We start from the raw sequence: 56,832 nt of genomic DNA, 5'->3' as shown, positions 1-56,832 counted from the left end.
TCCAGGCGGAGAACGAGAAGGAAGCCGAGGACGCTCGCGACGAGCGCCCGAGCCGTGACGAGGACCGGATGGACGACAGTCTTCCGGTGCCGGTCAACGGCCGCGCCGGTACGGCGGTCCAGACCGCGATGGCCCAGCTCGGCGACTCCTACGTGTGGGGTGCCGACGGGCCAGACTCCTTCGACTGCTCCGGCCTGATGATGTACGCCTGGGGCAAGGCCGGCGTCTCGCTGTCGCACTCCTCGAAGGCGCAGGCGAGCGAGGGCCGCCGGGTCAGCAAGAGCCAGCTGATGCCGGGCGACCTGGTCTTCTACTACTCGCCGATCAGCCACGTCGCGATGTACATCGGCAACGGCCGGATCGTGCACGCGAGCCGTCCGGGCAAGCCGGTGAAGACCGACCCGATCGACCTGATGCCGTACAACACCGCGGTCCGTCCGGGCTGACCTGCACCCTTGACATACTCTTCGGCTCCGGGGCACTTCCCCCGGAGCCGAGTCGTTTCACCATCGTCCAAGTGCTCTACTGTCGGAGGAGGCACGTAGTGTCCCGCCTGACTGGGGCAGGTGAGCAGCGAGGGGCCGAGGTGATCGACGAGCAGGGCGACACGGTGCCTCTCCCGGTGGTTCCCCCGGACGATCACCCGCCGCAGCCGCTCGTGCGCAAGCTGCCACCGGCCTTCGGTCCGATCGTGAAGAAGGTGGCGCTCGGCCTCGCCATCTGCCTGGTCGCCGGCGCCGGGTACGCCGGACTCCGGCAGATCGCCGACGCTCCGGCCGATCCGAACTCGCCCGTCGCCCAGCCGCCGCAGACCTCCACGACGCCCGACGAGGCGGCCGAAGGGGTACGACGTGCCGTCGCCGGCGAAGCGGTGCTGCAGAAGATGGCCGACGCGGTCGAGAACGACAACCGCACCGAGTTCCTGGCCACCATCGACCCGCGGGCGGCCGAGTTCCGGGCCGCCGCCCGGACGATCTTCGCCAACCTGACCAACCTCCCGATCGGCTCCTTCACCCTGCGCTACGTGAGTGATGACACCGGCGCGCTGACGCCGGACCGGCAGGCCGAGCTCGGCGGGTCCGAGTCCTGGCTGGCCCAGGTCGAGGTCTCCTGGCAGCTCGCCGGCTACGACACGAAGCCGGCCCGCGAGATGCTCCCGGTCACTTTCGTCTCCCGCGACGGGACGACGTTCGCGGCCTCGTTCTCGGAGCGGTTCGTGGCCGGGCAGCGGCGGCCGATCTGGACGCTCGGCCCGATCGATGTGGCCAAGAGCGAGCACAGCCTGGTCATCAGTCTGGGCTCGGAGTCGGATGCGAAGACCTACCTCTCCGTCGCGGATCGTGCGGCCGAGTCGGTCAGCGAGGTCTGGGGGAAGACCAACTGGCGGCAGAAGGTGATCGTCTACCTGCCCGCCAAACAGGCCCAGATGGAGGCCATTCTCGGCGCCGCGCCGAACACGTATACCCAGATCGCAGCCGTCACGATGGCAGAGCTGGACACGCCACAGGTCGGTGCGCCGGTGCGGATCGTGGCGAACCCGAAGCTCTTCGAGGAGCTCGGCAAGCAGGGCCGCCGGATCGTGCTGACCCACGAGACCACGCACGTCGCGTCGACGGCCACCGCGTCACCGGTTCCGCTTTGGCTGGCCGAAGGGTTCGCGGACTACGTTGCCTTCACCGCCGTCCCCGTGCAGGACGAGTCGGCCGCAAAGGAGTTGTTCAAGGCGATCCGGGCGGGCGACGTGCCGGCCACTCTGCCCACCACGCAGTCGTTCGCGGCGTCGGCGAAGGACCTTCCGCAGGCGTACGAGTCGGCCTGGCTCGCCTGCCGGCTGATCGCCGAGCGCGAGGGGCAGAGCAAGTTGGTGAAGTTCTACCGCGCGGTGCACGCGTCGAAGAGTTCGACGGGGCTGGCGGACGCGTTCAAGTCGGTACTGGACATGACCGAGGCCGAGTTCGTCGTCGAGTGGCAGAAGTACCTCAAGAGGCTCGCCGGTGTCTGAGTCGGCCGCACGGTGGACACCCCGTGCGTCCGCCCTGATCCTCGCCGTCGCTCTGGTCCTGGCGATCGTCATCACGACGCCCTGGCATCTGATCGACCTGCCCAAGCCCGAGACGGTCCTGGACTTCACCCCAGCCGAGATCGCCCGCCAGAACGCGTTCCGGCACGAGCTGTTGCCGTGGTCAACGACCTCCTGGGTGCTCTCGGTCCTGGTCCCGCTGGTGATCGGCTTCAGCCCGCTGGGCCGCCGCCTGTACGACGCGATCCGCCTTCGCCGCTGGTGGATCGTCGTACCGCTGCTGGTCGCTGGGCTCGGGCTGATCACCAGCCTGATCACCGTGCCGACCGACGTGATGGCCGAGCGGGTCTCCCGGAAGTACGGCCTCTCGGTGCAGGGCTGGGGTCTGTGGACCCGCGACCGCGCGGTCAACTGGCTGCTGATGTCGTTCGCGCTGGCGGTCGTCGCCCTCGGTCTGATCGCACTGGCGAAGCGCTGGCGGCAGGGCTGGTGGTTGCCCGCGGCAATCGTGGCCGCGCTGCTGGTGCTCGGAGTCTCGTTCGCCTACCCGGTGCTGGTGGAGCCGCGGTTCAACTCCTTCACCTCGATGTCGGCCGGCGCGCTCCGCGACGACCTGATGAAACTGGCCGCCGACGACGGCGTACCGGTGAAGGATGTGCTGGTGGCGGACGCGTCCAAGCGCACAACCGCCTTGAATGCTTACGTTTCCGGCTTCGGATCGACCCGTCGACTGGTCGTCTACGACACGCTCCTGAAGGACACCCCACCCGCGCAGATCCGACTCGTGGTCGCGCACGAGCTCGGGCACGCCGCGGAGAACGACGTACTGCACGGCACACTGATTGGCGTCCTCGGCGCGGCCTTCGCGGTGACGCTGCTGAAGTTGTTGCTCGGGGCCCGGATGGCCGACCCACGGCGTACGGCGATGCTGCTGGCCCTGATCGTCGTCGGTACGACGCTCGCCTCGCCGGTGCAGAACCTGGTCAGCCGCAAGATCGAGGCCCGCGCGGACCATCACTCGCTCGAGCTGACGCACGACCCGCAGGACTTCGTCGCGATGCAGCACGACCTGGCGGTCACGAACATCTCTGGTCTGGACCCGAACCGCTGGCGGTACTGGATGTTCGCCACCCACCCGACCGCGCCGGAGCGGATCGCGATGGGCCGGGCCTGGGCCACCGCACACGGCGAGACCGTCCCGCCGCTGGTCGACCGATGACCGTCCTCGTCGTCACCAACGACTTCCCGCCGCGGCAGGGCGGGATCGAGACGTTCGTCCGATCGTTGTGCGATCAGCTCGACGAGGTGGTCGTCTACACCTCCCGCTCGCCTGGCGACGCGGTGTACGACGCCGGTCTGCGGTTCCCGGTGGTACGGGACCGGACCGCGATGTTGTTGCCGACGGCCCGCGTCACGAAGTACGCCGTACGCCTGATGCGCGAGTACGACGCCGACCGGGTGCTGTTCGGCGCGGCCGCGCCACTCGGCCTGATGGGACCGGCGCTGCGACGGGCCGGGGCGCGGCGGATCGTCGCGATGACCCACGGGCATGAGACATGGTGGGCCGGCGTACCCGGCACGAGGCAGGCGTTGCGGCGGATCGGCGACGCCGCGGACACGGTGACGACCGTGTCGTCGTGGTGCGCGGACCAGATTGCTCCAGCGTTGTCGTCGGCCGCGGTACGTCGGATGCGGCGGTTGACGCCCGGGGTCGACACCCAGCGATTCATCCCGGATTGCGGGGGAGAGCAGGTCCGCAAGGGACTCGGGCTCGAGGGCGTCCCGCTCGTCGCCTGCGTGTCGCGGCTGATTCCACGCAAGGGGCAGGACACTCTGATCCGCGCCTGGCCGCGCGTCCTGGCCTCCGTACCGTCGGCGATGCTCCTGCTCGTCGGTGGTGGTCCCGATCGCGAGCGTCTCGAAGGGCTCGCGGCTGCGGTCGGTGTCCGGCCGTCCGTGGTGTTCACCGGGCCGGTTCCGTGGGCGGACATCCCGCCGTACGTCGATGCCGCGGATGTGTTCGCGATGCCGTGCCGGACCCGGCGGCTCGGGTTCGAGCCGGAGGCGCTCGGGATCGTCACGCTGGAGGCGTCCGCTACCGGCAAGCCGGTCGTAGTCGGGGACTCCGGCGGCGCCGGTGACACGGTCCGCCACGGCGAGACCGGCTACCTGGTCGACCCGTACAACCCGGTCCCGGTCGGCGTACGGATCGCCGAGCTCCTCTCCGACCCTGCACACGCCCGGGCGATGGGCGCGGCGGGCCGCGACTGGGTACGACGCGAGTGGTCGTGGGACCGCAGCGGCGCCGTACTGCGGGAGCTCCTCGAGGTGTGACCAGAACGCGGTGGACGAACCTGTGGTCGGTTCGTGTATTCTGCGGATATGCATCAGATGTCCCGACTTGCCGCAGCCGTACGAGCTCAATGCTCTCCGGCTGCCGCGGCCTGACATCCTGAAACTTCCACCGGCGACCGGAAACGGTTCGCCGGTGTTGTTGTTTCCGTAGCCCGGTGGTCTGGTTCCGGTCAGTACAGACAAGGAACCACAATCATGACCATCACCAGGACTTTCATCGACTTCTTCCTCGACCGGGGCCACGTTCCGACCACGGGTTCCACGCTCATCCCACGCCTGGGTGATCCCGTGCTGTTCACGACCTCCGGGATGCATCCGCTGACGCCGTACCTGGAAGGGGAACCCCATCCGCTGGGGCACAGACTCACCGGTGTGCAGCGATGCCTGCGCACCACGGACCTCGACGAGGTGGGGGATCCGACCCACCTCACCGTGTTCGAGATGCTCGGCTCGTGGTCGCTCGGGGACTACGGCAGCAGCCAGACCCTGCGCTGGGGCTACGAACTGCTGACCGAGGGCTTCACGATTGACCCGGGCCGGCTGTACGTGACCGTGTTCGGCGGTGACGACCAGGTGCCGCTCGACCAGGAGTCACTGCAGACCTGGCAGGAGCTCGGCGTGCCGATCGAGCTGACCACCGACGACAACTGGTGGTCGAACGGCCCGACCGGTCCCTGCGGCCCCGACTCGGAGATGTTCGTCTGGACCGGCGAAGGCGACCCGGAGGGTACGCCGAGCACGGACAAGCGCTGGGTCGAGGTGTGGAACCACGTGATGATGCGCTACCGCCGCCTCGACGACGGATCGCTCGAGGAACTCAAGCAGCAGAACATCGACACCGGGCTCGGCCTCGAGCGGCTGACCATGCTGCTGGAGGACAAGGACTCGGTCTACGAGACCTCGCTGTTCGAGCCGTGGATGCGGATCGTGCCGAAGCTGTGGCGGCTCGACGAGCAGTCCCAGCGGATCGTGATCGACCACCTGCGCTCCAGCATGGTGATCGTCGGCGACGGCGTGCATCCGTCGAACACCGGCCGCGGCTACGTGCTGCGTCGGCTGATCCGCCGGGTGCTGACGATCCTGTGGCGCGACGACGAGTCGCGAACGCTGTCAGATCTGCCGCTGGAGTTGTTCGAGCACACGCTGAACCACTTCCACCAGGGCGAGACCGTCACGCTGGTGCGGCGGATTCTGATCGACGAGGAGATCCGGTTCAGCAACCTGCTCGACCGCGGCCGGAAGGTGCTCAGCCACGAGCGGTTCCACAAGTCGCTCGACGACACCGACTACGAGTACCTGCACGAGACCCACGGCCTGCCGCGGGAACTCGTGGACTCGTTGCGGTAGTCAGATGCCGGCCGGGTCCAGGACGTCGGTGCGGGGAGTGTCGGAATCCGGGATCTCCGGAGGGACGACCTTCCCGACCGACGACTGGGCCACGAAGGCGCCGGCCAGGACGATGACGCCGCCGATGATCTGGTTGGTCCGCAGCGTCTCGTTCAGCAGGATCCAGGCGAAGATGCTGGCGGCAACCACCTCGACGTACGCGACCGCGCCGCCGATGGCCGCCGACAGCCGCTGCACCGCGGCGGCGCCGGCCAGGTAGGCGACGACCGTGCTGACGACGATCAGCCAGCCGGCCAGCAGCCAGCCCGGCGCGTGCCGGTCGCCGATCGCGATCGTGTCGACCAGCGTGTGCCACGGGACGCCCCAGGGTGCCGAGATCGCGGTCAGCACGACCGCACCGACCACACTGCCGGCCGCGGTCATGACCAGCGGATCCGCGGCACCGGTCAGCTTCTCGATCAGGATGAAGTACGTCGCCTGGCACGCGGCCGCGGCCAGACCCGCGATCAGGCCGACCGCGTCGATCTGTACGCCGGACCAGATCTCCACCACCGTGGCCAGACCGATCAACGCGATGCCGACCCCGACCGCGGCGGTCCGCGGTACGGCGACCTTCTGACCGAACTTGAGCCACGCGACCACGAGCACCGGCCCGGAGAACTCCAGCATCAGCGCGACGCCCACCGGCAGCCGGCTGGCCGCGATGAAGAACAGCGTCTGGCAGCCCGCGATCCCGGTCAGGCCGTAGAGGACGAGGGCCTTCCAGGACGCGCGGGCGGCGCGCAGACCCGCGGAGCCGCGGAACGCCAGCGCGAGCGGCACGAGCAGGGCGGCGGCGCCGAGGATGCGTAACCAGGCCGCCTGTTCCGGTGAGAAGCCGGCCCCGATCAGGGCCTTGGCGAACGGCCCCGACCCACCGAAAGTGACCGCGGAGAAGACCGCGAACCCCAACCCCACCGACTTCGTGCTGTACATGGGCATAACAGTCTCATGCCCATTACATGGCTGTCGAGCGCGATTCTCGGCAGGTGGTCAGAGCACGTTGATCGCGCGGGCCGCGACGATCCCGACGGTGAGCAGCGCGATCGCCGACTGGATCGTCATCAGCGTCTTCACGCGGGCGCTCAGCGGCATTGTGTCGGTCGGACTGAACGCGGTCGCGGCGGTGAACGCGACGAACAGGTAGTCGGTGAATCCGGGCAGCCAACGGTCCCAGCCCGGCAGGTCGACCGTCATCTGCGGGAACAGCAGGTCCGCCCGCTCCGCCTCGCGCTCGTGCTCGGGTGCCCGCGCGAAGGGTCCGCCACGGTCGATCTCCCAGTACCAGACGGCGAAGGCGACGACGTTCGTCACCCAGATCAGCAGCGCCGCCTTGACCAGCACCCTGCCGTTGTCGGCCTCACCGGAGCCGAGGAAGAGGATCAGCCCGGTCAGATAGAACGCGTTCACCAGCACGAGTACGGCGAGCAGCACGATCTCGACCCAGCGCAACCACGGCTCGTCGCGGGTCAGGTGGAACGGGTTCGCCCAGACCAGGGGGATCAGCAAGGCCGCGCCGATGGCGGGCATCAGCCAGCGCGGCAAGGTGCTGATCTCGGTCGGCACGAGCAGTTGAAGGACCAGTGCCGCGATCACCGCCAGCGAAGCCGGCCAGCGCCGGATGTGGCGCATACTGCGTGCCGCAGTCTTCGGATCCTTGTTCACTCCAGCATTCTGACCCGCGACTGCCCTCAACCGACGGAGGCGTCGACGACCGCCTGTCCTACTTCGGTACGTCGGTAGTGCACCTGATGACCCGTACGACGCCGTGAGGCCAGACCCGCGTCGTGGAGAGCGGCCAGATGCTCGGCGACCGTGGCCAGTGCCAATCCGTACTCCGCGGCGAGCGCACTGGTCGTGGACGGCGGGTCCAATGCGACGAGGAGGGTGGCACGGGTGCGACCGAGCAGACGGGCAAGCGGGTCCGGGGGAGCAGGCGCATCGGACCAGAGCCGGGCGGCTCCGCGGGCTGGGTAGACCACGGTGGGTTGGTACGTCGGGTCGACGACCATCACGAGGTACGGCCACTGGAAGACTCCTGGAACGAGGAGGAGTCCCTGGCCGGTGAGCTCTCGATCCTGATCGCGGTGGCGGGCGGCGACCAGGCGGTCGTCCTCCCAGGTGAGCGTCGGGTGCAGGTCGTCGAACAACCCGGCCAGTCCGCCGTCGGTGAGTTGGCGGCCGCGGTAGGCGATGTCGTCCTCGAGGACGCGGCTGATCATTGGCCAGTCGGGCCGGATCAGCGTGGTCCACGCGGTCTCGATCTCGTCCGCGAGCCGTTCCCGAGCTCCGGCCGGGTCCTCGAGCATCCGGTTGATCTCCGGCGCGGCGGGGTTGTTCAGTTCGTCGCGGGACCGGATCAACTCGGCCCGGACCCGATCGAGCGGCGTACTGCGGACGCGCGCGATCTCGGTCGCGAACTTCGCCCGGGACGCCTTCGGCGGCGGGGTCAGGAAGTCAGGCGTGAACCCGACGCGAGGCTGCAGTGCCTTCAATCCGCGCAGATCCAGCTGCGCCGCCGCCTCCCGCTTCGCCGCGACCCACGGCAGGTACAACTGCCGGTGCTTCAGTCCGTGCAGCACCCGCACCGCGGACATCGTCTCCCACAGTTGCGAGGCCCCGAACCGGCACCGCAACGCGTCCTTCTGCGTGAACCGCAACACCGTCATCGCACAGAACTTTCGGCCACACCCAAAACTCTACGCCCGGTCGATCTTCATCGTGCACGCTCGCGGCGTGAGTGTGAGTACCCCGGCGACGTACGGCTATCGATCCGTCCTCCAGGTTCCTGGCATGCGGAGCGTGTTCCTGGCGCACGCGGTGTCGATGGTGGGGACGGTCGCGGCTCAGGTCGCCCTGTCGATCGTGGTGTTCGAGCGGACCGGGTCGGCGTTGTTGTCGGCACTGGTGCTGGTGTGTTCCTTCCTGCCTTATGCGCTGGGCGGAGTACTGCTCTCGTCGGTGGCGGACCGGTTCCCGGCGCGACGGGTGCTCGTGATTTGCGATGTGTTGAGCGCGGTGTGCATCGGGGTGATGGTGATCCCGGGTATGCCGGTGGCCGCGTTGCTCGGGTTGTTGCTGGTGAGCGGGATCATCGCGCCGGTCTTCGCCGGGGCGCGGGCGGCGAGTCTGGCGCAGTTGCTGCCGCAGGACCTCTTCCCGATCGGACGTTCGTTGCTTCGGGCAATCAGCCAGGTGACCGTGCTGATGGGATTCGCGCTGGGCGCGATCGCGGTCGCCGCGATCGGCTCCACCTGGCTGCTCGCGCTCGACTCGGCGACGTTCCTCGCGTCCGCGCTCCTCATCGGGTTCGGTACGCCGTACACCCCGGCTGGCAGCCGTTCGAGCACCACGATCGCCGACTCCTGGACGGGCTTGCGTTACCTGTTCGCCAACGCCCGGCTCCGCAACCTGATCATGCTGACCTGGGTCGCGCCGGCCTTCTCCTCGGTCCCGGACGGACTCGCGGTCGCCTACACCGCCCAAGCGGGTTCGGTGGCCGCGAAGGCGGGCGCTCTCTTCACCGGCTACGCAGCCGGCACAGTACTCGGCGAGCTCGTCGTCGCGCGGTTTCCCCCTTCCACGCGGCGACGGCTCGTCGTTCCCTTGCTGCTCGCCAGTCAGCTCCCCGCAATCGCCTTTGTGGCCACGCCGAACGTCCCGATCGCGGCCGTGCTGCTGGCGATCGCCGGCGCCGGGTACGCGTTCAACCAGGGCATCGACCCGCTGATCCTGCAGGCGGTCGAGCCGTCGTACCGAGGCCGCCTGTTCACCGTCCAGACCAGCGGCCTGATGGCGATCCAGGGCGTGAGTATCGCGCTGGCCGGTGTCGTCGGCACCTTCCTCGCGCCAAACCTCACCATCGCCGCCGCCGGAGTCCTCGGTACGGCGGCCACCCTGCTGATCGCCCGTCAGGCGCTCGACCGCACCACCAGCGGCGCAGTGACGAGCCGTCCCGGCTGATCGGTGTCGCCACTGATCTCCCGCAGCGCGCGCTCGAACAGGCAACGCGCCCGTTCGCGCCGGCGGCCACTGGCAATCTCGCGACCGAGGACCTGCTCTATCTGCTCCGACGGATGGGCTGGAGTACGACGCTCGACCTCGCCGAGACCATTGCCTCGGCCGGGTGGCTGGAGAAGCAACTCGGCAAGACCCTGCCCAGCGCGTTGCTGCGTGCCGGGTCCTTCCCCTGAGTTGCAGTCAGTCCCGGCCCAGAATGCCCTGCTCGTAGCCCTTCGCGACCGCCGCGGCGCGGTCGTTCACGCCGAGCTTGGTGAACAGGTGGCTGAGATGCGTCTTCACCGTCGCTTCGCTGATGAACAGCTCGCGGGCGATCTCGCGGTTCGAGGTGCCCATGGCAACGAGTGCGAGGACCTGGCGTTCCCGGGGAGCCAGCGGACTCGGCGCCGGCGTGCGGACCGCGGAGACCAGACGGGAAGCAACGGCAGGGGAGAGGACCGTCCGCCCGGCCGCCGCTTCGCGCACCGCCGTGAACAGCTCGTCCCGTGGGGCGTCCTTGAGCAGGTAGCCCGTCGCACCGGCCTCGATCGCGGGCACGGTGTCGGCATCGGTGTCCCAGGTGGTGAGGACCAGGACCTTCGCGCGAGCGCCGCGGCGGCTCAGTTCCTTGATGGCGTCGAGCCCGCCGCCGCCCGGCATCCGCAGATCCATCAGGATCACGTCGGGGTCGAGGTCGGCGGCCAGCGCGACCGCCTCCACGCCGTCGGACGCCTCCGCGAGCACGGTGAAGCCGGGCACCGACTCGAACATGCCGCGCAGGCCGTTGCGGACGACCGGATGGTCGTCGACGAGAAGCAGCGAGATCTCACTCATGGAGCACCAACGGTACGCGAGCCGACACCGCCGTACCGGAGCCTGGCTCGGCCTCGACGGTGAGCGAGCCGGCGATCCGTTCGGCCCGGGCGCGCATGCCCTCCAGGCCGAAGCCTCCGGTGCTGCTGCGGGAGGGCAGTGCCATCGGTTCGAACCCCTTGCCGTCGTCGCGGATGTCCAACGTGACCTCGTCGTCCATGAAGCTGAGAGTGACCCCGACCCTGGTCGCGGCCGCGTGCTTGGACACGTTCGCCAAGGCCTCCTGAGTGATACGCAGGAGGGTGGCCGAGACCTCTCCGTGCAGGTGCTCCGCCGTACCCGTCAGCGTGAACTCCGTGCGTACGCCGGTACGGTCCGCCCACTGGTCGACCGTCTTGTGCAGCGCCTCGGGAAGTCCGTCGTACGACAGACCCGCGGGCGCGAGGTTGTGGACCGAGCGGCGGGCCTCGCCCAGGCTGTGCCGGGCCAGTTCGGTCGCGCGGCCGACGTGCTCTCGCGCGGCCTCATGGTCGGACGTGGTCGCAACCGCCTGGAGCTGGGCGATGATGCCGGTCAGGCCCTGGGCGATCGTGTCGTGGATCTCCGCGGCCAGCCGCCGGCGTTCGTCGGCGATGCCCGCTTCCCGTGCCTGGACGAGGAGTTGAGCCTGCAGCGCGGCGTTCTCGTCGCGGGCCTGCTGGAGCTCGAGGATGGTGGCCGCTCGGCCCCGGGACCGTTGTTCTTCCTGTTCGCTGAAGTGGGTGACGAGCGTCAGCATCACGTTGTTGCCCGCCAGCAGGACCGCGAAAACGACCCATTTCATCCCGCCGTCGACCGGGATCCCACTGGTCTGCGCCCCCGCCACCGGGATCGAGCAGGCGAACAGCGCGACTCGTCTCCAGCGTCGGCCGGGAATCAGTTCCTCGGCATCGAAGTACCCCGCCACGGTGTAGAAGGCGAAGAACGGGTTCGTCAGGGTGAGCGCGAAGCCGATCACGTAGCGGATGGCGTAGTACGCGACCGACAGCCGGCTCGGACCGCGGCGGGTGCGGTCGCCCCACCAGAGCTGGAGCAGCACGGCCGCGACGACGAGGGTCGCGGCCGTGATCTGTCGAGCCGCGGTCGGCATGATCAGCTCGACCGTGGCGGCCGACAGGAGGGCTCCGAGGACGAGCAGACCTAGCGGCTGCCACCGCCGGAACACCTCTTGCCGCCGATCGATGTCCGCTTCCGCTGTCGTCACCCTGTCAGTCTCCTACTCCCAGCGGAACCAGCGGATGGCGGCCGCCGAGAGCACGATCGCCCAGGCGGCGAGTACGCCGAGGTGCGACCACGCCGGCCAGTCTCCGGCCGCGGCCTGGCCCAGCGCACGGGCCGCCGCTCCGAAGGGGGTCGCCTCGACGATGTGCCGGAGGACATCCGGCATGTTCTGCACCGGCAGCCACACACCGGCGCAGAACATGCTCGGGAAGAACACCGCGGAGCCGATCGCGCTGGCGACCTTCGCCGTACCGGCGAGTGCGGTCACGAGCGCACCGATGGCCAGCGCGACGGCGGCGGTGAGCAGCAGCGCCAGCGCGTACCCGAACGCCTGCTGCGGAAGCTTCACGTCGAAGGCGAGCCGACCGATGGTGAGGCAGACCAGCGCCGACACCAGCGCCGTGGCGCCGTTCAGTCCCATCTGCGCGATCAGCAGGGCGGACGGACGGACCGGAGTCGCCGACATCCGGCGCAGGATGCCGCGCTCGCGATAGCCGGTGATGACCGGCGGCATCGTCTGCAGGCCGGTCACGATCAGCGCGACCAGCACCAGGATGGGCACATACAGGTCGATCAGGCGGAGGCCGCCGAGTCCGGCGTCGACTTTCCGGAACGACGGGATGCTGCCGAGGATGACCAGCAGCACGGGCGGGAAACCCAGCGTCCAGAAGAGGATGCCCGGCTCGCGCCGGAACAGCCTGGCCTCGGTACGCAGTACGGCGGCGAACGGAGAGGCAGTGCCGCGAGGAGTCGCGGCCGGAACGGTGGCGGTGGTGGTCATCATGCAGCTCCGGTCAGGTCGAGGAAGGCGTCGTCCAGCGTGGCGTCGGTGACCCTGAGCTGGTGCGCGGTGATGCGGTGCCGGGCGAGGAGCGAGAGCAACGCCGTGACGGTGTCGTCGGTCCCGCCGAGCGTGATCCGGTCGTCCTTGTACTCGGCGGAAGCCAGCGCCGGCAGTGCGGCGAGCTCCTCCTCGTCGAGCGGTGCCGATGGTGTGAACGAGATGACGGTCGATCCGGCCGTCCGGCTGATCAGGCCACGCGGTGTGTCGAGCGCGGTGATGCGGCCCTTGTCGATCAGGGCGATCCGGTCGCACAGCCGCTGCGCTTCCTCCATGAAGTGCGTGACGAGCAGAACGGTGACGCCGCGCGCACGAACGTCCTCGACGATCTCCCAGGTGTCGCGGCGGGCGCGCGGGTCGAGCCCGGTCGTAAGCTCGTCGAGGACGACCACCCTGGGGTTGCCGATCAGCGCGAGTGCGATGAACAGCCGCTGCTTCTGGCCGCCGCTGAGGACGCCGAACCGGGTCTTCAGGTGAGCGGTCAGGCCGAGGCGCTCGGCCAGCGGCCGCCAGTCGGCCGGGTTCGGGTACAAGGCGGCGTACAGCTCGAGGGCCTCGCGCACGGTGAGCTTCGCCTGCAGCTCGCTCTCCTGGAGCTGGGCGCCGAGGACCTGGGTCACCGCCGCGTGATCGGCGACCGGGTCGAGCCCGGCGACCCGGATCCGGCCCGCGTCGGGGACCCGCAGGCCCTCGATGGACTCGACCGTGGTCGTCTTGCCGGCACCGTTCGGACCGAGGATCCCGAAGATCTCGCCCTCCTCGACGGTGAACGACACACCGTCGACGACGGTCCGGTCGTCGTAGGACTTGCGCAGATTACTGACTTCGACGACAGCCCCGCGGGCCGCCGTTCTCGTACTCGCCGTGGTCATACACCGAGCCTCGCGGACGACCCACCCAACCCACATCGCCCATCAAGATCGACCCACCATCAACCAATCGGCTGATACCGGGGTACGCCGCCTACTTCGTGTAGAGGGCCTCGACGTCGGCCTCGTGGTTTTTCATCACGATGTGGCGGCGGAGCGAGAGCTTGAGGGACAGTTCGCCGGTCTCCTGCGTCCAGTCGGTCTCGAGGATGTGGAACTTCTTGATTCCCTCAGCCTTGGAGACCGAGCCGTTGGCTTCGTTGACGGCCTTCTGGATCTCGGCGATCAGGTCTTCGTCGGCGGTCAGGGACGCGACGTCGGTGGGCTTCCCGCGCTCTGTTGCCCACGGCACGATTGTCTCCGGGTCGATCGTGATCAGTGCCGCGATGAACGGTTTGCCGTCGCCGACGACCATGCACTGACTGACCAGCGGGTGCAGCCGGATCTGGTCCTCCAGTACGGTCGGCGCGACGTTCTTGCCGCCCGCGGTGACCAGGATCTCCTTCTTCCGGCCGGTGATCTTGATGAAGCCGTCGACGTCGAACTCACCCAGGTCGCCGGTGTGGAACCAGCCGTCCGCGTCGATCGCGGCGGCGGTCGCCTCGTCGTTCTTCCAGTAGCCCTGCATCACCTGGCCGCCCTTGAACAGCAGCTCGCCGTCGCCCGCGACCCCGACCGAGACCCCGGGCAGCGGCCGGCCGACGGTCCCGATGCGGATGTCGTCAGGCAGGTTCACCGCCACCGCGGCCGTGGTCTCGGTCAGGCCGTAGCCCTCCAGCACCGGTACGCCGATGCCGCGGAAGAAATGGCCGAGCCGGTCACCCAGCGGCGCGCCGCCGGAGACGGCGTACTGCACCTGGCCGCCGAGGACGTTGCGGAGCTTGCTGTAGACGAGCCGGTCGAACAGTGCGTGCTTGGCCTTCAGCCCGAACGACGCGCCGCCCTTGTCCTGCGACTGCGAGTACGCGATCGCGGTGTCCGCGGCAGCGTCGAAGATCTTGCCCTTGCCCTCCGAATGCGCCTTCTGGCTGGCCGAGTTGAACACCTTCTCGAACACCCGCGGCACGCTGAGGATGAACGTCGGCTTGAACTCGCCGAGGTCGGGCACCAGGTTCTTCACGTCGGCGGTGTGGCCGACCTTGACCATCTTCATCACGCAGCCGACCTGGATGATCCGGGCGAACACGTGGGCCAGCGGCAGGAACAGCAGCGTGCTCGCGCCGTTGACGTCGAACAGGCCGTCCAGGATCTTCACCGCCGGGCCGAGCTCGTCCAGGAAGTTCGAGTGGCTGATCTTGCAGCCCTTCGGGCGGCCCGTCGTACCGGAGGTGTAGATGAGCGTGGCCAGGTCGCTCGGCACGACCGCCGTACGGCGCTTGTCGAACTCGGAGTCGCTGATCTCCTGGCCGAGCACGGTCAGCTCGTCGACCGCTCCCGCCTCGATCTGCCAGACCTCCTGCAGGTGCGGCGCCTCTGACCGGGCGGACTCGACCACCGCGCCGTGCGCGGCGTTCTCGGTGATCGCGACGACCGCGTCGGAGTCGGTCAGGATCCACTGCACCTGCGACGCCGACGAGGTCTCGTAGATCGGCACCGTGACCGCGCCGATGGTCCAGATCGCGTAGTCGATCAGGGTCCACTCGTACCGGGTGGCGCTGAGCAGGGCGACCCGGTCGCCGTGCTTCACGCCGGCCGCGATCAGGCCCTTCGCGACGCCGGTCACCTGGCGGGCGAACTCGGCCGCGGAGACGTCGAGCCAGCCTCCCCCTGAGTCCGACCCGACCCGCCGGCTGAACACAGCGGTGTCAGGATGGGAGGACGCGTTCGCCCAGACGGGGTCGCTCAGGCTCCCGGTGGGTGGCTCGGTCACAGCAGGAACGGTGTACTCACGCATCCGCGTCTCCTCAGTCGGTCACGAATTGTCGACTTCCGGCGCACGCTACAGTCACCTACCCATAAGTAGCCAGGTTCATGTGACCCAAGGAACAGGTGCCCGCAGCAATGCCCACGCTCGACCTCAGTTGCGACGACCTGGTCGTTGCTGATCCAGCCTACGTCGCCGAGCGGCTCGGTTCGGACACCCTCTGGCGCGAGTGGTGGCCGGACCTGACCCTGACCCCGTCCGAGCGGCGCGGCCTGGAGGGCGTGCGCTGGTCGGTGACCGGCGCGGCCGTCGGTACGGCGGAGTGGTGGCTGGAGCCGGTCCGCGACGGGGTCGTGGTGCATTGGTACCTGCGTGTCGATCCGCGCCGGCCGGTCCGCGGCCGGGCTCTGGCCAGGCTGGGTGAGCGGTACGTCGCGGCGTACCGGGAGCGGATGTGGCGGTTCAAGGACGAAGCCGAGGCAGGCCGCGCGGCGGGCGAGCACCGTCCCGGATCCGATCCCGCGATAGTCTCCGGTGAGGACACCGCACCCGGCCGTCCTCGCATCACTCGTCCCACCGGTTCCCGCACCACCAGCCCCGGCAACTAGCATCACCACGCACTTTCAGTTCTTGCAGTTCCCATCAGCTCCCGCACCACCAGCCCTGGCAGTTAAGAGGTGTATCAATGGCGGAACAGACCACCTCGACCATCGTGGTGAACGCGACCCCGAAGCAGATCATGGCGGTGATCGCGGACTTCGCGGCGTACCCGGAATGGGCCGACTCGATGCGGGAGACCGAGGTGCTGTCCACCGACGAGGCCGGCCGGCCGAAGCAGGTACGCTTCCGGGTCGACGCCGGGGCGATCTCGGACGAGTACACGCTGGCGTACACGTGGTCCCGCAACGAGGTGACCTGGACGCTGGTGCAGGCCAAGATGGTGAAGGGGATGGACGGCGCCTATGTGCTGCGCGACCTGGGTCCTGACGGCCAGGAGGGGACCGAGGTGACGTACCGGCTCGCTGTGGACGTGGCGATCCCGATGATCGGCATGCTCAAGCGCAAGGCCGAGAAGGTCATCATCGACACCGCCCTGAAGGGCCTCAAGAAGCGCGTCGAGTCGTAAGTCCGTGACTCGGGTCCTGCTGTACACGGGTAAGGGCGGCGTAGGCAAGACGACCTCCGCCGCGGGAACGGCCACGCTCGCCGCGCTGCGCGGGCTGCGCACGCTGGTGCTGTCGACCGATGCCGCGCACTCGCTGTCGGACGCGTTCGACTGCGAGGTCGGTGGTGAGCCGACCGAGGTCGACGACCTGCTGTTCGTGCAGCAGATCGACGCGCAGCGCCGGTTCGAGCGGTCCTGGGGCGACATCCAGGCGTACCTGCGCTCGGTGCTGAACATGGTCGGCGTCGACCCGATGGAGGCCGAGGAGCTGACCGTGCTGCCCGGTGCGGAGGAGGTGCTCGCGCTGCTCGAGGTGCGCGACCACTTCCGGTCCGGGCGCTGGGACGTGATCGTCGTCGACTGCGCGCCGACCGCCGAGACGCTCCGCCTGCTGGCGTTGCCCGAGGCCCTGAACTGGTACATGGGCCGCATCTTCAACGCCGAGCGCAAGGTGATGCGGACCTTCCGGCCGTTCCTGAGTCGTCCGTCGGGCATCCCGGTGCCGGACGACACAGTCTTCGACGCGCTGCGGCGGTTGCAGAGCGACCTGTCGGACATCCGCACGTTGCTGGCTGGTCCGGACGCATCGGTGCGGTTGGTGCTCACGCCGGAGGCTGTGGTCGTCGCTGAGGCGCGGCGTTCGCTGACTCGCCTGTCGCTGTACGGCTACCGCGTGGACGGTGTCGTGGCGAACCGCGTGTTCCCGGCCGCGGGTGCGGACTCTTGGCGGCGTCAGTGGGTCGCGGCGCAACGCGGGATCCTCGAGGAGGTCGCCGACTCGTTCCGGCCGTTGCCGATCTGGGAATCGCCGTACCGGGTCTGTGAGCCGGTGGGCGTCGAGGAACTGGCCGCCTTCGCGGTCGAGATGTACGGCGGAGACGACCCGTTCGCCCGGGCCACGGACGAGACGTCGCTGTGGGTGGACCGGCACATCGACACCGACGGCCGCACGTACACGCTGACCATGCCGTTGCCGCTGGCCTCAGCGAGCGAGCTGGAGCTGGCCCGGCATGGCGACGAGCTGATCATCACGGTCGGGTCGTACCGCCGGGTGCTGCCGCTTCCGGCGGCGCTCGCCCGTGGAGTGGTCGCGGGTGCACGACTGGACGAGGGACGGCTGCAGGTGCGGTTCGCTCCGCGCGAGTCGGCGCGTCCGGTGCCGTCCGGCGAGGTGCCGAGCGGGAGTGGACCGCTGGAGTCCGCGCAGGAGTTGGCGCAGGGCCTGACAGCGGAGTACCACGAGCAGCTGTCACAGCAGCGTGCGCGCGAGACAGCGATCGGGGAGGGCCGTTGAGTAAGGAGCCGGTCGGTAGCCTCGCCGAGGAGGCGGCCAAGCTGTTCGCCGTACTCCAGCATGCGGCTGATGTGGATGCGACGAAGCATTCCGAACAGACACCTGCAGCGGATGAAGAGCACCAGCACAAGCTCGGGCCGGACTGCGTCTGGTGCCCGGTCTGCCAGCTGATCCACAAGGTGCGGAACACCAGCCCGGAGACGATCGAGCAGCTGTCCACCGCGGCCGCGCACGTACTCGGCTCGGTGCGATCGTTGCTGGAGGCAGCCGCTGCGGCAGCCCGGCAGGCCCAGGAGGACGCAGCGTCGCGCCCCGCCAAGCAGGAGGACGAGCCGAGCCGGCCGAAGGTGGACCGGATCGACGTGAGTGAGGACCCCGAACCATGGGACTGACCATCGGCATCGATGTCGGCGGAACGAAGATCGCGGCAGGCGTCGTCGACGCGGACGGCACGATCGGTGCCCGCGCGCATCGCGACACCCCGGCGGACTCGGTCGACGAGACCGCGGCGGCGATCTGCGACGCCGCGGCCGAGCTGATCGCCGCGCACGACGTGGAGGCGGTCGGGATCGGCGCCGCCGGGTTCGTGTCCTCGGACCGGTCGACGGTGCTGTTCGCGCCGAACCTCGCCTGGCGGGACGAGCCGCTCGGCCGCCGGGTCGCGGAGCAGCTGAAGATCCCGGTCGTGGTCGAGAACGACGCGAACGCGGCGGCCTGGGGTGAGTTCGCCTTCGGCGCCGCGAAGGACGTCGAGCACATGCTCTGTCTGACCATCGGCACCGGGATCGGCGGCGGGGTCGTCATCGGCGGCGAGTTGCTGCGCGGTGCTTATGGCGTGGCGGCCGAGCTCGGCCACATGCGCGTCGTACCGGGTGGGCATCGGTGTGGGTGTGGATCGCGGGGGTGCTTGGAGCAGTACGCGTCCGGGCGTGCGCTGGTCCGTGAGGGGCGGGCGCAGGCGGAGGCAGGTTCGCTGGCGGCGATGCAGATGCTGACCGAGTGCGGTATCTCCGACCCGGCCGAGCTGACCGGGCCGATGATCACCGAGGCAGCGGCCGCCGGAGACCCGTGTGCGGTCGAACTGCTGGAGGACCTCGGCCGCTGGCTGGGGGAGGGCCTGGCGAGTCTCGCCACCATGTTCGACCCGACCACGATCGTGATCGGCGGCGGCGTGAGTGCGGCGAAGGACCTGCTGATGAAGTCCGCCCAGGTCGCCTTCGAGCGGAACCTGCCGGCCAAGGCCAACCGCCCGCACCCGTCGTTCGGGCTGGCCGAACTGGGCAACGACGCCGGCCTGATCGGCGCCGCCGACCTGGCCCGTCGCCCCGCCCCACCCGCGGAGAAGACCCGGTGATCGGCGCCGCGCGGGATACTGGAGTCAGGTCGTGTCTGCTGGTCACGCGCCGTAGCGAGCAGACACGACCTAGTCCGGCGGGGGCTGGGGGTACGGCGAGGAGGGTCGTGCAGTGGCTCTGACGCAGGCTTTGACGATCGGGATCGACATCGGCGGGACCAAGGTCGCCGCCGGGGTGGTCGACCCGGAGGCCAACATCCTGGACCGGGTGCGGCGGGACACGCCGACGACGGATCCGAAGGAGACCGAGGACGCGATCGCGGAGATCGTCCGCGACCTGGAGTCCCGGCACGACGTGATCGCGGTCGGCATCGGCGCGGCCGGGTTCGTCGACGGGACCCGGTCGTCGGTGCTGTTCGCACCGCACCTGGCCTGGCGGCACGAGCCGCTGCGGGACGCGGTCGAGCGCAGGCTCGGGCTGCCGGTCGTGGTCGAGAACGACGCGAACGCGGCGGCTTGGTCGGAGTGGCGCTTCGGCGGCGGGCAGGGTGAGAGCCACCTGGTCTGTGTCACGCTCGGCACCGGCATCGGCGGCGCGATCCTGAACGACGGTGCGCTGCAGCGCGGGAAGTTCGGTATCGCGGGCGAGTTCGGGCACATGCAGGTCGTGCCGGGCGGGCATCGGTGCGAGTGCGGCAACCGCGGCTGCTGGGAGCAGTACGCGTCCGGCAACGCGCTGACCCGGGAGGCGCGGGAGCTGGCGCTGTCGGGTTCGCCGGTGGCGCACAACCTGTTGCGCGCGGCCGGCGGCGATCCGCGCAAGATCAACGGTCCGATGGTGACCGAGCTGGCCAAGGACGGCGATCCGGTAGCGGTCGAGTTGCTCGAGGACGTCGGCCGGTGGCTCGGGATCGGTCTGGCCAACCTGGCCGCCGCGCTGGATCCGGGCACGTTCGTGATCGGTGGCGGTGTGTCGGACGCTGGGGAGCTGCTGCTGGCGCCGGCCCGGGAGGCGTTCAAGCGGACGCTGACCGGTCGCGGGTTCCGACCGGAGGCGCGAATCGTGCGTGCTGTCCTCGGCCCGGAGGCTGGTCTCGTCGGTGCTGCTGACCTCGCTCGGGAAGAGGCGACCTGGTTGCGCCGGGTCCGCGTGAAGACGACCGCCGTGACCGCGAAGACCGCGGCCGCCCGGAGTCGCTCCACGCGGCTCGAACGAGCAGCCCGCAAGTCGGCCGCCCGGCGTACCGGAATGCGCGCCGACCCCGACCTCCAGCACGCGGACCTGAACGGCGACCCTGAAGCATGAGTGAAGGCCCGCCTCTGCTGCGGGTGTTGTCGTACAACGTGCATCGGTGGGGGGATGATCGGGCTGCGCTCGCGCGGGTGGTGAGGGTGTGTGCGCCGGACGTGATGCTGGTGCAGGAAGCGCCGACCTGGTGGGGGACCCGGCGGAAGCGGCGTGCGATGGCGGCGAGCTTCGGCATGCTGTACGTCGCCGCGTCGGCCCGGAACGCGATCCTGGTTGCCGATGGCACCGATCTGGTGGAGCCGCTGCACTGGCGGATCTGGCGCCCGTTCGTACGACGCCGGCTCAACCTCATCGCGACCCAGCTCCCCGGCGGCGCCGTCGGCGGCCGCGTCACCCTCGGCCCGACGAATCTGGCCTTGATCGTCTGCCACCTCGGCCTGCACATCCGCGGCCGCCGGCACGAACTCGAACAGGTCCTGCGAGGCTGCCGCTCCTTCAACCTCCCGTACCTCCTCGTCGGCGATCTCAACGAAGAGCCCGACGGCCCGGTCTGGAAGCGTCTCGCCGCCGAGGGCCTCACCGACCTCGGCGCCGACGCCGGCCCGACGTACAGCTCCTCCAACCCCCACAAGCGCATCGACGGCGCCCACGCCAGTCCCAACCTGACTGCCCGCATCATCCCCGTCCCCGCCTCGGCGCGCCCCGACCTCCCCGCCGCATCGGACCACCTCCCGATGCTGATCGAGCTCAGTTCGCCAGGAATCGGTTGACCTCGCTGACCAGCACCGGCCAGGCGGCTTCGTGCTCGGTGATGATGTGGTTGCCGCTGTCCAGGAACACCAGCCGGCTGCCCGGGATGAGCTTGGCCAGTTCGTGCGCCTGCGACTCGGGCACCCGGATGTCGCGCCGTGCATGCACGATCAGAGTGGGACAGCGAACATTCGGCGCCACGGCTGAGACATCGATGTGCGCGAACGCGTCCAGGAACCGTACGACGTTCTCCACGGACGTGGTGGCCCGCTGCAGTTCGTTGAACGCGTCCCACGTCTCCCGCGGCGCGTCCGGCAGGAACTGGCTGGCGAACACCTGCCGGAACGTCGCGTCGTCGCGGCGCCAGCTCACTCGTCCCAGCGCCAGGTCGAGGGATGCCTCCTGCCGCTCCTCGTCGGAGGTCGCACGGGCGAGCCGGCCGCGTGAGTAGGCACCGACCAGAACGAGCCGGCTGACCCGGTCCGGGTGCCGTACGGCGTACTCGATCGCGACCGCGCCGCCCTGCGAGACACCGAGCAAGGGGAACCGGTCCACGCCGGCGGAGTCGGCCACGACTTCGAGATCCTCGACCCACGCGTCGAGACCGAACTCGGACACGTCCCAGTCCGAGAGTCCGCTGCCGCGTTCGTCATACCGGACCAGGTAGTGGGCACCCGCGAGCCACTGGATCCAGTGCCGCCAGATGACGCTGCTCCATTCGTGGTCGAGGTGCGTGAGCCAGTTCGCGGCCTTCACCAGCGGCGGGCCCTCGCCACAGACCGCGAACGCGAGTCGTACGCCGTCGGGGGAGTCGCAGTAGTGGATCTCCTGGACCATCCGCGCCGCCGGAACCGGCGGCAGGCCCGGATCGCCCATCACCTCGACCGCCGCGACGAAGCGGTAACCGACCCCGTGCACCGTGGCGATCACTTCCTGCCGGTGCCCGTCGTCCCCCACGGCGCGGCGAGCGTCCTTCAGCCGGCTGGTCAGCGCGGACTCGCTGACGAAGCGGTTTCCCCAGACCGCGTCGAGAAGCTCGACCTTGGGTACGACGCGATCGCGGTGCTCGATCAGATGGACCAGGACACCGAACACCTGGCGCTCGACGCGCACCTGATCGCCGCCCCGCCGGAGTACGAAACCGCGGGGATCCACTTCGCAGTCGCGGAAGCGATACATCGTCAGGCCCCTCCGATCGAGTCTGCCACGATCCGGCCGCGGCGTGGACCGCAGTCGATCTCGGGATCTCTGCACATCTTCTTCATGACTCGCGGGCGCGGGAGCTGCGACGGTGATCCGACGGGTGGCGGCTAGGGGTGGCCGCCCCCGTTCCATCCAAGGGGGAGTTTCATCATGAACGACGACCGACTGGGCCACGCCGTGGTCATCGGCGGCAGCATGGCCGGCATCCTGACCGCACGGGTGCTGGCCGACCGGTTCGACCAGGTCACCATCATCGAGCGCGACCGGCTGCCTGACGGCCCGGAGGTCCGCAAGGGGGTGCCACAGACGCGCCATCTGCACGCCTTCTGGGCCGGTGGGATGGAGGTCGTCGAGCGCTTGTTGCCCGGCGTCGGGAGCGACTTGATCGCCGCGGGTGCGGTGCCGTTGGGCTTGCCGACGGAGATGGCCTGGCTGACGCCCTCGGGTCGATGGAGCCAAGCGTTCCCGGCGAGCCAGCGGATCGTTTCGTCCACCCGTGCATTGCTCGAGTGGACCGTGCGCAGCCACGTGGAGAAGCTGACCAACCTCCGCTTCTTCACCGAGCACGAGGTCACCGGCCTGAACGTTCGGCCGCCGGGCGAGGTGGCCGGGCTGAGGCTACGGGATCGCCGCTCGGGGGCCACCGCTGAGCTGCCCGCCGATCTGGTCGTTGATGCGAGCGGCCGTGGCTCGAAGCTTCCCGAGTGGCTGGCGGACGCCGGCTTCGCGGCTCCGGAGGAGAGCACCATCGACTCGTTCCTCGGCTACGCGACCAGGATGTTCGAGATTCCTGCCGGGTTCACCGCTCGCTGGAACGCGGTCTATCTCCAGCCCGCTCCGCCGGTCCACTCGCGTGGCGGGATCATGTTCCCGATCGAGGGGAACCGGTGGGTGCTGACGCTGATCGGTGGTGGTGGGGACTACCCGCCGACCGACGAGCAAGGGTTCCGCGACTTCGCGGCCAGCCTGCGCAGCCCGCTGCTGTCCGACATCATCGATGTCGCCGAACCGGCCTCGCCGATCTGGGGTTACCGCCGTACGGCGAATCGCTGGCGCCACTACGAGAAGCTGGCCATGCCCGGGCGCCTGCTCGTGATCGGCGACAGTCTGTGCGCCTTCAACCCGGCGTACGGGCAGGGGATGACGGTCGCGGCGAAGGAGGCGGAGATGCTGACGGGGATCCTGGCAGAGTGCCGTACGTCGGCGGATCTGCCTCGTGCCCTCGAGGGTGCACAGGGTGTGATCGCCACCCGGGTCAAGGGGTCATGGATGCTGGCGACCGGTTCAGACCTGCGGTATCCGACGACCGTCGGCGCGACTCAGACCCGGATGGACAAGGTCGTCAACAAGTACCTCGACCGTGTCCTGGCCGCGGTCCCCGTCGACGCCGCCGTGAGTGCCGCGTTCCTGCGCGTGCTCAACCTGATCGACGAGCCGCAAGCCCTGTTCTCGCCAAGGCTGATGCCACGCCTAGTGAGGAGCCGACGCCGGCTGCCCGTCGTCCCGAACGACTTCGTCGTCGACCGGCAACTGTCCAGCACCGAGCGCCGCCAGTAGCGGCGCTCCTGGGTGGGTCTCAGTGGGGGCGGCTTAGACATAGGATCTCTGCTCATGCGTACCTCGGTGAGTTCCCTGTATTACGACCGCCCGGCAGGCACGTGGCTGGAGGCCCTTCCGCTCGGCAACGGGCGGATCGGGGCCATGTGCTTCGGCGGTGCCGGCACGGACCGGATCGGCCTGAACGACGAGACGCTCTGGTCGGGGAGTCCCGAGACGCAGCGGATGCTGTCGACGCCGCTCGGCGACACCGGAGCCCAAGCAGTGCAGGCGGTCCGGGACGCGGTCGCGGCCGGCGACATCCGTCGCGCGGAGGAGTTGGCGAGCGGCTTCCAGGCGGGCCACTCGCAGGCCTACCTGCCCCTCGGTGACCTGCTGCTCGAGTACACGACCTCCGGCGGCGTCACGCGGTACCGCAGGGAGCTCGACCTGGATACGGCTACCGCGACGGCGGGGTATGAGGTCGGAGGTCTGGTGGTCCGGCAGCAGGTCTTCGTGAGCAAGCCGGCCGGTGCCCTCGTACTCCGGCTCACAGCGTCGCAACCGATCGGACTGACCGCCCGCCTCACCTCGCAGCTGCAGGCCCGCACGCACCGGACCGACGACGGCATTGGCCTCCTGCTCCAGGCGCCGGCGAACGTCGCGCCACCGCACCGCGACGTACCCGACCCTGTCCACTACTCCGATGGGCCCGACCGCGGGATGGCGGCAGCCATCTCGCTCCGGGCGACGACCGACGGCGAGATCCGTGCCGACGACACGGGCTTGACCATCGAGAACGCCACCGACGTCACCGTCGTCCTGTCGACCGCCACCGGGTACGACGGCCCGTCGACGCCACCTACTCGATCGGCCGAGGACTGCTTCGCCCAGACCGACGAGAAGGTGCGCGCTGCCCTCGCCCGCGGGTACGACGACCTGCGCGCGGAGCACCTGCAGGACCACCAGGCACTCTTCCGCCGTTCGTCGCTCGAGCTGCCCGGCACCGACAGCGCCGACCAACCGACCGACGTACGGCTGCGGAACGGTGACGACCCCGCGCTCGCCGCGCTGATCTTCAACTACGGCCGCTACCTGATGATCGCGAGCTCCCGGCCCGGCGGCCTGCCGACCAACCTGCAGGGCATCTGGAACGACATCCTCCAGCCGCCGTGGAGCTCGAACTACACGGTCAACATCAACACCGAGATGAACTACTGGCCCGCCGAGACGACCAACCTCGCCGAGTGCCACGAACCGCTGCTGAGCTACCTCGAGCACCTGGCCGAGGCAGGGCGTCGTACGGCGCGGGAGCGGTACGGCTGTGGTGGTTGGACCGCGCACCACAACGCCGACGCGTGGTGCTGGACGATCCCGGTCGACGGCAACCCGAAGTGGTCCAACTGGCCGATGGCCGGCGCCTGGCTGGTCCGCCATCTGTGGGACCACTACGCGTTCTCGGGTGATCGTGACTTCCTCGACCGTGCCTGGCCGGTACTGCGGGGTGCGGCGGAGTTCTGCCTGGACTGGCTGACCGAGCTGCCCGACGGCAGCCTCGGTACGTCGCCGTCCACGTCACCCGAGAACGACTACGTCGCGCCGGATGGCGAGCCGGCGTCGGTGACTGTGTCGGCGACGATGGACCTCGCCCTGATCGCCGACCTGTTCGACCGGTGCGTGATGTCCGCCGAGGTGCTCGAGCTGACCGACCCGTTGGTCGAGCGATTCGCCGCGGCACGCAAGCGGATCCCCGAGCCGTCGATCGGCAGCCGGGGGCAACTACAGGAATGGGCTGCCGACCTGACCGAGGACGATCCGCACCACCGCCACACGTCGCATCTGATCGGCGTACACCCCGGGGACTCGATCACGCCGGATCGCACTCCCGCGCTGGCGGCTGCCGCGGCTCGGACGCTCGACCTCCGCGGCGACCTCGCGACCGGTTGGTCGCTGGCCTGGAAGATCAACCTGAGGGCACGGCTGCGCGACGCGGCCGCGGCACACCGCTTTGTGCGCGCGTTCCTGATGCCTGCCGACGACACCGAGACGGACTACGTCGGCAGTGGCGCGGGTGTGTACCCGAACCTGCTCTGTGCCCACCCGCCGTTCCAGATCGACGGCAATTTCGGCGCGACCGCGGGCATCGCGGAGATGCTCCTCCAGAGCCACACCGACGAGATCGAACTCCTGCCGGCTCTGCCGACTGAATGGACGACCGGTCAGGTCACCGGCCTACGCGCCCGCGGCGGCGTGACCGTCGACATCACCTGGTCACCCGACGGCTCCGAGGCAGTCCTCACCGCGGACCGCGATCAGCAACGCACCATTCGCCACGGCAACAGCCGCACCCCGGTCACCCTGACCGCCGGAGTCGCCCAGCGTCTGAAGGTCTAGCTCTTCTTGCGGTTGAGGAAGGCGAGCATTGCTTCCTGGGCCGCGGAGGAGCCGAACAGACTGGCCGACAGGTCGGCAAGATCCTTGCCGCGGGCATCGATGTCGGCGAGGAGTTCGCGGTTGAGCAGCTTCTTGGTCTCGCCCAGGCCCTGCGGCACGCCCATCAGCAGCGACTCCACGACCGAGTTGACCGCGGTGTCGAGGTCGGCGTCCGGGACAGCGACCGTGACCAGCCCGAGCCGCGCGGCCTCGGCGCCGTCGAAGCTGTTGCCGGTGAGGAAGGTGTACGCCGCGGCGCGATCGGTCAACCGGGGGAGCACGGTGAGCGAGATCGTCGCCGCCGCGAGTCCCAGCCTGACCTCGGTGAGCGCGAAGGTCGTACTCGCCCCGGCGACGCTGATATCGGCGGCGGCCACGATGCCGATGCCGCCGGCCCGGACCGGACCCGCGACCCGCGCGACCACCGGCTTCGGGTTGGCGACGATCGCCCGTTGGACGTCGACCATCCGCTGCGCGCCGATGCCCATGCCGATGGTGGTCGCCTCGGACAGGTCGGCTCCCGAGCAGAACACGTCCAGCGCCGACCGGATCACGATCACCCGGACCGTTTCGTCCGCGCCCACGCCGTCCAGCCGCTCCAGCAGCTCGCCGGTGAACTGCTGGGAGAGTGCGTTCTTGTTGTGCGGCGAGTCGAGCGTGATGGTCGCCACGCCGTCGGCCACGGTCAGATGCACGAGTTCCGTCATGGAGACATCCAACACCCGCTCGGCCCTCGGCGGCTGTAACCAGCCGCACAAGCCGGTCAGGTCAGGATCCTCGCGGGCCGAGCGGATCGGCGTGCCGATGGACGATCTTCCAGCCGTCGTCCTCCTTGCGGAACACCATCGTGGCCCGCAGCACGTGCGGGAACTCGTCGGGCTGGTCGACGTACTTCACCGTGCAGCGCTCGATCGCGACGGAGTACGCCGTGTCACTGCCGACGTGCTTGTCGAGGTAGTCGAACTCGACCTTGGCGCCACTGTGGCGGAACTGCGCCGAGGCCCATTGGTACCGCGGACCGACCTGCGACCAGCCGACCTCGAGCCCGCCGAAGCCACCGAAGATCGAGGTCTGCTCGCTGTGCGACACCAGCGGCATCCACAACGACGAGTCCCCGTTCACGAAGGCCGTGTTGGCCTGCTCGAACCGGTCCAGGAACGCCTCGAAGCTCTCGGTCACTCCGGGCAGTTTACGGGGCCCGGGGTCTACTTGCCGTCGGCGTACGTCGGGGACAGTTCGCGCGCCAGGTGCTCGATGAACAGGCCGACGTCGGTGACGATGCCGCGGGCCTGGGAGGAGCCGCGGTCGGCCAGCTTGGTCACCGTCGCCGGGTTGATGTCGACGCAGGTGAGCGGGATGGACGACGGCAGGATGTTGCCGGTGGCAACCGAATGCAGCATGGTCGCGGCCATCAGGCAGTAGCCCACGCCGGGCAGTTCGGCCCGCATCGCCCGCTGACCCTCGAGTACGTCGGTGTACACGTCCGGCAGCGGGCCGTCGTCGCGCACCGACCCGACCAGGACGAAGTTCTTCCCCTTCTTCACCAGCGCGTGCATGACGCCCGAGGTGAGCACGCCCTGCTCCACCGCGGCTGCGATCGAGCCGGCCTTACGGATCGTGTTGATCGCACGGATGTGGTGCTCGTGACCGTGCTCCACGCCGCGACCGCGGGCCAGGTCGACGCCGAGCGACGTCCCGTAGAGCGAGGACTCGATGTCGTGGGTGGCCAGCGCATTCCCGGCGAACAGGACGTCGACGAACCCGGCCTCGACCAGCGCCACCATCGCCGGCGCGGCGCCGGTGTGGACGATGCCGGGGCCGCCGACCCAGAGCACCTTCTGGCCGTTCGCCTTCGCCTCGCGCATGCCGTCGGCGACCTGCATGACCAGCACCCGCTGCGGCTTCTCGCTGGACACGTCCGACTCCATGAAGCCGAACGACTCCTCGGCGTTCGCGACGATCGGGGGAGTGACCTTGACGCCCTGGGCGCTGGTGATGATCCGCATCCCGGCCCTCACGTCCGACATCGGGATCGTGCGCACGGTCTCACCCTCGACCAGCAGGCCACAGTCCATCTCCGGGTTCTGCACCGCGACCCAGTGGCCGCCGAGCCGGACCTTGGTCGGCAGGTTGGTGGTGGAGTAGAAGCCGTCCGGGAAGACGCCGTCCTGGGACACCTCGGTGATCTCCGGCGTGCCGGGGTCGACCAGGTTCGCGCCCTTGGTCTGGATCCGCATCAGCAGCCGCTGCAGCGACTCCTCGTCCTCGGCACCGACAGTCATCCGGACCGTGGACGGGTCGTCCTTGTCGTAGCCGAGGTCGAACTTGTCCAGCGTGTACTCACCGCCGTACCCGCGGATGTCGTCCAGGACCCGGGACAGCAGCCCGGAGTCCATCAGGTGGCCGGTGATCTCGACGGTCTCGGTGACCTGCACGGGTACCTCCCTCGGCATTCGTCGGATTGTCCGACGATCCGCATGCTAGCTCAGACGACCGCCCCGTCATCAGGCGTGTCATCAGGTGGCAACCGATCCTTCATCCGGATCACCAGGGTGAGGAATCCGCCGATGAATCCGACCACCGCGAGGGTGGTGATCCGGCCGGTGCCGAAGTCGAGGACAGCGGCCAGGATCAGCAGCAGCGGGCCGCCGATCAGGCCGAGCCAGGCGATCCTGCTGATCCAGTCCAGCCGGGGTGCGCGCGGCGGCTCCGGCGGGACGAAATGGTCGTGCGGGTCGTCCTCGCGCTTGGCCGGCTTCTCGTCGTCCTCGTCGTCGTCCGGGGTGTCCTTGATCACGAGCCCGGCGGGTACGTCGATCAGCGGCTCGTACTTGTCGTCGACGTCCTCACTGGCCGGCCATCGCGGCACGGGTGTCTCGTCGCCGTCGTGCCCGGGCGCCGACGGCGCGTTGAACTGCTCGACCAGCGACTTCCACTCGGCGTCCTCGGTGCTTCGCTCGATCACCGGACGGGCCCGCTCCACCGCCTCCGCGTCAACGAAGATCACGTCGTATCCGGCCGGGATGTGGACCGGTTCCTCGGCCTCTTCCGGTGTCTTGGCCTCGCTTTGGACCTCGCAGTACGCCGCGATGCCGGCCTCGGCGAGCGCGGTCAGGACCGGTTCGGCGACCAGTGGGTCGATTCCGCCGAGCGACGTGTACGCCGTGGCGGTGAGGCCGTTGTCACGCATCGGCAGCGACCCGGCGGATGAAGTCGGTCGAGTCCGCGAAGATGCGCGGTGCGTCGTTGTCCAGAGTTGCCACGTGAAAGCTGTCCTCGAGCAGGGTCTCGGTCACATCGCGGGACGAGATCGAGGCCAGCACGGTCCGCCCCGAGCTCGGTTCCACCACATGATCGACAGTACTGCGGAACATCAGCACCGGCTGCGTGACTTTGGCCAGATCGTCGCGAGTCAGCTGCCACAACTGCGACAGCGACTGCAGTGCGCGGAGCGGCATCCGGTCGTACGCACCCTCGTCCATGCCCGGCTTCTTGATGTCGTTCGAGATGCCGGGGAACGACGGGACCAGCCGGGACAGCACCGGCAGCAGCACCAGCCGCTTGTCGTCGGTGCGCACCGACGGATTGATCAGGACCAGACCGGAAATGTCGGTGCCGTGCTCCTCGGCCAGCCGCAGGACCAGGCAGCCGCCCATCGAGAGCCCGGCCAGGAAGACCTGGTCGTGCTCCTTGCGCAACCGCTCCAACTCGTTGTCCAGGACGGCGTACCAGTCCGGCCAGCTGGTCTTGTTCATCTCCTGCCAGCTGGTCCCGTGGCCGGGCAGCCGCGGTACGGCGACGCCGTACCCGTCGGCGGCCAGATGCTCGGCGAACGGGCGCATCGACTTCGGCGAGCCGGTGAATCCGTGGCTCAGCAGGACTCCGATCGCGGCGTTGTCCCCGGTCCCGGGACTGCGGTAGTCCTCCGCATGGCCTTGCACTGGCACGGTCACTCCTCGCCGTCAGGGTCCTCACAGACGGTCAGGCCGCACCGGCCTGCTCGCAACTCCATGGTCGCATTTGGGCTGCATCCAGTCTGCAACAAGGTGACAACACGGTGAGCAACACGGAGATTCCTGGCGGTGACATTGCCTGAGGGGGAAGCTGGAACGTAGTGTCCGCACCGACGGTGGGTACCAGTGCTTGTCGCGGCCGTCACCGGCGGGCACTGGTGCCGGACGAGGTACGGGCCGACGATGGTCGGTGGTGAAGGTGTCGGGCGAGCGACGGAGGTCGAGGCGGATGCTGTACCTGTTCCTCAGGCGGTTCATCGTCGCCCCGTTGGTGAAGTTGCTCTTCCATCCCCGGGTGAGCGGGCTGGAGAACATCCCGACCACGGGGCCGGCGTTGCTGGTCAGCAACCACCTCGCGTTCTGCGACTCGATCTTCCTGCCGGTCGCCGTACCGCGGCAGATCGTCTTCCCGGCCAAGTCGGAGTACTTCACCGCGCCCGGGCTGAAGGGGAAGCTGGTGGCGACGTTCTTCCGGTCCGTCGGCCAGATTCCGATCGACCGGTCCGGCGGGCGCGCCTCGCTGGCCGCGCTGAACACCGGGCTGGACATCCTGAAGAAGGGCGAGCTGTTCGGGATCTACCCCGAGGGCACCCGCTCGCCCGACGGCCGGCTGTACAAGGGCAAGACCGGCGTCGCCCGGATGGCGATCGTGGCCGGCGTCCCGGTCATCCCGGTCGCGATGATCGACACCGAGAAGCTGCAGCCGCCGGGCACGCTCTGGCCGCAGTGGCTGGTCCGTGAGCCCGGCCGCCGGCTGCCCCGGCTGGTTCGCCCGGGCGTGGCGATCGGCAAGCCGCTGGACTTCTCGCGGTACGAGGGCATGGAGCGCGACCGGTTCGTACTCCGCTCGGTCACCGACGAGATCATGTACGCGATGATGGAGCTGTCCGGCCAGGAGTACGTCGACATGTACGCCGAGAAGGCCAAGGAGCTGCTCAAGAAGGGCGAGTCGATCGACGAGCACGTCCGGCTCGGCGACACCAAGGCCAGCTGACCCGTTCCGGCCTCGTCCACGGGTGAGGATGTCCGGATGGACAGCGACCTGAACGTGCTCGGCGAACCACTGGAGGAGTGCGGGACCGATCCGGTCACCGGCTTCTACCGGGACGGCTGCTGCACCAGCGGCCCCGAGGATCTGGGCAGCCACACGGTGTGTGCCGTGATGACCGCGGAGTTCCTGGCCCACCAGGTCTCGGTCGGGAACGACCTGGTCACGCCGCGACCCGAGCTGCAGTTCGCCGGCCTCCAGCCCGGTGACCGCTGGTGCGTGGTCGCGGTCCGCTGGCTGCAGGCGTACCGCGACGGTGCCGCGGCGCCCGTCGTACTCGCCTCGACCCACGCCCGGTCGCTGGACACCATTCCGCTGACGGTGCTGCGGGAGCACGCGGTCGACGTACCGGCGGATCCTGGCTCGCTGACCTGAGACGATCACAGTCCGTCCGGACGGCTGGCCTAGAGTTGGGCCATGCAATTCGCGACGTTGAGTGCGGGGGAAGTCCCCGGAGTGCCGGGGCTGGACGATCTGCGGGCGCTGAAGCCGCTGCAGCAGCCGGAGTGGCCGGATTCGGCCACGCTGGACCAGGTGATCGGCGAGCTGCGCAAGCTGCCGCCGCTGGTGTTCGCCGGTGAGTGCGACGACCTGACCACGAAGATCGGTGCGGTCGCCCGCGGCGAGGCGTTCATCCTCCAGGGCGGCGACTGCGCGGAGACCTTCGACGGCGTGACCGCGGAGAACATCCGGGCCAAGCTGCGGGTTCTGCTGCAGATGGCCGTCGTACTCCAGTACGCCGCGAGTGTGCCGGTGGTGAAGGTCGGCCGGATCGCCGGCCAGTACGCCAAGCCGCGCAGCTCCGGTGAGGAGACGCGGAACGGTGTCACGCTGCCGTCGTACCGGGGTGACGCGGTCAACGGACTCGAGTTCACGCCCGAGGCACGAAACCCGGACCCGAACCGGCTGCGCGGCGTCTACAACGCGGCCGCGGCCACGCTCAACCTGACCCGTGCGTTCACCACCGGTGGGTACGCCGACCTGCACCAGGTGCACGCGTGGAACACCGACTTCGTGAAGTCCTCGCCGGTCGGGCAGAAGTACGAGCGGCTGGCGTCCGAGATCGAGCGTGCGCTCGCCTTCATGCGGGCCTGTGGCGCCACCGCGGACGAGTTCAAGACCGTCGACTTCTACGCCTCCCACGAGGCGCTGATCCTCGAGTACGAGCACGCGCTGACCCGGATCGACTCGCGCACCCAGCAGCCGTACGACGTCTCCGGCCACCTGCTGTGGGTGGGGGAGCGGACCCGGCAGCTCGACGGCGCGCATGTCGAGTTCCTGGCCTCGCTGTCGAATCCGCTCGGTGTGAAGATCGGGCCGACCACGACCCCGGAGTACATCCGGACGCTGATCGACAAGCTGAACCCGAAGGGCATCGAGGGCCGGCTGACCTTCATCACCCGGATGGGCGCGGGCAAGATCCGCGACGGGCTGCCGCCGCTACTGGAGGCCGTCCGCGACCACGGCTCGCCGATCGCGTGGGTGTGCGACCCGATGCACGGCAACACCTTCGAGACGCCGAACGGGTACAAGACCCGCAACTTCGAGGACGTCATGGACGAGGTCCAGGGCTTCTTCGACGCGCACGAGCAGGTCGGGACCTGGCCGGGCGGCATGCACATCGAGCTCACCGGCGACGACGTGACCGAGTGCCTGGGCGGCGGTGAGGAGCTGGTCGCCGAGGACCTGGTCAACCGCTACGAGACCGCTTGCGACCCGCGCCTGAACCGGCACCAGTCGCTCGAGCTCGCCTTCCTGGTCGCCGAGCGGCTGCGGGGCGCACGGGCATGATCGACCTGCGGTCCGACACCGTCACGCGGCCGTCGGCGGGGATGCTGGCGGCGATGACTTCGGCACCCCTCGGCGACGACGTGTACGGCGAGGACCCGACGATCAACCGGTTGGAGGAGACGGTCGCCGGGCTGCTCGGTCACGAGGCCGGTTTGTTCACCGTCACCGGGTCGCTCGCGAACATGCTCGGCGTACGGGCACTGGTGCCGCCTGGGGCGGAGATCCTGTGCGAGGCAAGCGCACACATCGCCCGGGCCGAGCTCGGCGCCCACGCGGCCGTCAACGGCGTCACCACGCGCACGTGGAGCGCGCCGGCCGGGCAGATCGACCTCGAGCAGATCCGCGCGTTGATCGCGCCGGACCTCGGGTCGTACTTCGTGTCCACCGCGGCGGTGTCGGTCGAGAACACACACAACTTCGGCGGCGGCGCGATCCAACACGGGTACGACGCTCTCGCCGACGAGCTGGACGCGTTGGGGCTGCCGCTGCACCTGGACGGTGCGCGGTTGTGGAACGCATCGGTGGCGTCCGGGGTACCGGTCGCGGCGTACGCGTGTCGTGCGACCGCTGCCAGCGTGTGCTTGTCGAAGGGCCTGGGTGCGCCGGTCGGGTCAGTGCTGGTCGGCTCGACCGAGCTGATCCGCGAGGCCCGCATCTGGCGCAAGCGGCTAGGTGGGGGTTGGCGTCAAGCCGGTGTACTGGCCGCCGCTGGTCTCTATGCGCTGGAGCACAATGTCGAGCGTCTGGCCGAAGACCACGCCAACGCGCGGCTCGTCGCCTCGGTCCTCGCCGACGCCGCTCCAGGGTCCGTGAAACCTGACCAGGTCGAGACCAACATCGTGGTCGCCGACCTTGCCGCTACCGGCAAGACCGTCGCCCAGGTGGTCGAGGCTGCCCGCGCGACCGCCGTACTCGTCGGCGGTGTCGGCCACACCCAGCTCCGCGTGGTCACACACCTGGACGCCTCGACCGCCGACTGCCGTACCGCGGCCGAAACCCTCGCCCGCATCCTGCAGTAGGCGAGGGCCTCGGCGCATTCGGTCAGCGCAGCTGGTACGCGTCGATCGTGGTCAGGTCAGTCGTGTTCCCGTCCGCGTCGGCGAGGTGCAGCTTGAGCGAGACGGTCTTGCCCTCCTTCGGAGTCGGGAAGATCGCGGTGTACTTTCCGCCGCTGCCAGGAGCGAGCGGTGCCGCACGCCAGGTGGTGCCGCCGTCCGCGGAGTACTGCAGCGTCGCGGTGCGGATGCTGGGCAGCGTGGCGCCGGGCTGAGCCTGGACGACCACGGGGAGAGTGGTGACCGGCGTACGCGCTGCGGTGTTGTTGATGTCGACCGTCGGCTGGTAACGAACGCCCAGGATCGGGAGGTTCTTGGTGTCCGCCGCCGAGGTGAAGCTCCAGCGCGCATCGATCCTGGTGGAGTAGGTCGCGTAGCTGGGCCGCGTGAGCGACGACTCCAGGACGTACTGCGCCTTCTCCGGAGCCAGACCGCCGGCCGTGATGCTCCCGAACGTGGCGGACTCTGCCACCGGCTTCCCGTCACGGAGCAGGCGGCTGCTCGCGGTGTCGGTCTCGACCAGTCCGGTTGCGCCGGTGGCATCCGTGGTGGGCGAGAAGGTGACCGACAGCTGATCGTCCGAACGGGTCGCGGTGCGCGGTGTCGGAGTGAACGCGGCGACGTTGAGGCGATCCTCTTCGGTGTGACCGGCGCGGTAGCTCTTCGGAGCGCCGACAGCGGCCGCGACTCCGAATCCGTCCTCGACCTCGTCCACTCGGGTCGACCAGCCGAACTGTCCACCTTCGAGGAACAGCCGGCGCTTGGCCGGCAGTTGGTAGCTGAGCCACAGCGGCCACGCCTCGACCCTCCGGCCGTCCATCCATCCGGTCATGCTCACCACGCCCTGGTCGTGCGACGTGCGGTGCAGTGACTGGTCGACGACCGCCAGGTCACCGGGACGGATGTGCCGGGTGAATCCGGTCGGGAAGCCGTCGGGGACGAGGTTCATCGTCTGGTAGACGAACGGCGACCCGTCCCAGGAACCGTCCGGAGCCTTCTTCGCCCACTCGGTGTGGAACCACGCCCTCAGCTGGTCGGCCGGCAGCCGCTCGCCGACCTGCGCGGTGTGCAGTTGCGCGGGCGAGTAGCCGAGGATCGCCGACGAGTAGCCGTCGGGGGACTGCGGCAACTCGTAGTGCACCGCGGCGATCATCGGACTCGCGTCGGGCTCGGGCACGGTGAGATCCAGCGGCTTCGTCTCCCGGGCGTCGAAGGTCACCGTGGTGTCGGCGTTCAGAACCGTGTTCGGCTTGACCAGCAGATAGCTGTCGTCCGACGGTCCGTTCGGCACCAGTTGGTAGTCGTCGATCAGGTACCGGCCCTTCGGCAGGCGTCGTACGAGCGTGCCGTTGGCGTCCGCGAGTTCGTAGTACCCGTTGTCGAGACCGTAGATGATCGGTTGGGCCGCCGCCGGCTTTCCGTCCGGGCCGACGAAGTTGACGGTCAGGTTGTAGCTCTCGACCTCCTTGGTGACCGTGACGGGTGTCGTCAGCGTCGCACCGGCACCGGTGGCGGTGAGGATGCCGCTGTAGCGGCCGTCCGGTCCGTTGTGCCGGGTGTCGGAGGTGACATCGACGGAGGCAGTGCCTCCGGCCGGAACCGTCAGGCTGCTGGCGCTGAGCTTGATCGCACCCTCAGGAGCGGGCTTGCCATCCGGGCCGGTCACGGTCGCGCTCAGGCTCAGCGTCAGTGGCTGGTCATCGAGGTTGCGATACGTCACCGGCTTGGTGTCCGGTGTGTCGTCGGTGTGCGGCCACGGGGCGTTGAACATGAGGTTCGCCGGAGCCGCCGTCGCCAGCAGTTGCGTCGCCCGGCCGACGTCGATCCGGCCCGTTCCCTGCTCGTACGGCGTCAGCCCGTCGAGGTGCTTCGCGGACGCCATCATCGCGGCCTTGAAATCGGCCGCCTCCCAGTCCGGGTGCTGCTGCGCGAGCAGGGCGACGGAACCGGTCGCGTGCGGCGTGGCCATCGACGTACCGTCCATCGCGACGTACCGCTCGCCGCCTTCGCTGTTCGCGCGGGCCGCGACGATATTGACCCCGGGAGCGACAACATCGGGCTTCGTCCCGCCGTCACCGAGCCGCGGGCCGCGACTCGAGAGGTCGGCCAGCTGGTCCTGCTTGTCCACCGCGCCCACCGTCAACGCGGCCTCGGCGCTGCCGGGCGACTCGAGCGACGAGACACCGGGGCCGGAGTTGCCCGCCGCGATCACGAAGAGCGTGCCGGTCTCCTGCGTGAGCCGGTTGACGGCCTCCTCGAGCGGGTCGAGCTCCGGGGAGTCGGGAGCGCCGATGCTGATGTTGACCACCGTCGCGTGCAGCTCGGTCGCGGCCCACTCCATCCCGGCCAGGATGGCGGAGTCCGAGCACTGCCTGCTGGGGCAGACCTTGCCGGCGTACAGCTTCGCGTCGGGTGCGACACCGCGGTACTTGCCGTCCGAGGCAGCGCCCGTACCGGCGATGGTCGAAGCCACGTGGGTGCCGTGGCCGACTGTGTCGCCCGGAGGCTGGTCGGTGAAGTTCTTCGTACCGGCGATGCGGTCGGCCAGGTCCGGGTGGGTCGCGTCGACGCCGGTGTCGAGTACGGCGACCGACACACCCTTGCCGGTGTCGCCGGCCTGCCAGGCGACCGGGGCGCCGATCTGCGGGACCGACTGGTCCAGGCTCACTGTCCGCTTGCCGTCGAGCCAGATCTTGGCCGGACCGCCCGCACGGAGTCGGGGCAGCACCGTGGCCGCGTCCTCCTTCGCCAGCTTGACCGCGCTGCCGTTGATCGCCGGCAGGACGCGGGTGGTGGTCACGCCCTCGATCGCCGAGCGCTTGGCGTGGGCGGCGTACGTGACGATCAACGGGATGGCCGGCGTACTTGCGTCGTCGTAGTGGTCCTCGAGCAGGCCGCCGATGTCGAACAACCTCCGGTCGAGCTTCCCGGCGGCAACGTCGGCCTCCACGTCCGACGGGATGACGCTGAGGCGCCCCTTGATCCGGAGCACTCGGAAGCTGACGCGCTCACGCCCAGGCCCCCGCCGAACGCTCGGGTTCGTCAAATCCCCGCCAAGCAGAGTGACCCGATCACCGGTGATCAAGGTAATGGTCCTGTCCGCTGCAGCTGGGGTGCCTGCCGTCGGGCCGGCGGTCGTGGTGGTGGGTGTGCCGGCGGTCGTGGTCGCGGGCGGGCCGGCCGCGGCCGCCGGAAGGCCCGGGTTCTGGGCCGTGAGGCCGGTGGACAGGGCGAGAACCGCGGCGGCGATCCACCGCGGCCCGGGTCTGAAGTGCACCATGTGCTTCCTCATCAACTGGACAGAGCCCGTCCAGACAGACGGGCACACACCCACTTGCCCGAACCCCCCTCATCAGTTCCCGGCCTCCCGCGACTCGCTCCCGCGGGTCGGGACTTCTCGCGACCCGCGCGGGACTCTTGACCGGATGCCGACCTCTGGCGGATCGGCTGTTCGGGCCGGGATAGGCTGCAGGCGTCGGGGTTCGCAGCGTTCGGGGAGAGCCGTGCGAGAGATCGTCGTGTTCAGCGGAAGTGCCCACATTGATTTGGCGGAGCGGATCTGTGCCGATCTCGGCGTACCGCTCGCACCGGTCGAGATCCATCGTTTCAGCAACGACTGCCTGCAGGTACAACTGCAGGAGAACTGTCGGCAGCGAGATGTGTACATCGTGCAACCACTGGTGCCGCCGACGCAGGAGCACCTGATGGAGCTCCTGCTGATGATCGACGCCGCGCGCGGTGCCTCCGCGCAGCAGATCACCGCCGTGATGCCGCACTACGCGTACGCACGGTCGGACAAGAAGGACGCGTCCCGCATCTCGATCGGCGGTCGCCTCGTCGCGGACATGCTGGTCACAGCCGGCGTCGACCGTGTCCTCACCATGGCTCTGCACGCACCCCAGGTGCACGGGTTCTTCTCGGTCCCGGTCGACCACCTGACCGCGATCGGCGTACTCGCCGACCACTTCCGCGGCCGCGACCTGACCGAGACAGTCGTGGTCAGCCCAGACCTCGGCAACGCGAAGACCGCCACCCAGTTCTCCCGCCTGCTCGGCCTGCCGGTCGCCGCCGGCAGCAAGCAGCGCCTGGCCGACGACCGCGTCGTGATCGACGCAATCGTCGGCGACGTAGCCGGCAAGCGAGCGATCATCCTCGACGACGAGATCGCCACCGGCGGCTCGATCATCGAACTCCTCGACCGCCTGAAAGACCTCGGCTGCACCCAAGCAGCCGTAGCCACCACCCACGGCCTGTTCGCCGGCAAGGCGGTCGAGCGACTCCGGTCGCACCCATCCGTCACCGAAGTCATCAGCACCGACACCGTCCCACGCCCCGCCGGCTTCCCCGAACTCCAGGTCAGCTCGGTCGCCGGTCTCTTCGCCGAGGCCATCAAACGCATCCACGAAGGCGAATCCGTCAGCAGCCTCTTCGACGGCGTAGACCCCACCCACGCCCCACCCCAACCCAAACTCCCGTTCTAGGGCGTACCGGGTCCCCTTGCCGGCTACCGCCGGCGCTTGCGGCTACCGCCCGCGTGCGACTACTCGGCCGGCGCCCTCGGTCCAGCGGACCGTGATGACCGGAACCGTGGAGCCAGCCCCGTACCTCTTGGTGCCCAAGCTCTCCATCGTGCGCAGACCTTCTTGGAGCGGTCTTCGCTGCTACTGGCAGACGTGCGACAGCGGTGACGGCTGCTCGAGGATGCAGTGTTCGTGTCTACCAGAGGCCGCCGGTCGGCGCGTCATGACAAACGGCAGACTTGATCATGACAAACGGCGAGGGTGGGGCGGCGTCGGGGCGTTAGGTTCTGGTTGTGACTACTGGTACCGCGGTTCGTAGGCCTCTTGCGGCGCTTGCTTTCGGTCCGCGGCGGCCGTTGCTGACTGGATGTCGTGTTCCTGGTGACGCTGGCGTGTGGGATCGCGCAACTGGTGTATCGGCCGCTGTATGACCACGTCGTGCGGGACCCGTCGTACATCGACGCCGGTCAGTGGTACCGCCTGCTGACGGGCATGTTCTTCCAGGACGGCTGGGCGTCCGGACTGGTGTCGAATCTGGTCTTGCTGGCGGTGTTCGGCACCGTTGCCGAGCGCGTGTTCGGGCGGTGGCGGTGGCTGATCCTGTACTTCGGCTGCGGATGGTTCGGCCAGCTCATGAGCTACCTGTGGCTCAACCCGGTGGGGGCGGGCAACTCGATGTGCGTAGCCGGCCTGATCGGCGGACTCACCACGGTGGTTCTTGTGGCTCCACACCGGTACGGCGTCATGCCGCCCCTCCAGCTCCGGATCATGGCGCTCGCCGTCCCCGTGCTGGCCGTAGTCGACACGATCCTCCAAGACAACCACGGCCTACCCTGCCTCCTCGGCATGGCCCTGGGCTTTCTCCTTCTGCCACACCCCGAACGCTGACTACAGCCACCGCTAGATGTGCGGTGGCGGGGTGTGCCTTGGTTCGGGGGAGGTGAGGTTGTTGGTGGCTAGCCAGTTGTCGATGTGGGTCATGGTGGTTTGGAGGATCTTGCCGAACAGGAGCATGTGGTCGGCGTCGGGGATTTCTTGGTACGTCGCGGTGGAGTACTTCGAGGCGGTGGCGCGGCAGACTGCCGGGACCACGGTGAGGTCCTGGGCGCCGCCGAAGATCAGGACCGGGCCGGAGATCGCGGCGTAGTCGACACGGGATGCCTTGCGGCGGTCGAGTTGTGGGAAGGCCATCTCGCAGTACGCGCGGCCCGATTCGCAGACGAGGTCCGCGTACCGCGCGCGGGAGTCCTCCAGTGTCTGCGTGATCCGACCGCCCACCTGGAACTTCTCCCAGGTCGGACGGAGCGGCTTGGCCCAGGGACGCGGCTGGAGGTAGTGGCTCAGGAACAGCCGGCTCATGGACGGGTACATGGCGAAGATCCCGGCCGCCGGGGCTGGGCACACGCCGACCAGACCGGCGTGCGTCGTGCGGGCCGCGACGAGTTGGCCCAGTAACCCGCCCAAGGAGTGTCCGACGATCAGCGGCGGCGAATCCAGTGACTCACACACCTCGACCAGATCGTCGGCGTAGTCCGTCAGGCTGAGCGTCGCGATCTGCGCCGATCCTTCCTGCAGCGGCAGCTCGTGATGGCGCAACGTCGGCGTATGAACAACAAACCCACGAGCTTCGAACGCAGCGCGGGCCTCGCGGAAGCTGCTCCCGCGACCCCAGGTCCCATGAATGAGAACAACATGCTCGACAACGCTCATGCCGCCGAAACTATCCGAACCGAGGGAGCAGATGGATCGCGCCCTTCCGATCGCCGGCCGCGAATCCGCTGCCCCGTGGGAGGATCTGTTGCATGGCTGATGCGGTGCGGATTGGTGTTGTTGGGGCGGGGAGTATTTCGGTGCGGGGGCTTCTTCCGCATCTGGGGCAGGCGGATCTTGCCGGGCAGGTGAAGCTGGCGGCGGTGTGTGATCCGGTGCCGGGGCGGGCTGAGGCGGCGGCTGAGAAGTTCGGGGTGGAGCAGGGGTTCACGGAGTACGAGGACCTGCTGGCACGGGGCGACGTTGATGCCGTGACGATTGCTTCGCCGATCGGGTTGCACTACGAGCAGGGCAAGCTGGCGTTGCAGGCCGGGAAGCACGTGCACTTCAACAAGACCATGACGATCACCGTCGCCGAGGCGACGGAGCTGATTGAGCTTGCCGCCGCCAACGATCTGCGGATTGTTGCCTCGCCGGGTGAGATGCTGCGGCCGCATCACGCCCGGACGCGTGAGTTGATCGCCGAGGGCGCCATCGGGACGTTGTCGTGGGTGAGTTGTGGTGCGGCGTTCGGCACCTATCACCAGGACGAGGCGGTGCGCGGCGGCAGCGACGTACTGACGAACATCGATCCGTCGTGGTACTTCCGTAAGCCGGGAGGCGGGCCGATGTACGACATGACGGTGTACGGGCTGCACGCCGTGACCGGGATCCTCGGTCCCGCCAAGCGCGTGACGGCGATGTCCGGCGTACGGGTTCCCGTCCGGACCAGCGGAGGGACGGAGGTACGGACGGATGCCGACGACAACACCATCGTGCTGATCGACTTCGGTGACAACCTGTTCTGCGTCGCGACCGGGACTGCCGCAGGAGGGATGCGGGGCGGTTTCGGTGGTGCGTACTACGGGACGAAGGGGACGATCGACGGGCTGCTGCTCAACGATGAGCCGTTCGACTTCCCCAACCGCAACCCAGCCGAGCTCGCGCCGCGTGGGCCGGGCAACCAGGCACTGCTTCCGCACGTCACCGGGGTGCACCGTGAGATCGAGGAGCAGCACGTGTACGAGGACGTTATGCAGCTGGTCGACTGGGTCCGCGAAGGCAAGCCTTCGATCGTCACCGCCGAGCACGCGCGCCACGTCATCGACATCATCGAGGCCGCGTACCGGGCCTCCGCAACCGGTCAGACGCAGAACCTCACGACCACGTTCTGACAGATCACGGAGGCCCAAAGGTCACGGAGGCCCGAAGGCGTCAGCCCTCGCAGCACACCCGGTGCAGCCACTCGGGCTCGTGCCACCAATAGGTGCTGTCGTGTGAGTGCGCCTGCTCCCGCGTGAGCGGAGTCGGCGCATTCGCGGGAGCCGGTACGGCGGCCGTCGTCCGCGCAGCACTGGCGTACGGCGCGAGCAGGTCGTCGACCGTGTGCAGCTTGCCGGCGACCATCACCCGGTCGACTGCGGCGGCGACCCGGATGTCAGCCAGCGGATCGCCGGTCACGAACGACAGGTCGGCCTGAGCGCCGGGTTTGATCACACCGAGCTTGTCCTCCAGGTTGAGCCACCGCGCCGGGTTGCGCGTCGCGGTCGTCAGAGCCTCGTACGGCGTGAAGCCCCCGGCGACCATCGATCGCAGGTTGGCGTGCGTCGACACCGCGATGTTGTCGAGCGGGCTGTCGGTGCCGCAGATCACGAAGCCGCCGCCGCGGTGGATCCGCAGCACCATGTCGACGTTCCCACGCAGCAGTTCGCGAGTGGTCATGCCCGCCGGACCGGCCGCCGTGTTCACCTCGGTCTGCAGAGCGGCGTACTCCCAGGTCGGGAACAGCGTGGTCGTCCGCCGGTCGGTGAGCAGTGACGGGTCGTCGACATGCGCCATCGTCGAGTTGAACAGCGTCGGCGTGACGGACAGTCCGGCCTTGGTGAACAGCGTGACGACATCGGCGTACGCGCGGCCCAGCCGGCTGACCGTGTGTGAGTACCCCAGCCGGTTCGTCGCGCCGGTGTGCTCCATGCCATCCATGCCGAGGTGCTCGGCCGGGTAGAGGTAATGCGACGACAGTTGCAGTCCGAGCCGGTGGACGGCGGCGATCGCGCGACGCTGGTAGTCGATCGGCAAGCGCACGTACGTCTTCACCAGGTCGTACGCAAGACCCTCGACCCGGTCGAGTTCCAGACCGAGTTGCCGCACCGACAGCGTCGGCCGCATGAAGTTGTAGTACACCCGCGACCCGTCGATCGCCTCACCGGTCGCGAAGTACCGCGGCCCTACCAACGATCCGTGCGCGAGTGCCTCCCGTGTTTCCTGCATCTGGTACGCCGGATCGCCCGGCGACCGCGTGGCCGTGATGCCGTACGACAGCCACAGGTTGCCCTGCCGCGCACCCCACGCACGGCCCCGCAGATGCCAGTGGTTGTGAGCATCGATCAACCCGGGCATCACCGTCAGCTCCGACGCATCGATGTCCGCCCGTCCCTGATGTGGCCGTACGGCGGCAATCCGCGACCCGTCCAGTACGACGTCGACGTCGCGGCGCAGCGTGGTCGCGCGGCCGTCCCACAGAGCGCCGGCGTGGATCGTGACGTGCTGGTTGACAATCGCCCGGCGCCACTGCAGGTCGACCTTGATCGTCTGCGGGCGGGAGCCGCGCAGACTCGCGCGCCGCAGCCGGCCGTTGTTCAGGTAGAGCAGAGTCTCGTTGCCTCGCCAGACCGGCGAGTCAGTCACCTCATCGGTGATCGCCCGCGGCTCGGCCGTGAACCGCCCGCGTTTGTCGACGGGAGCGACGTACAGCAGGCTCTCGACGACGAAGGCGAGCCACTTGCCGTTGGGGGAGAAGACCGGGCCGTCGTCGCCGCGGGTGGCCAGTGAGCGGAACGGCATCGGCTCGACGTACTCGAGCGCTGTCGTGGCGACGTCGACGTACAGCAGTTGGCTGGTGCCCTCGCGGAACCGCTTGGAGAACGGCTTGACCGCCGCCAGAACGATCGTCTTCCCGTCCCGCGACCAGCTCACCCGTCCGGGCTGGAACAGCGTAGGTGTCAACTGACGGACCTGTCCGGAGGAGAGATCGAGCACCCAGGCGATCCCGTCCTGATCCTGGTACGCGACCTGCTTCCCGTCAGGAGAGAACCGCGGCGCGGTCTGTGCCCCGGGCAACGACGAGAGCTTGCTGTCGGCACCGGTCTTCAGGTCGTGCAACCAGAGGTCCGCGGTCCCGTCCCGATCGCTCGCGTACAGCAGCTTGCTGCCATCCGGCGAGAAGTCGGGGTCCGAGTTGAAGTAGCCGTCAGCAACCAGTTGACGTGGTTGCCCTCGGCCACTCGTTGCCGCCAGCCACAACGCGTTCAGGGACCGGAACGCGATCCACTCGCCGTCCGGCGACACGGTCGGGCAGGCGATCCCGAGGACCGGCCGGCGCGCAGTCGACTCGATGTCCGGCACCTTCGGCCGGGGCCGCTTCGCTGTCACCGGCACGGCCGCGGTGAACGGTACGACGGTGTGCGCGCCGCCGACCGTATGACGCAGCACGTGTCCGTCGGCGGTGTAGAAGACGTCGTTCGCGGAAGCCCACGAGGGAGGTACGGCGAACACGTCTTTCCCGCTCGTCACCTTCTCCTCGCCGACGACCAGGTCACACACCGGGCCTGCCAGCCGGACGTACGCCAGCTGGCCACTCGGCGAGTACGCCGGTCCGTACAAAGTGATCCCGGTCTCTGCGGCGACCAGCGTCGTACGGGCACCGGTCGTGAGGTCGAGCTCGACGATCGACGTGGCGTCGACGGTGAAGGCGACCTTGGTGCCGTCGGCGGAGACGGCGGGCTCGGCCTCATCGCTCGGGTCGTCCGTGAGGGCGACGATCGTGCCGTCGGACAGGTCGAGTCGGTGGATGCCGTAGCTGCCGTTGCCGCCGCGGTCGGAGGAGAAGACGATCGACCGGCCATCGGGCCTGAAGTGCGGTTCGCGGTGGTCGTACCGGCCGCTGGTCAGCTGGCGGGGACCGTGGCCGTCGGGGTCGATTGTCCACAGGTGGAAGTTGCCGTCGCGGTACGACTGGAACACGATCCGCCGGCCGTCCGGCGACCAGCGTGGCCTGGTCGCGTCCTGCAGGTCGTCGGTCAGCCGCCGCGACTCGCCGCCCGCGGTCGGCGTCACCCAGATCGCGGTGACCAGGTCGAACGCCAGCCAGCGCCCATCGGGTGAGACCGAGACCATGAAGTTGGTGCCCTCCGACAGCAGGGCCTGATGGCCGGCCGCCTGCGCAGCGGCGGCGGGCGAGGTCGAGGTTGTGGATGCGGTGGTGGTGACCGCGGCCAGACCACCGGTGAGTTGCAGAGCGCGGCGCCGCGAGATGCTCCAGGATCCAGGGGTGTGGGCGTCATGAGGCACGATGCGATTCCAATCCCTAGGGGGCGGTGGGACCTCACTGAGGCTGCCAGGACCGTCGCTGGTCCACGATCCTGACTGCCGGGTTGATCGCCCAACGGCCCGTGCGCTGCGACGAACGGCGAACGTCTATCGTCTGCGCCATGCCTTCCGTGTCTCCCCGGCTCCAGGCGCTCGGCGCCGCCGTGCTCTGCATCGTGATCGCACTCGTCGCCGGGCTCGCGGTGGACAGCCGGCTCGACCGGCACTGGATCCTGCGCGGACTCACCCTCCTGCTGGCGTTGTGCTGCGCCGCCTTGCTGCTCTCCGACCAGACCCGCCGCATCCGTCAGATCGTCACCGCGATCGGTCTGGTCATGTTCGGCCTGGTCATCCCGGTGACCCAGACGACCTGGGCCACGCCGCCGGAGATCGACTTCGCTCTCGCGGTCGCCACGGACGCCGAGAACGCGGCCACCAAGGACGCGCGCAGTGCGGTCACCGTCGAGGACGTGAAGTCGGCGGCCGAGTCCCGTGGTGGCGCGATCGGCTCGCTGAAGACCGACAAGAGCCCGGAGGTGCGCGGCGCCACCGCGTTCCCCCTGATCGTCCGCGCCAAGGCGGACCAGGGCCGTCCGTGGGCTTGTGTGTCCTTCGAGCACGGCCTCGACGCAGAGGTCCGCCCCTGCTGAGCAGCCGGCGTACACAGCGGCGAGCTCCTGGGCTCGGTCGAGGGGGGTCCACTTGGTGGGCAATCGATTTCTCAGGGACCCCGCGGCGGCCTAGGGTCGCGGTATGACTCTTGGGAATCTGTCCGGCATCAGCGCGCTCGCCGACGTCGAGTCGCGGTCCATCAGTGCGGAGAACCCGACCGGCGAGCCCGGGCAGGGCGGCCGGCGGACCGAGGGGACCGGTGCCCGCGCGGCCCGGGATCTCGGTCTGGGCTGGAAGGTGTCGCCGTCGATCGAGATCGGCCCGGGCGAGACCGCCACGCTCGCGGACATCGCTGGTTCGGGCTGCATCACGCATATCTGGCTGACCACACACGTCGACCACTGGCGTCGGCTGGTGCTGCGCGCGCACTGGGACGGCGACGAGGCGCCCGCGATCGAGACACCGGTCGGCGACTTCTTCTGCTCCGGCTGGGGCAAGTTCGCCCAGGTCAGCTCGCTGCCGGTCGCGGTGAACCCGAACGGCGGCTTCAACTGCTACTGGGAGATGCCGTTCGCCGAGCAGGCGACCATCACGTTGGAGAACACGCACGACGAGAAGGTCGTCGTGTACTTCCAGGTGGACTACTGGCTGGGCGCCGTACCGGACAAGTCGGCGTACCTGCATGCGCAGTGGCGACGGAGCAACCCGCTGCAGTCGCAGACCGTGCACACGCTGCTGGATGGCGTAGAAGGCCCAGGCCACTACGTCGGGACGTACGTCGCCTGGGGCGTCAACAGCACCGGCTGGTGGGGTGAGGGTGAGGTCAAGTTCTACCTCGACGGCGACGACGAGTTCCCGACCGTCTGCGGTACCGGGACCGAGGACTACTTCGGCGGCGCGTGGAACTTCGACGTACCCCACCTCGGCGGCTACACCGAGTTCAGTACGCCGTACCTCGGCATGCCACAGGTGATCCGGCCGGACGGCCAGTACGCGAGCCAGCAGCGGTTCGGGATGTACCGCTTCCACCTGCCAGACCCGATCCGCTTCAAGGAGAGGCTCCGCGTCGACGTCCAGGCCCTCGGCTGGCGCTCCGGCGGCCGCTACCTCCCCCTCCAGGACGACATCGCGTCGACCGCGTTCTTCTACTCGGCCAAGACGAGTACGGCGCGCCCGGAGGCGCCAGTGCACGATGTGATGGAGATCTGCTAGCCAGGAATCGGTAACGGCTTCTGCAGTGCCGCGCCGGTGAGGACGACCAGGGCCGAGGTCCAGCCCAGGGGAGCCTCGCCGGCCGGCTCCAGATCGCGATTGACCTTCTCCGGCAGCGCGCCGGATCTGGTCCGGTAGCGATCAAGCCAGGACAGCAACGATTCAGCGGTCGCCCGATCTCCGCGGGCCGCCGCGCTCAGCGCGAACAAGGCGGTCTGCGGCGTCCACGCGACGCCGTCGGTGCGCCAGTCTTCGCCCGGCGTCACGCCGCCGTTCGGCTGCGTCAGTACGCCGCGAGTCCGGTTGATCGCCGTGGACACGACCTCCCGGGCCGGGGCGAACGGTGGTCCGAGCACGGTGACGATCGCATCGGCACCACCACCGATCCCGATCGGCTCGAGGCCCGGCTCCAGGAAGCTCACCGCGCGGGCCGGTGTCCGTGGATAGTCCGGGCCAAAGGCGCGATCTGTTGCTCTGGACAACTCGTCGAGTGCGGTCCGCCAGCGCGCGGCCTCGTCGGCGTGGTTCTGTTGCGTGGCGATCCGGATCGCGGAGCGGAGGCCGGTGAGCAGCGGCGCGACAACGCCCAGCGTCACCTTCGACTCGGGACGCTCCCAGTAATCGGGGGACGGCGCGGGCAGCCCGTCCGGGGTCAGGACGGCCACAATCTCGTCGGCCGATTCGCGGACCAGGTCCCAATACTTGCCGCCGGCCCGGCAGAACCAGGTTGCCCAGAGCACCCATCCGGAACCGTCCAGCTGCGGCTCACGTCCGTCCCGGATCACTTCGCCGGTCGCGGAGTACCGCGCCTCCCAGCGGCCGGACGACGGCCTGACTCCGTCGAGGAAATGCAGCACCCGGTCGGCCTGGTCGTACTGTCCGATCGAGCACCGTGCCGCAGCGACGAACGACGCGTCGCGCGGCCACACGAACCGCCAAGGACCATCCCAGCCGGCGAGGGTGGCGCCGCTGGGGAGCGTGAGTGCGTCGAGATCGGCGATCGCATGCTGCATGAGCTCGCCGCGTTCGCCCGCGGCTTGCGCGGCGCCATGGATCGGTACGCCGTCGGCGACGAGCCGGGGCTGGGGGTTGCGCACGAGGTTGTTCGCCGTACCGGCGGCCAGGATCGCCAGCAGGACGACGATCACGACGGCCGGGAACCACCGGTCCCGCCGCGTGCTGTCGTCCCGCATCGTTCCCCCTACTGGGCCAGGTGTTGCACTTCCGCTTCGAACTTGCGCCGCGGTGCGAGCTCGACCAAGTACATCGCTGACACGACCAATGCGCCACCTACCAGCATGCGCCACGTCACGCTCTCGGACCCGAACAGGACCGCGAAACCGGACGCGAACACCGGCTCCATCGTCATCGCGATGGCCGCCCGGGTCGGGGTGAGATGCGCCTGCGCCCACGTCTGCACGATCAGCGCGAGCGCGCCGGCGACCAGCGCCATGTAGATCACCCTGGCCCAGTCGCCTCCGGTGGCCGGCACCGCGAATCCGCCGGGCAGCGCTCCGATCGCGCAGACCACCGTGATGACGATCATCTGCAGCGCCGACAGGCCGAAGGCGTTCTGCGGGGTGGACCAGGCGCCCAGCCCGATGATGTGCAGGGCGTAGAGGCCGGCCGAGGCGAGTGTGAGCAGCTCGCCGGTGCCCAGGCTGAGGCCCTGCAACGACAGGACGCCGAGTCCGACAGTGGCGAGGAACACAGCGACCCAGGCCCACCGGCCGATCTTGTGCCGGAGGATGACCGCGGCCAACAGCGGGGTGAAGACGACGTACATGCCGGTGACGAACCCGGACACGCTCGCCGAGGTGTGCCGCAGGCCCTCGGTCTGGACCAGCTGGGCGATGCCGTAGGTGATGCCGAGGGCAACGGCCCGGCCGCGGTCGAGCCGGCTCAGGCGGGAGATCGCGGGCGGGTGCACCAGTACGAGTGCGACGGACGCGATCAGGAACCGCAACGCCAGGTAGTCGGCGACGTCCATCCTGGTGAGCAGGTCCTTGGTCAGGAAGAACGTGGATCCCCACGCCGCCGCGACCGCGAGCAGGGCCAGCACGGCCAGACGTGGGTGGTTCACGCCGGACATCTCATCAGACGCCTTGCACAGAAGGCAAAACGGATCAGAGCACGGTGATCACGACGGTGCTGCCGGGCTGGGCCTTCTTGCCGGCGCCCGGGTTCTGCGCGGCGACGATGTTCAGGCCGAGGTTGAACGGCGCCTTCTCCACCTTCACGATGAAGCCCGCGTCGGTGAGGATCTTCTGCGCGTCGGCGAGACTCTTGCGCTTGACGTCCGGAACGTCCTGCAGCGGTGGGCCCTTCGACACCACCAGCTGGACCTTGTCCTTGGCGAACAGGGTGCCGGTGTTCGGGGTCTGGCTGATGACGTTGCCCTCCGGCACCTTCTCGTCGTACTGCTCGGTGCGGCCGACCTGGAGGCCGAGCTTGCGCAGTTGCCGGTTCGCGTCCTGGTACGACTTCCCGGTCGTGTCCGGCACGGTGATCGGCTTCTTGCCCTTGCTGACCACGAAGTTGACCGCGTCCCCGGGCTTCACGACCGTGTCGAACTTCGGGCTGAACGCGATCACCCGCCCGGCCGGCACGGTCTCGTTGTACTGCTCGACGATCTGGCCGGCGTTCAGCTTGATCGGGGCCAGCGCATTCTTCGCGGCCTCCAGCTCAAGTCCGGCCAGCTGCGGCACCCGGTACCGCTCCGGGCCCTTCGACACGGTGAGGCCGATCTCGCCGTTCTTCCGGATCCGGTCGCCCGCGGCCGGGTCGGTCGACAGCACCTGACCCTTGGGCACGTTCTCGGAGAAGTCCTGGTTGGCCAGGGTGGTCCGCAGCCCCGCCTTCTCCGCCTCGACGGCGGCGACCGCCGGGACCATGCTCACCAGGTTGGGCGTGGTCGTGTAGCGGTGGATGCCGTAGTACCAGGCCGCCGTACCGATCCCGATGGCTGCGGCCAGGATCAGGACCAGCGCGACCAGTCCGCGGCCCCGGCGCGGTGGCGGCGCCTGCACCCGGGTCGCCGGCCCGCCGGTCGGCCGCCCCCTCTCCACCGGTACGACGATCGTGTCGTGGCGCAGGACGTGACCGTTCTCACCCGCCAGAGTCGGTACGTCGCGGGTGTAGCCGTCGTCGTACCCGCTGTCCTGACGGATCTGCTGGATCGGCACGGTCAGGTCGCCGGTGAGCTCCGGGTCGTCCGGCAGGCCGTCCTCGAGCGCACTGCGGACGCGATGCACCTGCCGGCTCAGCACTCGCGCGTCGGCCGGACGCAGATCCCGGTCCCGTGCCGTCGCACGCTGCACCAACGCATCGACGTACGGCGGGATGGTCGGCACCTCGAGCGACGGTGCGGGAACGTCTGCGTGCACATGCGCGTAGGCGACCTGGATCGGGGTGTCGCCGGAGTGCGGCTTGTTCCCGGTGAGCATCTCGTACAGCAGGATGCCGGAGGAGTAGACGTCCGACCTGGCGTCCGCACTGCCGTCGGTGACGAGCTCAGGCGCCAGGTACGACACCGTGCCCATCAGGAGGCCCTGGGTCGCGGTGTTGCCGGTCGCGCTGACCGCCCGCGCCAGGCCGAAGTCGGCGACCTTCACCACTCCGTTGTCGGCGATCAGCACGTTCTCGGGCTTGATGTCGCGGTGGACGATGCCCGCGTCGTGGGCGGCGGAGAGCGCGGACAGGATCGGGGCCAGCAGATCCAGCGCCCGGGCGGGGGCGAGCGGCGCCTGCTCACGGATCACGTCCCGCAGCGTGCGGCCGGGCACGTACTCCATCGCCAGGAACAGGGTGCCGTCGTCGTCACCCTGGTCGAACACGGCGACCACGTTCGGGTGCGAGAGCCGGGCGGCGGCCCGCGCCTCGGCCACGAACCGGCGGGCGAACTGGGCGTCGTCGCCGAGTCCGTCGTGCATCACCTTCAGGGCGACGGTCCGGTCCAGCCGCATGTCGAGGGCCTGGTAGACGGTGGCCATGCCGCCCTTCGCGACACGCGCGCCCACGCGGTACCGTCCGTCGAGCACTCGCCCGACGAGGCGGTCGCTGACCTGCGTGTCCACGTCGTCCGTCACTTGCGGTGAGCCGCCTCTCGAAGCCGTCCTGCTCTGAGAGTGTAGATAAGGGCTCAGCGTGACGGCGCCAGGCTCACCGCAGTGGGTCCCAGCCGCGTTCCAGCTGTGCCTTGATCCGGAGTACGTTCTTCACATACAGCTTCGTGTCCGGGTACATGCCGTTCTTCGTGACCCCGCCGAGGCCCTGGTAGTAGCCAGCGACCGCGATATCCAGCTTTGCGGCGCCGGTTAACCGGTCCAGCAGCACCACACCGGCGGTGACGTTGTCCTGCGGCTTGAGCAGGTCCAGGTTGCGCCCGACGATGCTGGACACGAACCGTCCGGTCGACGGAATCACCTGCATCGCGCCGACGGCGTTGGCGGGGGAGACGACCCGCTGCTTCCAGCCCGACTCCTGCCAGCTGACCGCGAGCGCCAGTTCCGGGTCGACGCCGTACCGCTTCGAGGTGCTGACGATCAGGCTGCGCATCTGTGTCCGGGTCGGCAGCTTGCGGTTCTTCAGGGCCGCCCGGTTGCGGTTGGCCTGGGTGACGATGTGGTCGGCGTACGTCCGGCCGGCGAAGGTGTTGTTCTTCGTCTTGGCCGGTGTCTTGGCCTTGGGCTTCGGCTTGATCGTGACCGGCACCTGCAGCGGTTTCCCGGCGTAGATGCGGTCGCTGACCTTCAAGCCGTTGGCGGCCAGCAGATTCGCCTGAGAGCACCGGAATTGCTTGGCGATCTTCGTGATCGTGTCGCCCGGCTTCACCACATAGGTGACGCGGCCGCCCGCAACCGTGCGCTTGGTCGGGTGGCCGGAGGCGGTCCTGGCCTTCTGGCCCGGCACCTTGAGGGTCTCGCCGGCGTAGATCGCGTTGCCGTTGCCCGGGAGATTGTTCAGGGCAACCAAGGCCTTGACCGTGGTCCCGTAGCGGGCGGCGATGTGGCTGAGGGTGTCGCCGTCCTTCACCTTGTACGCCCCGAAGCCGGGGGATCCTGCGGTGATCACCGCGGCAGCCAGCACTGGAACGGCAAGCCCGGTCACTATCCGTACGACGTTACGCATCGATCCATCTCCCCGTGTGAGCGTCTCTTGACCGTAAGTGCTGGTACGGATGTGACAACAGGGGCGAATGGGGTGCTTGTTACGCCTGTAACTCAATGTTTACAATTCAAAGCTGAACTACACTAATGTAGTTCACAAACCGATGTTGCTCAGGGCAACCGCCGGGGCTACGGCACCGCTACAGGGCGGCGCGTCCTTCCAGCGGTGACGAGGGATTCGCGTGGTAGCGCTTCGGGATCCGGCCCGCGCGCCGTGCGTTGCGTCCGGCAACTACCGCGTCGCGCATCGCGGCGGCCATCAACGCAGGGTGTTCGGCCCGGGTGACCGCGGTCGCCAGCAGCACCGCGTCACAGCCCAGCTCCATCGCCAGCGCGGCGTCGCTCGCCGTACCGATCCCGGCATCGAGCACGACGGGCACGTCGAGCTCGTCGACGATCATGCTGATGTTGTGCGGATTGCGGATGCCCAGGCCGGACCCGATCGGGGAGCCGAGCGGCATCACGGCCGCACACCCGGCCTGGGCCAGCCGGCGGGCCAGGATCGGGTCGTCGTTGGTGTAGGCGAGCACCTGGAATCCGTCGTTCACCAACTGCTCGGCAGCGTCCAGCAACTCGACCGGATCGGGGAGCAGGGTGTGGTCGTCGGCGACGACCTCCAGCTTGATCAGATCGGTGTGGAACGCCTCCCGCGCCAGCCGCGCGGTCAGTACGGCCTCGCCGGCGGTGAAGCAGCCGGCCGTGTTCGGCAGGACAGCGATGTCGTGCTTGCGCAGTACGTCGAGGACCGACCCTTGCTGGCTCGGATCGAGGCGGCGCAGGGCCACCGTTGTCAGCTGCGTCCCCGACGCGACCAGAGCCTCCTCGAGTACCTCCAGACTGGGCGCACCGCCCGTCCCCATCACCAACCGCGACGTGAGCTCGCGTCCGGCAATCAGCAAGGTGTCATCGCTCATGGCCTCACCTTAGGTGCTCGGCGGAGTGGCCGAACCTACTGCCCAAGAACGGCTTTCCGAGCTCCGGCAGGACGCCGGTGCGGACGGTGTCGGCGATGATCTGCGCGGTGATCGGAGTCAGCAGTACGCCGTTGCGGTAGTGGCCGGTCGCCCACAGCATCCCGTCCAGACCGGACGGCCCGAGGATCGGCGCGTTGTCCGGCGTGGCCGGCCGGAGCCCGGCGATGGACTCCACCAGTTCCAGCTCGTCCGTGATCGGCAGGACGGTCCGTGCGTCCCGCAGCAGCGTGAAGACGCCGCCTGCGAGTACACGCGTGTCGTAGCCGAGCTCACTGGTGGTCGCACCAACGACAAGTTCGCCGTTGGGTCGCGGCACCAGGTAGACCGAGAAACCGCGAGCCGTCGCGCGCACCGTGTGCTTCAGCGCCGGGCGGTACGCCTCTGGCACCCGCAGCCGCAGCACCTCACCCTTCACCGGCCGCACGGGTGGCCGCAGCTCATCGGGAACGCCTTCCAACTGCGATGACCAAGGTCCGGTCGCCGCTATCACGTGCGCAGCTCGCACGGTGTCCCCGTTGTCCAGTTGTACGCCGGCAGCCGTCGTACCTGCTGTGATGACGTGGGACACGCGCTGACGGATCACGGTGGCGCCGGAGAGTTCGACTGCGCGGAGGAGGGCGGCGACTGCCTGCCGGTTGTCGACCGAGTGGTCGCCGGGCACCCACACGCCGCCGGAGACGCCGGCTGCGAGCAGTGGCTCGCGTTTGCGGGCGTCCCGGCCGGACAGCTCTTCGACGTCCAGACCGAGTCGGCGCTGGTAGTCGGCCAGTCTGCGCAGTGCTGCCGCGTCGTCCACGTCGTACGCCACGGACAACGTGCCGGTCTGGTGGAGGCCTGCGGGCAGACCGGTCAGCTCTTCGAGCTCGGCCGCGAACGTCGGCCAGGCGGCCACGCTGGCGAGGTTGAGGGCCAGTAGGTCGTCTTCGCCGTACTCGACTTCGGTGACCGGTGCGAGCATGCCGGCGGCGACGGTGGAGGTCTGGCTGCCAGGTGTCGGGTCGCATACCGTCACCTGGATACCGTCTGCCGCGAGGCGCCAGGCGGTCGCCAGACCGATCAGCCCGGCGCCGATCACCACCACCTCGGACGTGTGCTCAGGCATGCCGTAAAGCGTACGTCCAGCACGACATGGCAGGCTTTGCGGTGTGACTGACCACACCGATCGCCTGGCCGACGCCCGCCTCTACCTGTGCACCGACGCCCGCGAGAAACAGGGTGACCTCGAACAGTTCCTGGACGCCGCATTGGCCGGTGGCGTGGACATCGTGCAGCTCCGCCAGAAGGAGATGGAGGCGGCCGACGAACTGGCTGCACTGGAGGTGTTCGCGGACGCCTGCAAGCGGCACGGCAAGCTGCTGGCGGTCAACGACCGGGCGGACATCGCGTTCGCGTCCAGGGCCGACGTACTGCACCTCGGCCAGCGGGACCTGCCGGTGCACGCCGCGCGAGCCGTCACCGGACCGGACCCGATCATCGGGCGGTCCACGCATACGTTCAGTCAGGTGAACGCCGTGGTCGCCGAAGAGGGATCCGACTACTTCTGCGTCGGTCCGACCTGGGAGACCCCGACGAAGCCGGGGCGTCAGGCGGCCGGCCTGGATCTCGTCTCGTACGCCGCCAGCCGGCCGCAGTCCAAGCCGTGGTTCGCGATCGGCGGCATCGATCTCGACCGGCTCGACCAGGTCATCGAGGCCGGCGCCACCCGCGTGGTCGTCGTCCGCGCCATCACCGAGGCGGACGACCCGCAGGCGGCGGCCGCGGAGTTCAGCCGGCGGCTGCGGGGTGCCGGGTGATCAACAACCCGAAGACCGCCCGGATCATCGCCGCGATCGTGATCGCCATGCTGGTGATCACGTTGGCCGCGTCGTTGTTCGGCTGCGCCGCGGCCAAGACCCAGCCGTCGGGCACGTCGAGCACGGATCCGGACAGTGGTCTTCGGATCGTCGCGGTGGCGGACCTGCCGAAGGAGGCGCAGGACACGCTGAAGCTGATCGACGCGGGCGGACCGTACCCGTACAGCCGCGACGGCGTCGTGTTCGGCAACCTCGAGAAGATCCTGCCGAAGCACGACCGCGGCTACTACCACGAGTACACGGTGAAGACGCCGGGCGAGAAGGACCGTGGTGCCCGCCGGGTCGTGACCGGCACCGGCGGCGAGCGTTATTACACGGAGGACCACTACGAGTCGTTCCGCCGGATCGCGGAAGACGGGGGCACCGACGGATGACCGCTCTGCGCACGCTGCTGACCGATGGAGTGCGTCCCGGCGTCTACCGCTGGCAGTCGGACCACACGCCGGACCAGGTACGCCGTGACGTGGCGGCCGCAGGCTGGGACTTCGTGCTGCTGGACACCAGCGATGTGACGGACAAGGCCGGCTTCCTGGACCAGTGCGCGACCGCGTTCGATCTGCCGCGATGGTTCGGCCGGAACTGGGATGCGCTGGCCGACTCGCTGAGCGACCACTCCACGGGTGCGCCCGAGATCGTCCTCTGGGAAGGCCTGCACCACCTGCTCGAGCACGACCACGACACCGTCGACGTCGCGCTCCAGATCTTCGCCGAGGACATCACGAACTCCGGCCAGCTGCGCGTCCTGGTCCGTGAGCCCTCGGCCGCGTCCACGCCGGACCTGATCAGCTCACTACCTGCCTTGTAGCCGATCGGCGAGCTCGTCCAGCGCGGGCACGAAGACCACCGATCGTCCGCGGTTGCTCTCCCGCACCCAGTCCCGCAACGGCTTGCTCTCCGCGAGCCGGTCCGTCAGGTCCCCGATCACCGCGAACCCCACGCCGTACTGGACGAACTTCTGCGTGATGGCGCCCGCCCGTCCGGTCCGCAGGTCGAAGAACTCGTCCCCGAGCAGGTCCGCCCCCAGGGCGACCCAGGTCGCGTCGTGGTCGTACACCGCCTGCGAGATCAGATCCACCGCACCCCGCTCGTCCACCAGTCCGACCGGGCTTACCAGGACACGGACACCGGAGACTTCTTCAACCCGCTCATCTGTCATGAAACTACTCTAAACTTCCCTATGAAATGATTTATAGGGAATTCTAAGGAATCGTCGATGCCTCAGGAGCTGTACTCGGTTGAGCAGGTCGCGCAGCGGCTCGGGCTGCACGTGCGGACGATCCGGAACTATGTCCGCGACGGCCGGCTGAAGGCGGTCCGGATCGGGAAGCAGTACAGGATCGCCCGCGAGGACCTGGAGGCGTTCACAGGCACCAGTGCGGCCGCGCTGGAGGTGGACCAGCAGACCCGGCACGTCGAGGCGTCCAGCATCGTGCACATGGACGCGGTCGACCGGGCCACCGCCGACCGGATCAGCACGCACGTCATCGGCTCGCTCAATCAGAGCGGGATCGGCCGCCTTCGCGTCGAGACCGTGTACGACGAGGACCGCGCAGTACTGAAGGTGATCATCCTCGGCGACCTCGCGCCGACCGCCGAGCTACTCCGGTTGATCGAGATGATGACCTAGGGCATTAGAGCTGCCGGGAGGTGGCTGCGATCGCGAGGTCGGCCAGCGCCTTGCGAGCGGTGTCGTCGGCCAGGGGAGCGCGGTCGAGCGCGTCGAGGGCGTCCTCGGTCCGCTCGGTGATGAGGTCCTCGCAGGCCTGCACCGCCCGGGAGTCCTGCAGGATCTCCCGCAGCAACTGGATCTCGTCGTCGTCCAGGTCCGGGCGCCCGAACAGCCGGTCGAACTCGGTCAGCTGCACCTCGGACGCATGGTCGACCGCGTAGGCCACCAGCACGGTCCGCTTGCCTTCGCGCAGATCGTCGCCGGCCGGCTTGCCGGTGAGCGCCGGGTCACCGAACACCCCGAGCAGGTCGTCGCGCAACTGGAACGCCTCACCGACGGGCAGTCCGTACGCCGACAACGACTCGATCAACCGCTGATCCGCACCGGCCAGCGCCGCCCCGACATGCAGCGGCCGCTCGACCGTGTACGTCGCCGCCTTGTAGCGCAGTACTCGCAGGGCCAGGTCCAT

General features: G+C 68.9%; 53 protein-coding genes (2 of these 53 running past the window's edge). 28 read left to right on the top strand and 25 right to left on the bottom strand.

What is annotated here, in order from left to right; genetic code table 11:
• The 5 genes from E0H75_RS17945 to E0H75_RS17925 all read left to right on the top strand — a co-directional run.
• Positions 1-446 carry the end of a C40 family peptidase gene (locus E0H75_RS17945; RefSeq protein ID WP_131514665.1) on the top strand. The gene continues 607 nt to the left of window position 1, outside the view, so only the last 446 of its 1,053 coding nucleotides appear in the window; its start codon lies off the left edge, out of view; its stop codon occupies positions 444-446.
• Between the two features lie 98 nt (positions 447-544).
• A complete protein-coding gene (locus E0H75_RS17940) occupies positions 545-2,002 on the top strand; it encodes a hypothetical protein (RefSeq protein ID WP_131514664.1) in 1,458 nt (485 codons plus the stop codon).
• The gene (locus E0H75_RS17935; protein WP_131514663.1) at positions 1,995-3,239 is read left to right on the top strand and encodes a M48 family metallopeptidase; all 1,245 of its coding nucleotides are present in this window, start codon (positions 1,995-1,997) and stop codon (positions 3,237-3,239) included. The genes E0H75_RS17940 and E0H75_RS17935 overlap by 8 nt, the downstream gene beginning before the upstream one ends.
• Complete coding sequence (locus E0H75_RS17930; RefSeq protein WP_131514662.1) at positions 3,236-4,354, top strand: glycosyltransferase family 4 protein; 1,119 nt, start codon at positions 3,236-3,238, stop codon at positions 4,352-4,354. Before E0H75_RS17935 ends, E0H75_RS17930 begins: the two co-directional genes overlap by 4 nt.
• A gap of 216 nt (positions 4,355-4,570) precedes the next feature.
• A complete protein-coding gene (locus tag E0H75_RS17925) occupies positions 4,571-5,722 on the top strand; it encodes an alanine--tRNA ligase-related protein (protein ID WP_131514661.1) in 1,152 nt (383 codons plus the stop codon).
• Here the strand turns inward: E0H75_RS17925 and E0H75_RS17920 are convergent, their stop codons facing one another.
• From E0H75_RS17920 to E0H75_RS17910, 3 genes are read right to left on the bottom strand one after another with little or no spacing between them, the layout of a single operon-like run.
• Entirely contained in the window at positions 5,723-6,697 is a 975-nt protein-coding gene (locus E0H75_RS17920) for an EamA family transporter (protein WP_238163096.1), read from the bottom strand. It abuts the gene before it with no gap.
• A 57-nt stretch (positions 6,698-6,754) separates the two neighbouring features.
• The gene (locus E0H75_RS17915) at positions 6,755-7,426 is read right to left on the bottom strand and encodes a DUF1345 domain-containing protein (RefSeq protein WP_131514659.1); all 672 of its coding nucleotides are present in this window, start codon (positions 7,424-7,426) and stop codon (positions 6,755-6,757) included.
• A gap of 26 nt (positions 7,427-7,452) precedes the next feature.
• Positions 7,453-8,430 (bottom strand): ArsR/SmtB family transcription factor, encoded by a 978-nt coding sequence (locus E0H75_RS17910; protein ID WP_202873024.1) that lies wholly within the window; start codon positions 8,428-8,430, stop codon positions 7,453-7,455.
• Positions 8,431-8,497: 67 nt separating this feature from the next.
• On the opposite strand from E0H75_RS17910, the gene E0H75_RS17905 reads away from it, so the two are divergent.
• Positions 8,498-9,724, top strand: coding sequence for an MFS transporter (locus tag E0H75_RS17905; protein WP_238163095.1), 1,227 nt, complete (start codon positions 8,498-8,500; stop codon positions 9,722-9,724).
• A 237-nt stretch (positions 9,725-9,961) separates the two neighbouring features.
• Here E0H75_RS17905 and E0H75_RS17900 read toward each other — a convergent pair whose 3' ends face one another.
• The 5 genes from E0H75_RS17900 to E0H75_RS17880 all read right to left on the bottom strand — a co-directional run bounded on the left by E0H75_RS17900 (position 9,962) and on the right by E0H75_RS17880 (position 15,437).
• Positions 9,962-10,594 carry a response regulator gene (locus E0H75_RS17900; protein ID WP_131514658.1) on the bottom strand — a complete coding sequence of 211 codons (633 nt, stop codon included), beginning with the start codon at positions 10,592-10,594 and terminating at the stop codon, positions 9,962-9,964.
• Complete coding sequence (locus E0H75_RS17895; protein ID WP_131514657.1) at positions 10,587-11,816, bottom strand: sensor histidine kinase; 1,230 nt, start codon at positions 11,814-11,816, stop codon at positions 10,587-10,589. The genes E0H75_RS17900 and E0H75_RS17895 overlap by 8 nt, the downstream gene beginning before the upstream one ends.
• A gap of 12 nt (positions 11,817-11,828) precedes the next feature.
• Positions 11,829-12,617: an ABC transporter permease gene (locus tag E0H75_RS17890; RefSeq protein WP_238163094.1), complete on the bottom strand. Its 789-nt coding sequence runs from the start codon at positions 12,615-12,617 to the stop codon at positions 11,829-11,831.
• Positions 12,614-13,546: an ABC transporter ATP-binding protein gene (locus E0H75_RS17885; RefSeq protein ID WP_131514656.1), complete on the bottom strand. Its 933-nt coding sequence runs from the start codon at positions 13,544-13,546 to the stop codon at positions 12,614-12,616. The genes E0H75_RS17890 and E0H75_RS17885 overlap by 4 nt, the downstream gene beginning before the upstream one ends.
• 91 nt (positions 13,547-13,637) lie before the next feature.
• On the bottom strand, positions 13,638-15,437 hold the full coding sequence (locus tag E0H75_RS17880) for an AMP-dependent synthetase/ligase (protein ID WP_131514655.1): 1,800 nt from the start codon (positions 15,435-15,437) through the stop codon (positions 13,638-13,640).
• Positions 15,438-15,544: 107 nt separating this feature from the next.
• Between E0H75_RS17880 and E0H75_RS17875 the strand changes: the two genes are divergently transcribed.
• The 7 genes from E0H75_RS17875 to E0H75_RS17845 all read left to right on the top strand — a co-directional run bounded on the left by E0H75_RS17875 (position 15,545) and on the right by E0H75_RS17845 (position 21,179).
• The gene (locus tag E0H75_RS17875) at positions 15,545-16,015 is read left to right on the top strand and encodes a hypothetical protein (RefSeq protein ID WP_202873023.1); all 471 of its coding nucleotides are present in this window, start codon (positions 15,545-15,547) and stop codon (positions 16,013-16,015) included.
• Between the two features lie 77 nt (positions 16,016-16,092).
• Positions 16,093-16,533 (top strand): SRPBCC family protein, encoded by a 441-nt coding sequence (locus E0H75_RS17870; RefSeq protein WP_131514654.1) that lies wholly within the window; start codon positions 16,093-16,095, stop codon positions 16,531-16,533.
• 4 nt (positions 16,534-16,537) lie between these two features.
• Positions 16,538-17,866 carry an ArsA family ATPase gene (locus tag E0H75_RS17865; RefSeq protein WP_131514653.1) on the top strand — a complete coding sequence of 443 codons (1,329 nt, stop codon included), beginning with the start codon at positions 16,538-16,540 and terminating at the stop codon, positions 17,864-17,866.
• Complete coding sequence (locus E0H75_RS17860) at positions 17,863-18,258, top strand: hypothetical protein (RefSeq protein ID WP_131514652.1); 396 nt, start codon at positions 17,863-17,865, stop codon at positions 18,256-18,258. Before E0H75_RS17865 ends, E0H75_RS17860 begins: the two co-directional genes overlap by 4 nt.
• A complete protein-coding gene (locus tag E0H75_RS17855; protein ID WP_131514651.1) occupies positions 18,249-19,220 on the top strand; it encodes an ROK family glucokinase in 972 nt (323 codons plus the stop codon). Before E0H75_RS17860 ends, E0H75_RS17855 begins: the two co-directional genes overlap by 10 nt.
• A gap of 112 nt (positions 19,221-19,332) precedes the next feature.
• Entirely contained in the window at positions 19,333-20,466 is a 1,134-nt protein-coding gene (locus tag E0H75_RS17850; protein WP_131514650.1) for an ROK family glucokinase, read from the top strand.
• Entirely contained in the window at positions 20,463-21,179 is a 717-nt protein-coding gene (locus tag E0H75_RS17845; RefSeq protein ID WP_131514649.1) for an endonuclease/exonuclease/phosphatase family protein, read from the top strand. Before E0H75_RS17850 ends, E0H75_RS17845 begins: the two co-directional genes overlap by 4 nt.
• Here E0H75_RS17845 and E0H75_RS17840 read toward each other — a convergent pair.
• On the bottom strand, positions 21,157-22,338 hold the full coding sequence (locus E0H75_RS17840; RefSeq protein WP_131514648.1) for an alpha/beta hydrolase: 1,182 nt from the start codon (positions 22,336-22,338) through the stop codon (positions 21,157-21,159). The genes E0H75_RS17845 and E0H75_RS17840 overlap by 23 nt on opposite strands.
• Positions 22,339-22,512: 174 nt before the next feature.
• Here E0H75_RS17840 and E0H75_RS17835 point away from each other — a divergent pair, with 174 nt between their 5' ends.
• Both E0H75_RS17835 and E0H75_RS17830 read left to right on the top strand, forming a co-directional pair.
• Entirely contained in the window at positions 22,513-23,919 is a 1,407-nt protein-coding gene (locus tag E0H75_RS17835) for an FAD-dependent oxidoreductase (protein WP_131514647.1), read from the top strand.
• 54 nt (positions 23,920-23,973) lie between these two features.
• Complete coding sequence (locus E0H75_RS17830; protein ID WP_131514646.1) at positions 23,974-26,292, top strand: glycoside hydrolase family 95 protein; 2,319 nt, start codon at positions 23,974-23,976, stop codon at positions 26,290-26,292.
• Here E0H75_RS17830 and E0H75_RS17825 read toward each other — a convergent pair.
• The 5 genes from E0H75_RS17825 to E0H75_RS17805 form a co-directional block, all read right to left on the bottom strand.
• Entirely contained in the window at positions 26,289-27,038 is a 750-nt protein-coding gene (locus E0H75_RS17825; RefSeq protein ID WP_131514645.1) for an enoyl-CoA hydratase-related protein, read from the bottom strand. The genes E0H75_RS17830 and E0H75_RS17825 overlap by 4 nt on opposite strands.
• 61 nt (positions 27,039-27,099) lie before the next feature.
• Positions 27,100-27,510 carry a YybH family protein gene (locus E0H75_RS17820; protein WP_131514644.1) on the bottom strand — a complete coding sequence of 137 codons (411 nt, stop codon included), beginning with the start codon at positions 27,508-27,510 and terminating at the stop codon, positions 27,100-27,102.
• 26 nt (positions 27,511-27,536) lie between these two features.
• Positions 27,537-28,784: an ornithine cyclodeaminase, nickel-pincer nucleotide-dependent gene (locus E0H75_RS17815; protein ID WP_238163093.1), complete on the bottom strand. Its 1,248-nt coding sequence runs from the start codon at positions 28,782-28,784 to the stop codon at positions 27,537-27,539.
• A 32-nt stretch (positions 28,785-28,816) separates the two neighbouring features.
• Positions 28,817-29,521, bottom strand: a complete 705-nt coding sequence (locus tag E0H75_RS17810; protein ID WP_131514643.1) for a hypothetical protein — start codon at positions 29,519-29,521, stop codon at positions 28,817-28,819.
• On the bottom strand, positions 29,514-30,278 hold the full coding sequence (locus tag E0H75_RS17805) for an alpha/beta hydrolase (protein ID WP_238163092.1): 765 nt from the start codon (positions 30,276-30,278) through the stop codon (positions 29,514-29,516). The genes E0H75_RS17810 and E0H75_RS17805 overlap by 8 nt, the downstream gene beginning before the upstream one ends.
• 295 nt (positions 30,279-30,573) lie before the next feature.
• Here E0H75_RS17805 and E0H75_RS17800 point away from each other — a divergent pair, with 295 nt between their 5' ends.
• From E0H75_RS17800 to E0H75_RS17785, 4 genes are read left to right on the top strand one after another with little or no spacing between them, the layout of a single operon-like run.
• Positions 30,574-31,338 carry a lysophospholipid acyltransferase family protein gene (locus E0H75_RS17800; RefSeq protein WP_131514642.1) on the top strand — a complete coding sequence of 255 codons (765 nt, stop codon included), beginning with the start codon at positions 30,574-30,576 and terminating at the stop codon, positions 31,336-31,338.
• Positions 31,339-31,374: 36 nt separating this feature from the next.
• On the top strand, positions 31,375-31,767 hold the full coding sequence (locus tag E0H75_RS17795; protein ID WP_131351280.1) for a DUF2237 family protein: 393 nt from the start codon (positions 31,375-31,377) through the stop codon (positions 31,765-31,767).
• Positions 31,768-31,809: 42 nt separating this feature from the next.
• The gene (locus E0H75_RS17790; protein ID WP_131514641.1) at positions 31,810-33,183 is read left to right on the top strand and encodes a class II 3-deoxy-7-phosphoheptulonate synthase; all 1,374 of its coding nucleotides are present in this window, start codon (positions 31,810-31,812) and stop codon (positions 33,181-33,183) included.
• Positions 33,180-34,202 carry a threonine aldolase family protein gene (locus tag E0H75_RS17785; RefSeq protein WP_131514640.1) on the top strand — a complete coding sequence of 341 codons (1,023 nt, stop codon included), beginning with the start codon at positions 33,180-33,182 and terminating at the stop codon, positions 34,200-34,202. Before E0H75_RS17790 ends, E0H75_RS17785 begins: the two co-directional genes overlap by 4 nt.
• 22 nt (positions 34,203-34,224) lie before the next feature.
• On the opposite strand, the gene E0H75_RS17780 is transcribed toward E0H75_RS17785, so the two are convergent.
• Entirely contained in the window at positions 34,225-37,518 is a 3,294-nt protein-coding gene (locus tag E0H75_RS17780; protein ID WP_131514639.1) for a S8 family serine peptidase, read from the bottom strand.
• 223 nt (positions 37,519-37,741) lie between these two features.
• Between E0H75_RS17780 and E0H75_RS17775 the strand changes: the two genes are divergently transcribed.
• Positions 37,742-38,719 (top strand): ribose-phosphate diphosphokinase, encoded by a 978-nt coding sequence (locus tag E0H75_RS17775; RefSeq protein ID WP_131514638.1) that lies wholly within the window; start codon positions 37,742-37,744, stop codon positions 38,717-38,719.
• Positions 38,720-39,130: 411 nt separating this feature from the next.
• Positions 39,131-39,646: a rhomboid family intramembrane serine protease gene (locus E0H75_RS17770; protein ID WP_131514637.1), complete on the top strand. Its 516-nt coding sequence runs from the start codon at positions 39,131-39,133 to the stop codon at positions 39,644-39,646.
• 12 nt (positions 39,647-39,658) lie between these two features.
• Here the strand turns inward: E0H75_RS17770 and E0H75_RS17765 are convergent, their stop codons facing one another.
• Complete coding sequence (locus E0H75_RS17765) at positions 39,659-40,468, bottom strand: alpha/beta hydrolase (protein WP_131514636.1); 810 nt, start codon at positions 40,466-40,468, stop codon at positions 39,659-39,661.
• A 92-nt stretch (positions 40,469-40,560) separates the two neighbouring features.
• On the opposite strand from E0H75_RS17765, the gene E0H75_RS17760 reads away from it, so the two are divergent.
• Complete coding sequence (locus E0H75_RS17760) at positions 40,561-41,682, top strand: Gfo/Idh/MocA family protein (protein ID WP_131514635.1); 1,122 nt, start codon at positions 40,561-40,563, stop codon at positions 41,680-41,682.
• A 40-nt stretch (positions 41,683-41,722) separates the two neighbouring features.
• Here the strand turns inward: E0H75_RS17760 and E0H75_RS17755 are convergent, their stop codons facing one another.
• Complete coding sequence (locus E0H75_RS17755; protein WP_238163090.1) at positions 41,723-44,857, bottom strand: DPP IV N-terminal domain-containing protein; 3,135 nt, start codon at positions 44,855-44,857, stop codon at positions 41,723-41,725.
• A gap of 140 nt (positions 44,858-44,997) precedes the next feature.
• Here E0H75_RS17755 and E0H75_RS17750 point away from each other — a divergent pair, with 140 nt between their 5' ends.
• Together E0H75_RS17750 and E0H75_RS17745 are read left to right on the top strand one after the other, a co-directional pair.
• Positions 44,998-45,525 (top strand): hypothetical protein, encoded by a 528-nt coding sequence (locus E0H75_RS17750; RefSeq protein WP_165553808.1) that lies wholly within the window; start codon positions 44,998-45,000, stop codon positions 45,523-45,525.
• A gap of 103 nt (positions 45,526-45,628) precedes the next feature.
• Entirely contained in the window at positions 45,629-46,699 is a 1,071-nt protein-coding gene (locus tag E0H75_RS17745) for a glycoside hydrolase family 172 protein (RefSeq protein ID WP_131514634.1), read from the top strand.
• Here E0H75_RS17745 and E0H75_RS17740 read toward each other — a convergent pair.
• From E0H75_RS17740 to thiO, 6 genes are all read right to left on the bottom strand, one after another.
• Complete coding sequence (locus tag E0H75_RS17740; RefSeq protein WP_131514633.1) at positions 46,696-47,892, bottom strand: glycoside hydrolase family 15 protein; 1,197 nt, start codon at positions 47,890-47,892, stop codon at positions 46,696-46,698. The two genes, E0H75_RS17745 and E0H75_RS17740, sit on opposite strands and share 4 nt — an antisense overlap.
• A gap of 8 nt (positions 47,893-47,900) precedes the next feature.
• Entirely contained in the window at positions 47,901-48,791 is an 891-nt protein-coding gene (locus E0H75_RS17735) for a DMT family transporter (RefSeq protein WP_131514632.1), read from the bottom strand.
• Positions 48,792-48,825: 34 nt separating this feature from the next.
• A complete protein-coding gene (gene pknB / locus E0H75_RS17730; protein ID WP_131514631.1) occupies positions 48,826-50,787 on the bottom strand; it encodes a Stk1 family PASTA domain-containing Ser/Thr kinase in 1,962 nt (653 codons plus the stop codon).
• A 73-nt stretch (positions 50,788-50,860) separates the two neighbouring features.
• A complete protein-coding gene (locus E0H75_RS17725; RefSeq protein ID WP_131514630.1) occupies positions 50,861-51,829 on the bottom strand; it encodes a lytic transglycosylase domain-containing protein in 969 nt (322 codons plus the stop codon).
• A 178-nt stretch (positions 51,830-52,007) separates the two neighbouring features.
• Positions 52,008-52,781, bottom strand: coding sequence for a thiazole synthase (locus tag E0H75_RS17720; protein WP_131514629.1), 774 nt, complete (start codon positions 52,779-52,781; stop codon positions 52,008-52,010).
• Positions 52,782-52,785: 4 nt separating this feature from the next.
• Positions 52,786-53,943 carry a glycine oxidase ThiO gene (gene thiO, locus E0H75_RS17715; protein ID WP_131514628.1) on the bottom strand — a complete coding sequence of 386 codons (1,158 nt, stop codon included), beginning with the start codon at positions 53,941-53,943 and terminating at the stop codon, positions 52,786-52,788.
• A gap of 43 nt (positions 53,944-53,986) precedes the next feature.
• Between thiO and thiE the strand changes: the two genes are divergently transcribed.
• Genes thiE through E0H75_RS17700 form a run of 3 tightly spaced genes read left to right on the top strand, consistent with a single transcriptional unit; the run spans position 53,987 to position 55,499 of the window.
• Positions 53,987-54,634, top strand: coding sequence for a thiamine phosphate synthase (gene thiE / locus E0H75_RS17710; protein WP_131514627.1), 648 nt, complete (start codon positions 53,987-53,989; stop codon positions 54,632-54,634).
• A complete protein-coding gene (locus tag E0H75_RS17705) occupies positions 54,631-55,068 on the top strand; it encodes a guanyl-specific ribonuclease (RefSeq protein ID WP_202873022.1) in 438 nt (145 codons plus the stop codon). Before thiE ends, E0H75_RS17705 begins: the two co-directional genes overlap by 4 nt.
• Positions 55,065-55,499, top strand: a complete 435-nt coding sequence (locus E0H75_RS17700) for a barstar family protein (RefSeq protein WP_131514626.1) — start codon at positions 55,065-55,067, stop codon at positions 55,497-55,499. The genes E0H75_RS17705 and E0H75_RS17700 overlap by 4 nt, the downstream gene beginning before the upstream one ends.
• Here E0H75_RS17700 and E0H75_RS17695 read toward each other — a convergent pair.
• Positions 55,485-55,850, bottom strand: a complete 366-nt coding sequence (locus E0H75_RS17695; RefSeq protein WP_131514625.1) for a DUF4180 domain-containing protein — start codon at positions 55,848-55,850, stop codon at positions 55,485-55,487. The two genes, E0H75_RS17700 and E0H75_RS17695, sit on opposite strands and share 15 nt — an antisense overlap.
• 57 nt (positions 55,851-55,907) lie before the next feature.
• Here E0H75_RS17695 and E0H75_RS17690 point away from each other — a divergent pair, with 57 nt between their 5' ends.
• On the top strand, positions 55,908-56,321 hold the full coding sequence (locus tag E0H75_RS17690; RefSeq protein ID WP_131514624.1) for a helix-turn-helix domain-containing protein: 414 nt from the start codon (positions 55,908-55,910) through the stop codon (positions 56,319-56,321).
• Positions 56,322-56,325: 4 nt separating this feature from the next.
• Here E0H75_RS17690 and E0H75_RS17685 read toward each other — a convergent pair whose 3' ends face one another.
• Positions 56,326-56,832, bottom strand: partial view of a polyprenyl synthetase family protein gene (locus tag E0H75_RS17685; protein WP_131514623.1) — the end only. The gene runs 564 nt beyond the window's last position; 507 of the gene's 1,071 nt are visible here — the last part of the coding sequence; its start codon lies off the right edge, out of view — the gene reads right to left on this strand; the stop codon is at positions 56,326-56,328.

Origin of the sequence: Kribbella capetownensis, from assembly GCF_004331485.1 — a bacterium.
GTDB classification, from domain to species: domain Bacteria; phylum Actinomycetota; class Actinomycetes; order Propionibacteriales; family Kribbellaceae; genus Kribbella; species Kribbella capetownensis.
This window is presented reverse-complemented; position numbering and strand designations above follow the sequence as displayed.

Bases quoted from the DNA above. Each gene is read 5' to 3' on its own strand.
- E0H75_RS17870 (WP_131514654.1), top strand. From the start codon at position 16,093: ATGGCGGAACAGACCACCTCGACCATCGTGGTGAACGCGACCCCGAAG.
- E0H75_RS17880 (WP_131514655.1), bottom strand. From the start codon at position 15,437: ATGCGTGAGTACACCGTTCCTGCTGTGACCGAGCCACCCACCGGGAGC.
- E0H75_RS17825 (WP_131514645.1), bottom strand. From the start codon at position 27,038: ATGACGGAACTCGTGCATCTGACCGTGGCCGACGGCGTGGCGACCATC.
- E0H75_RS17695 (WP_131514625.1), bottom strand. From the start codon at position 55,850: ATGACAGATGAGCGGGTTGAAGAAGTCTCCGGTGTCCGTGTCCTGGTA.
- E0H75_RS17845 (WP_131514649.1), top strand. From the start codon at position 20,463: ATGAGTGAAGGCCCGCCTCTGCTGCGGGTGTTGTCGTACAACGTGCAT.
- E0H75_RS17700 (WP_131514626.1), top strand. From the start codon at position 55,065: ATGACCGCTCTGCGCACGCTGCTGACCGATGGAGTGCGTCCCGGCGTC.
- E0H75_RS17795 (WP_131351280.1), top strand. From the start codon at position 31,375: ATGGACAGCGACCTGAACGTGCTCGGCGAACCACTGGAGGAGTGCGGG.
- E0H75_RS17750 (WP_165553808.1), top strand. From the start codon at position 44,998: ATGCCTTCCGTGTCTCCCCGGCTCCAGGCGCTCGGCGCCGCCGTGCTC.
- E0H75_RS17740 (WP_131514633.1), bottom strand. From the start codon at position 47,892: ATGCGGGACGACAGCACGCGGCGGGACCGGTGGTTCCCGGCCGTCGTG.
- E0H75_RS17885 (WP_131514656.1), bottom strand. From the start codon at position 13,546: ATGACCACGGCGAGTACGAGAACGGCGGCCCGCGGGGCTGTCGTCGAA.
- E0H75_RS17765 (WP_131514636.1), bottom strand. From the start codon at position 40,468: ATGAGCGTTGTCGAGCATGTTGTTCTCATTCATGGGACCTGGGGTCGC.
- E0H75_RS17810 (WP_131514643.1), bottom strand. From the start codon at position 29,521: ATGCGTGACAACGGCCTCACCGCCACGGCGTACACGTCGCTCGGCGGA.
- thiO (WP_131514628.1), bottom strand. From the start codon at position 53,943: ATGCCTGAGCACACGTCCGAGGTGGTGGTGATCGGCGCCGGGCTGATC.
- E0H75_RS17830 (WP_131514646.1), top strand. From the start codon at position 23,974: ATGCGTACCTCGGTGAGTTCCCTGTATTACGACCGCCCGGCAGGCACG.
- E0H75_RS17855 (WP_131514651.1), top strand. From the start codon at position 18,249: ATGGGACTGACCATCGGCATCGATGTCGGCGGAACGAAGATCGCGGCA.
- E0H75_RS17925 (WP_131514661.1), top strand. From the start codon at position 4,571: ATGACCATCACCAGGACTTTCATCGACTTCTTCCTCGACCGGGGCCAC.
- E0H75_RS17690 (WP_131514624.1), top strand. From the start codon at position 55,908: ATGCCTCAGGAGCTGTACTCGGTTGAGCAGGTCGCGCAGCGGCTCGGG.
- E0H75_RS17745 (WP_131514634.1), top strand. From the start codon at position 45,629: ATGACTCTTGGGAATCTGTCCGGCATCAGCGCGCTCGCCGACGTCGAG.
- E0H75_RS17760 (WP_131514635.1), top strand. From the start codon at position 40,561: ATGGCTGATGCGGTGCGGATTGGTGTTGTTGGGGCGGGGAGTATTTCG.
- E0H75_RS17785 (WP_131514640.1), top strand. From the start codon at position 33,180: ATGATCGACCTGCGGTCCGACACCGTCACGCGGCCGTCGGCGGGGATG.
- E0H75_RS17875 (WP_202873023.1), top strand. From the start codon at position 15,545: ATGCCCACGCTCGACCTCAGTTGCGACGACCTGGTCGTTGCTGATCCA.
- E0H75_RS17930 (WP_131514662.1), top strand. From the start codon at position 3,236: ATGACCGTCCTCGTCGTCACCAACGACTTCCCGCCGCGGCAGGGCGGG.
- E0H75_RS17790 (WP_131514641.1), top strand. From the start codon at position 31,810: ATGCAATTCGCGACGTTGAGTGCGGGGGAAGTCCCCGGAGTGCCGGGG.
- E0H75_RS17920 (WP_238163096.1), bottom strand. From the start codon at position 6,697: ATGTACAGCACGAAGTCGGTGGGGTTGGGGTTCGCGGTCTTCTCCGCG.
- E0H75_RS17720 (WP_131514629.1), bottom strand. From the start codon at position 52,781: ATGAGCGATGACACCTTGCTGATTGCCGGACGCGAGCTCACGTCGCGG.
- E0H75_RS17735 (WP_131514632.1), bottom strand. From the start codon at position 48,791: ATGTCCGGCGTGAACCACCCACGTCTGGCCGTGCTGGCCCTGCTCGCG.
- E0H75_RS17780 (WP_131514639.1), bottom strand. From the start codon at position 37,518: ATGGTGCACTTCAGACCCGGGCCGCGGTGGATCGCCGCCGCGGTTCTC.
- E0H75_RS17835 (WP_131514647.1), top strand. From the start codon at position 22,513: ATGAACGACGACCGACTGGGCCACGCCGTGGTCATCGGCGGCAGCATG.
- E0H75_RS17900 (WP_131514658.1), bottom strand. From the start codon at position 10,594: ATGAGTGAGATCTCGCTGCTTCTCGTCGACGACCATCCGGTCGTCCGC.
- E0H75_RS17910 (WP_202873024.1), bottom strand. From the start codon at position 8,430: ATGACGGTGTTGCGGTTCACGCAGAAGGACGCGTTGCGGTGCCGGTTC.
- E0H75_RS17840 (WP_131514648.1), bottom strand. From the start codon at position 22,338: ATGTATCGCTTCCGCGACTGCGAAGTGGATCCCCGCGGTTTCGTACTC.
- E0H75_RS17890 (WP_238163094.1), bottom strand. From the start codon at position 12,617: ATGATGACCACCACCGCCACCGTTCCGGCCGCGACTCCTCGCGGCACT.
- E0H75_RS17800 (WP_131514642.1), top strand. From the start codon at position 30,574: ATGCTGTACCTGTTCCTCAGGCGGTTCATCGTCGCCCCGTTGGTGAAG.
- E0H75_RS17725 (WP_131514630.1), bottom strand. From the start codon at position 51,829: ATGCGTAACGTCGTACGGATAGTGACCGGGCTTGCCGTTCCAGTGCTG.
- E0H75_RS17815 (WP_238163093.1), bottom strand. From the start codon at position 28,784: ATGCCGAGGGAGGTACCCGTGCAGGTCACCGAGACCGTCGAGATCACC.